Origin of the sequence: Rathayibacter sp. AY1B5, assembly GCF_002932795.1 — a bacterium.
Taxonomy (GTDB): Bacteria; Actinomycetota; Actinomycetes; order Actinomycetales; family Microbacteriaceae; genus Rathayibacter.
Genome location: NZ_PSWM01000006.1, coordinates 107,078 through 152,730, shown reverse-complemented (window position 1 = coordinate 152,730; position 45,653 = coordinate 107,078). Strand labels below are relative to the sequence as shown.

The following is a 45,653-nucleotide window of genomic DNA, read 5'->3' as shown; positions in this document are numbered from 1 at the left end:
AAGTTGGTCGGCATGTGGGACGGGATCGCTCTGCTGCTGGCCGTGACGGGTGCCGCGCTCGTCGTCGCCGGTGTCGTGCCGCTTTATCGCGACTCCGAGCTCCACTCCGCGCAGGTGTCCGAGGTCGCGGTGGACAAGCGCGCCCGGGCCCGCGGCGCTCTCCTGGCGGCCGTTGTTCTCTTCTCCGCAGCGGCCGTCGCACTCCTCGCCGGAACGGTCTGAGCCCCTACTCCGAGCCGTCCGCGATCCGGAGCACGTAGAGGATGACGTGATCCTCCGGGATCGCTGCGCGCACTTCCGCGATCGCCGCGGCGCTCGTCACCGCGCTGCTGCGCACCACCGTTGATGCCGAATCCGCGCGCGTCCGGTGTGCCAGTTTCCTCACGGACAGGGTCCTCAGCGCTGCCGCGGTTGTCCCCTTCCTTCCTTGCGCGCTGAGTACGTCACCGTCAGCCTGTGCACACAGACGTTGTATCGTCTTGCCCACTCTCGGATCGAGAGGTCATGTTCAGGGGGCTTCGATGGTCAGGAGTGGGTCGGATTGGAAGGCAGTGCTCGCCGCGCAGCAGCTGGAGTTCGCAGACGCGAGTTTCATGCGCCGGTACGGCCGAGCGGTGAAGGCGTACGAAGAGCTCGTCGAGGTGTTCCACGCGTGGCATGCACGCGCGGTCACGGTCCATCGTGTGGAGAAGGGAGCGTGGACCGAGATCCAGCTTCGTGTCACCGAAGGTGTGCCCGACAGAGCGCGCGACCTCGTGCAGGACGTTCTTCAACACTTCAGCGCCGTGCTCGAGCAGCTCGCGCAGGCCCTGGCTCTGCACGAGCAGGGCCAGTTGACCGCAGCGCAGAAGAAGAGCGTGACGTTCCCGACCTCCACAAGGCAGCCGAAGGGCCCGGTCGTCGGCATCAGCCTGTTGCCTGCCGGTGCGCAAGCCGAGATCATGAGAATTCAGCCTTGGGCAATGGCTCCGAGCAACCCCGATCAGCACCTGCTCGCTCGGTTCGATGACCTGTCGCGCACAACCCGACACCGCTCCGATGTCCTCTCAACCGCTGCCTCCGGTACACGCAGCGTCTCACCGGGCTACATGCCCTATGTGTCCGAGATGACGATCAGCATGGCGCGCGTGGACGGCATCGGTACGGACGTCATCATGGCTTGGAGAAACGACTCCGACCTCGGCTCCGTCGCCATTTCGACCGAATCTCACTTCGTTGTCGATGAGCCCGACTCGCCAGCACACGGGCAGGACATCGTGCAACTCCTCAACGAGTTGCGCCAGGTCATCGCGCGGACCGTCTTCCTTCAGCTCTTGCCTTACTTGAGGTAGCGACGACGGCCAGCCTCCGGATCCCGTCAAGGCGCGACCACCGTCCGCCGTGAGCCGAGGGCGACGCCCTCGGTCTGCCTTCATAGGGCAGAGAAACATCCGTCGTCCCTGTCCGCTTCGAACAGAAGACGTGCTGCCAATCGCTCGACCTCGCCTGGCGAGCTCGCCGTACCGCCGGAGCGCAGCATGAAGGACGACGTCGAGGCGGCCGTTCGTCTCCTCATAGCGAGGATCGCCGAGGGCGACACCCGTGCATTCTCAGACCTTCACGACCTGATTGCCCGCGATGTGTACAGGGTCATCAGAGGCGTCCTTCGCGACCCCGAGCAGTCCCGCGAGGTGACGCAAGAGGTGTTCCTGGAGGTGTGGCAGCGAGCGGCGACCTTTGACCCCGCTCAAGCCTCGGGTCACCTCCTCATGCGCATGGCCCGACGACGAGCGATCGACAGAGTCCGCTCCGCGGAGGCGTCCCGCCAGCGGGACCACGAGTACGCAGCACTCTCCACCGAGCCGGAGGCCGACGTGGAAGCGCGGGCTCAAGTCCGACTGGACTACGCCGCCGCAGTCGCAGCGATCCGCGCGCTTCCCTTGATCCATCACGAGATCCTGTTCCTCGCCTACGTGCAGGGCTTCAGCCACACCGAGATAGCCCACGCGCTTCAGCTGCCGCTGGGAACGGTCAAGACACGCATCCGCGACAGCGGCCAGCGACTCCGCCGCATCCTCGGCGCCGACACCGTCCTGTAGCCGGCTCCCAGCCTTCGTCGGGCACAAGCCGGCTCGCGCAGCGGCGACGGAGCGCCGCGGGTCGGAGGCCGCGATGCGGCCCGTTCCACCTGTTTTCTTCACCTCTCCGCGGTTTCAACCTATTTCGCTCCACCGGCTCCGTGCCACCGCTATCGGACGCGCCCTGCGGGCTTATTTCGCCCGCTACCGGTGTCACTGCGCCGTCTCCACTCAAACGGTTTTCCCCGCCGGAGAGGCAAAGAAAAACGATCAGCCAGAGGGAGCACCCACACCATGCAGACCGCCACCGACTTGCAGACCACCGCGAAGACCTACCTCACGCTCGCGAACACCCGCGCGGTCGACGTCCGCGTCGTGGGCACCGACCCCCAGACGACGCCCTCGGTGCACGTCACCCGCCGCAAGTCCGGCGTCTGGGAGGCGTGGCACTCCGACCAGCTGCACGGCATCACCAGCGGCTCGTTCCGCCACTGCGTCGCCCACGCCCGCCGCGCAGCGATCCGCCGCGTCGCCCCGTTCCTGAACCGCTGAGAGGACCACACCATGACCCGCACCGACACCGGCCGCGCCACGGCCGAGCAGCTCGCCCTCATCCTCGCGACCAGCCGCGACGAGGACCCGGAGAACGCCACCGCGACCGACGCGGAGATTCTCACGCACACCCGCAACACGCTCGGACTGCCGGGGGAGTGTGGACCCGGCGGGATGCCTGTCTACGACGACGGCAGCGCCGAGGCCGTCGCGTTGATCGCGTTCCTGACGCCCGCCGAGTAGCGCGGGGGAGGGGCCGGCCTTCGGGCCGGCCACGAGGGGTGACCCCCTCGCGCTCCCCGGTGTCCCGCCGGAGGCGGGGCGCGAGCTCCGCACGCGCAGCGGAGACGGAGCACCGCCGGCGGGAGCCGCTACGCGGCAGGTCCTTTGCTCGTCTGGTTACTGGCCTGGTTCGCGCTCGGCATCGCGTTCCTCGTGGGACACGCGGTCATACGTGGTGATCGGTCGCGAGGAAGTCAGACCTTTGGCGCCCAGATGTCGGCTACGCCGGCCTGCAGGCGCATCTCGCCGAGCTTCAGTTGCTTGCGGAGACGAAGTCGGGTGTAGGGAACCAGGACCACCAGCGCGATGCCTTCCCGATGTTCCGACTCGACTCGGATGGCGTCACCGCTCCCGCTGATCGTGACCACGCTGACGTACGCGACCGCCCGTAACGACTGCCGGTTCTCTCTGCTGGCACGCCGGAGCTCGTCGAGGTCCGCCTGGGACGAGTTGTTCCCGCGACCCGGCTCCGGCTCCACCATGCTCAGAACGCTGCGCCCGTCGGTGTCGATCGAGGCGGAGAACGGGCCGAGCTCGCCGCGCTTTCCGAGAGCCTCAACGGCGCGAGTCATCGTCAGATCGAGAAGGCCGTCGAGATCCTCTTGCGCTTCGGCTGATGCCGTCTCACGCCACATCATCATCTGCACACAGTGCCACAGGCCGCAGTCTCGCGCTGGACGGAACCGCGGTCGCGTAGACGGCGAAGGCCACACCCGTCTCCCCGGTCGGGGGCGCGAGCTGCGCTCGCGCAGCGGTGACGGAGCACCGCCGGCGGGAGCCGCTGCGCGGCGCGTTTCTAGGTTTTCCTTACCTTGTTGCTCGGGCGGTTTCGGTGCAGTCGTAGTGTGTCGATCGTCCGAGGACGGCGGGTATGGCTCTGTGGTTTTCGCCGCTGTGACGGCTCGTGAAGAATGGCCGCCCGCCGTCCACCCGATGGTTCGACCGCTAATTGAGAGAAGCAACCAGATCGCTGCGTAAGGAAAAGTCGGCGCGACCATCACCACCACCTGACGTTGCGAAGGGAGCGGCCATGCCGCAAATCTGGGCTGGAATCGACGCGGGGAAGGGACACCATCACTGCGTCGTTATCGACGCCGACGGCGTCAAGCTCTACTCCGCCCGTGTCGCCAACGACGAGGCGGCGCTACTCGAGCTGATCGCTGCCGTCACGGACCTCGCAGCCGGCGCGGAATGCCTGTGGGCGATCGATCTCAGTAGTGGGGGAGCGGCACTGATCCTCGGCCTTCTCGCCGCTCACAACCTGCCAGTCGTCTACATCCCCGGCCATGCCGTGCATCACGCGGCGAAGGCGTACCGGGGTGATGGGAAGACCGACGCGAAGGACGCGGCGATCATCGCCGACCAGGCGCGGATGCGCCGGGACCTGCAACTGCTGAGCGTCGCGGATGAGACCCGGATCGAGCTGCGCGCGCTGACCGCGCACCGGAAGGACCTTGTCTGCGACCGGACCCGGGCCATCAACAGGCTTCGCGGGCACCTGCTCGAGTACTTCCCCGCGCTCGAGCGAGCCTTCAACTACTCCGCCAGCCGCGCCTCGCTCCTCTTGCTCACTGGTTATGCCACGCCGGACGCGATCCGGAAGATGGGGGAGTCGCGCCTGGCCCGGTGGCTTCGCGCGCAAGGCTGTCGGACCGCGGTCGCGACTGCCACCACCGCAGTCGCGGCCGCGAAGAGCCAGCAGAGCGTGCTCCCGGGCCAGGCGATCGCAGCGGAACTCGCCCGCAGACTCGCACTCGATGTCATCGCCCTCGAAAGTCGCATCGCGGAGATTGACCAGCTCATCGCCGCCCGGGTCGATACCAGCCGTGCCGCCGAACTCCTGCGCTCGATGCCGGGCTTCGGGCCGCTGCTCGCGGCCGAGTTCCTCGCATCGACCGGCGCTGACCTCAGCATCTACGTCAGCGCCGACCGGCTCGCCGGCGTTGCCGGCCTCGCCCCGGCGCCCCGTGACTCGGGCAAGATCAGCAGCAATCACCACCGGCCACGCCGGTACGACAGACGGCTGCTGCGCGCCTGCTACCTCGCAGCGATGGTCAGCGTGCAGCAGAAAACCGAGTCACGAGTCTTCTACGACCGCAAACGTGCCGAGGGGAAGTCGCACAAGCAGGCCATTCTCGCTCTTGCGCGGCGCCGCATCGACGTCATTTGGGCGATGTTCCGAGACGATCGCCCCTATTCGCCTCCCGCGCCTCCGGGGAAGAAAGTGTCGCTGACTATGTCGTCCACGGTGCCGCTACACGCGTCGTCGGGCGCCGCACTCGCCGGCTAGCGGCACGATCCTCGGTTCCCCGGGTTCAGCCGATGGTGCCACTCCGACGACGGACCGACTCGGAAACGGGGGGAGCAGGCCAGAGATCAAGCTGATACTCGTCCGGCGTTGGGCCGTCGCTGACGAGGTCCCATGCTGCTTGGAAACCTCTGATTGACCAGCGAGCGCGGTAGCTACCTCCGGCAAGTTCGAACCTCACCATGGTGTGGACGAGCGGAGACGGGTAGGTGACATCCGGGAACAGGCTCATCAAGCTCAGTGTCGAGGTCTTTGGCTCGAACGGCACCTCGATGATGTCTTCCCACGTTCCAAGTTCCGGCTCTCTGTCCGAGACGACGACGCGAACGCGGAGATAGCCCGTGGCAGAGCCGGTCATCAAGCACAACGATCCTGGCGCGGACGCCCCTACGAGTTCGTTCGAGCTACCTTCGAACGCTTCGTCGTAAATCACGTCGTCGTAGAGCTGACTGTTCAAAAGTATCTGGTGGTAGTCCAGCCCGAGCAGACCCTCAAATGCAACGCTCATGTGCCCCATATTTGCTCCGTCCAGCGGTTCCACCAGCAGCGGGCAGGCCCGCATGCAGAACCAGTTAGAGGTTTGCTCGCGCCTGATTGATCGGCAGTTGGTTGAGAGCAACCGAGTCGGCAGTTTGCCTCGTCGCCACTGGCCCACCGGGCTCTCCGAACGGATCCATCGGCAGCGGATCCTGCCTGCGCCTCAGCAACTTGCTCAGGATGTCTCTGATTCGCTTCATTCCCCTGGGTCCCCCGTCCGGATCCCGCGGATCCGCAGCTCAGTCAAGCACGCCGTGGCTTCTTCGAGGGCGACCAGCTTTTGGTTCGTACGCAGCGTGCCAGCGGGCGCACGAGGTCACCGCCTCAGGCCGTGGGCCGGGCAAACCCGGCCGGACGGAGCCGGCTGATGGAGCCTGCGGCGCTGTTGACAACCTGATTGAGATTCTTCACCTCTCCGCGGTTTCAACCTATCTCGCTCCGCCGGCTGCGTGCCGTCTCTCTCGGACGCGGTCGCACGCTCCCTTATTTCGCCCGAGAGAGCCGTCACTCCGCCGACTCCACTCAATTGGTTTTCACTCGCCGGAGAGGCAAAGAAAAACGATCAGGAAGACGACAAAAGCCCCGTAGTTGGCTTAGAACCACGGGACTCGTCACCTTCATGGTCGCACACCGATTGAGGAGAAACCATCGTGACTATCACCACCGGAACCGGGACCGTTCAGCACATCGACCCGACCACCCTCGTGATCGAGGCGAACGTCCGCACCAGCGCCCCGCTGACGAAGGACTTCATCGCGTCGATCCGCGAGAACGGCGTCATCACCCCGGTCCTCGCCCGTCGCGACGGGCACGGCAACGTCATCGTCCGCGCCGGACAGCGCCGCACCCTCGCCGCCCGCGAGGCGGGAGTGCCCACGATCCCGGTCTACGTCGTGGAGGGCGACGAGACGACCGCGGACCGGATCGTGCAGCAGATCATCGAGAACGACCAGCGCGCCGAACTCTCGCTCGCGGACCGCACCGCCGCGTGGGCACAGCTCGCGTTCGAGGGCGTCACCGCCGCAGCGATCGCCAAGCGCACCGGCACCAAGACCGACGCGGTGAAGAAGGGGCTCGCGGTCGCGGAGTCCGCGACCGTCACGTCCGTGCTGCACGAGCACGAGCTGACCCTGGACCAGGCGGCGGTGCTGTTGGAGTTCGAGGACGACGCCGACGCCCGCGCGACCTTGATCGAGGTCGCCATACACGACCCGGCCCAGTTCGAGCACACCGCGCAGACCCTCCGCGACGAGGCCGCGCACCAGGCGCTCCTCGCGGCGACCGCCGCCGAGTACACCGGCAACGGCTTCCAGATCCTCACCCGCTCCGACGCCTACGGCGACGCAGCGACGTGGACGCCGGTGCGGCAGCTGCGCGGCGAGGACGGGAAGAGCGTCACCCCCGAGCAGGTCGCCGCCGCTCCCGGCCGCGGAGTGCTCATCGACACCAGCTGGCGCGGCGAGGTCGAGGTCACGCTCCTGGTTCAGGACCCCACCGCCGCCGGATTCACCTACGCCTACGGAGCCCCCGAGCAGCCGCAGACCGAGGAGGAAGCCGAGGAGGAGCGCGCCGAGAAGTCCGCGGAGCGGAAGGTCCTCATCGCCAACAACAAGGCGTGGAACGCGGCCGAGAAGGTGCGCCGCGAGTGGATCGCGACGTTCCTCGCCCGCAAAACCCTCCCCAAGGACGCGGACCGCGTCATCGCTCTCGGCCTCACCACTCACCGGTTCGCGGTGTCCTCCGGGATGACGGGCGGCAGCGACCTCGCGCACGCGCTGCTGCGCATCGAGCGCCCCTCCGGCTACCGCGCGGACGCTCTCGCTGCGCTGGTCGAGGCGAATCCCGCGAAGGCCCGCCTGGTCGCGCTGGCCGTCGTCCTCGGAGGCCAGGAGGCGCACACGAGCAAGGAGTCCTGGCGCCGCGGCGACGAGCGCACGGCCGAGCACTTCCGCCAGCTCGCGGCCTGGGGTTACGCGCTCTCCCCGGTCGAGCAGGTCGTCACCGGCGACAGCACCCCCGCCGACGCCGCAGGGCTCAGCTAGCCCCTCCCGGCGGGGACCGGCTCGCGCCGGTCCCCGCCCCTCCTCCTCTTCTCCCACTGCTGCACAGGAAGGCCCGACCATGACCACCACGACCACCATGACCCGCCCCGCCCACCGCTTCGACCCGTACCAGGAGGACCCGACGCTGCGAGCGGCCGAGGTCGCCGTCGACGCCGCGGCCGCGTCCGGGGACGCCGACGCGACCGCCGCCGCAGCGCGAGCGCTGATCGTCGCCGCGGCCGCCTACGGCTGGCCCACCGCGACCGCCCTCGTCTTCACATACGAGACGACCGGCCCCATCGCCCACGTCTGGGGACTGTGGAAAGTCCTCGACGCCGACCGCCAGGTGCTGCGCGAATGGGACGAGGAGCCCGGCGACATGACGGACGAGTCCGAGGAAGAACTGATCGCCCTCGACCTCATCAGCAACCGCCGCGCGACCCTCGACTACACCGACTTCGGAAAGCCCATCGGCTCCACGACCCTCATCCTCCACACGCTCGCGCTCTGAGCGCGTGCGCGGGCCGACCCGAAACGGGCCGGCCCGAACGAGGGGGAGAACCCCCTCGACCCCCCGTCGAGAGCCCGCGTCCTGCCTGTGCTCTCACCGGTGGCTAGGCTACGGACGCGAAAACCGCAGTGATGGCAGAGGGGCACCCTTCGTGACGACCGGACCGAAAGTGTCGATCGGAGCCGGAGTCGCTGGGCTCCTGGTCTTGATCTTCGAGCTCTACGGCCAGGTCAGAAACGGCACCGAGACCTGTTACGCCTGGTACGGCGTTCTCTTTCCCGGCGTGGAAACGGAGACCCTGGCAGGCGCTTCACTGTGGCCGCTCGGCCTCAGGTGCACTTATGAGCAATTGGGCTCCGGTGACGTACTCGCCGTAATCAACCCGAGCTGGTTCCTCACAGCGCTGCTGATCGTGTCGTTGGGGCTGATCATCGGCGGCCTCGTCTATGCCATCCGCTCCCACACCGCTCCGGCCAGATCTGACGCGTAACGTCCCGACCCCGACCGGGCCGGCCCACAGGGGAGGGAGAATCCCCTCGACCCCAGGGCCTCGCACCACAGCAGCACAGCCAGTGTCATGGCCGGATGCGACGATTGACGCGCTCGCCCCCGTCGCGACCGCCGGCCGTCGCGCCTCATCAGACAGGACACCAACGATGAAGCTCTACCCCGACGTGATCAGCACCCTCCGCGCCCAGGAAATCGACCCTGACGAATGGGCGCGCGAGCACGGCTCGCCCTCCATCGCAGAGTGGGCCGGCGACGCGTGCGGCTGCGCCGACGACCGCTGCATCGGCCACCACCACGACGAGCATGAGGACTGCGGCTGCTTCCCCGCGATGCTCGAGCAGCACTTCGCCCAGCAAGATGCTCGCGGCCACCGGACCCTGGCATGGCGCACCACTCCCGTCAGCGTCGTCGTCTCAGCAGAATCCGACCTCGAGGACTTCGGGCTCCTCGCCCTCGCCGACCAAGACCAGATCGACCTCTTCGCCAGCACCGACGTCGACACGGCGGCGATGACGCAAGAACACACCACCGCCGAAGAGACAGCCCGGATCGCAGCGTTCGCCGCCGAAATGTCCACCGCCGGCTCCCTGAGCGCCGAGCAGTACGAGCAGCTCGGAGAGATCCACCACGCAGTCCTCAACCGCGCCAAGGACGCAGGCGACCCCCGGTACGACCTGTACCGCGCGACGGAACGGCTCTCCCGCGCCATCACCGAGGTTTGGGACCGCGACGTCGCCGCGTACCAAGACGCCTACCTCACCGTCGTCCGCGACACCCTCACCACCCGAGGTCTCACGACCGGCATCAAGGTCGTGGACCTCGCTGACCGCGACACCGGGATCTACGACGAAGACCTCGCGCACGACCTGCGCGACGTCGCCCTGCTCACCACGCCACTGCCCGTCATCGGAGCCCCCAGGGAGGAGCGCAAGATGACGGTCGACGCGCTGCGCGCCGCCGGCCTCAGCTACATCGAGCGCGCCCGCGCCGTCGTGTCCGCCGAGGCTGCAGCCGAGTAGCGATCAGCGGCGGGGTCGCGGCTTGTACTTCTTCCCCGCCCGGATGTTCCGATTCTCGATCACTCCGACGACGGCCAGACCGATCGCCACCGCGACGAGCAGGAACCAGCCGAGCACGTTGAACCACTCACCGGTGAACGCCGCGTAGGTCTGCTCACCGGCGATCGCGAAGAGCATGAACGACAGCCCAAACCACACCATGCCGTTGCTGATCAGCGCAGCACGCGCGAGCTTGGTCCGAGGCTTCAACATGCGCCCACCCTCCCACCGGACCCTGGACGTGTCCACGAAGCCGACGCGGTTCTAGGGTGAGCCCATGAGCATCCCGACGCCTCGCGAGCTGCTGGCCGTTCATGTCGCCGCCGACACCTCCGTGATCACCGCGACCTTCACTCTGGGCGACCCGATCGGGCCGGGACAGCCGGCAGAGTGGTTCACCTACGGAATCGAGCTCACCGGCGCCGATGGCGCCCTGGTGAAGCACTTCGGCGTCCGCCTCTCCGACGAGGAGACGAAGGCGTTCGTCTTCGAGTTCGAGAACGTCACCCAAACCAACTACGACGCCACCCACGTCACCGACCGCGGCGCCTCCCTCGTCGCCCGGTTCCCGGACTCCTCACTCGGCGTCGACACGATCCGCTCCGTCACGGGTTTCGCCACCATCGAGGGGGAGGACGTCGCCGCCGGTGTCCCCGTCCAGCTGCTCCGCTAGCGGGGTCGAAAAGGTAGACTGACCCCGCATGGAACAGCCATGCCTGCCGGCCCTCGTGCCGGCTTTCGCGCTTCCTAGGCCAGTTGCGATCGAACGCCTAAGCTGAGTCCGAATCGGAAGAACTCTGCCCGCGCCTGTCGCGTAAACTGAACCCGCCTTCCAGTTCTCTGCCCGCCGGCCCTCGTGTCGGCTTTTTTCATGCCCGGATTGAGCAGACCCCGCTCTCCTGGCCCCCTCCTTCCTTGCACCCCTCTTGGCGGTGCAGGGATCGTCGCGCCCCCAGCGCGACCACAACAGAGCGCGCCCGCGCGCTCGCACCCAGTGGAGGTCCTTGTGATTGACCTGAACCTGCTGCTCGGGTGGCTGAAGAAGGACAAGCCCGCCGCCGCGGCGCTCATCCGTGCCGGAGTCTTCGTGATCCTGGTCGTGACCGTGCTCTGCGCGGTCCTGATCTACATCACGCTCCTCGGCCCGAGCGATGCGCCCGCAGACCGGCTGACCTCCATCCTTCACGGCCCGGCGAAGTAGTCGCCGGCCCAGCCGCTAGCCCGAAAAAGCACAGACCTGCTGGGTGCAGGAGAGCTCTGTCCGCCATCGTCCCGTATGAGGTACCTCTTGCGGGCGTACTGCCCACAGACAGTTGCCGAGCGGCTTGGATCGACTATCCGAACAGCGGGTCGACTGTCCATACCAGAGGAATGATGTTCGCGGCTCCTCCGGCCACGACAGCAGAACCGAGAATGAGCACGTCCCGCCATGCGATCGCAGGGCCCGACGTCGCCGCTCTCTTCACGGAGTCGAGGAGGGCGTCAGCGCCGCGCAGCTCCTGAATCAGCTCGATGGGAAAAAACTCAGACACTGCAGCGGGGTCAACCGGATCGTTGGCCTCCAGATCGATCCGGCGCGCCTCCTTCTGCGCGCCTACGGCGAGTCGTATCAGCCCCCAGACGCTCGCCCCTACGGCGTACACGTTGAGTGCGATGAGCCAGCCGGTCATGACGGACGGCTCGCATTCGACAGGTCGCTGACTTGCTGAGGGAGCGGGTCGAGTAGGTGCGGTCCGTTGTTGCGGACGCTGTTCACGTCGCGGGACACCTCGTAGTGCTCGAGGTCGTGCGCGACCGCGAACGACTCCCGGTCAAGGAGCTGCATCGGCGCGTCGACGTCGAGGTGCCCGCCGAGCCAGTCGTCGTAACCGTCCGGCGTGATGCACGCCGGCATCCGGTCGTGAACCTCACCCGGCGCCACATGCGAGTCGCGGGTGATGATCGCCGTCGACAGCCGCCACTTCTCCGGATCGTCCTCCGCATTCGACGGGTCCGGCCAGGCCGAGACAATGCCCGCCATCGCGAGGGCCGCGTCGGGCTCGTAGATGAAGTGCGGCTGCTTCCCCGTCTCGGTGACCGTCCACTCGTAGTAGCCGGCCGCCGGGATCAGCACCCGCGACGTCGCGAACGCCTTCCGGAACATGGGCGAGCTCGCGACCGTCTCGATCCGCGCGTTGATCGGCTGCGGCCGCTGCTTCTTGAAGTCCTTCGCCCACACCGGCACGAAACCCCAATGCACGGTCGGCGCCGACCGCTCCCCGTCGCGCTCCCGCACGACGGTCACCGGCGACGTCGGCGCCACGTTGTAGTTCGGCCGCAGACCCCCGAAGCCGGCCGAGACGAGATCCGGCAGCAGAGCCGCCGTGGAGTCCTTGACGACGAACCGACCACACATGCGCCCAGCCTAGGGAGGCGCGCTCGTTGTTGGACGACCTCGAGAACTGACAACTACGCCGGCGCCAAGGCTGGGAGCTCAGTCGTCGCTGTTCGATCCCGAGGCCGAGGGACCTGACGGGAGGCCGCGAATCTCCAGAGGCCCGTCACCCAGCGACCCAATCGCATCGGTGACGTCATCGGTAAGCAATTTCTCCACCAACTCCGGGGTGACCGGAACCTGCCCAGACTCCAACTCTCGGAGAACAACTCTGCGAACACTGTTCCGGAACATGGCGCGGCTCTGATACTCGCTTGCGGCTGCGATGTTGAGTTGCCGGCGTCCGGGCCAATCGCGGAGGAGACGAAGCACCCACACGACGACACCCCCACTGACGAGAATCACGAGTTCAAGCGGGTTGTTGTAAGTCAGGCTCTGGACAGTGATCTGACCATCCTGGTCATCTCTGCGAACAGGCTGTCCCGGGTATACGGCGTATAGCCGATCGAGCACGATCGATTGCCAGTCCACTGCGTCCGGCGAGGAACTGACGTCGATCCTCGCTGCCCGCGGGTCCTCGTTCTCAGCGCGACGAAAGTTACTCAACACGCGCGCGCTGACGGTTGCGCTTCGGTTCGCGTTGCGTTGCAGCGCGCTGGCAAATTCGAGGACGAGGGTCAAATCGTCAACTGCTGACCCGAGCGCCTTCATCGACACGTTCGGCCCGAGATTCAAGCTCAGTTCGACCGTCGTAGAGGTGATCGTCGATGAGGTGGTCGTCTCAGGCATGAGATGAATGTATCGGAGCCCGTCGTTAGGGACCGTCCCGTAAGGAGATCGCTCAGCGGGCCGTCGAGTCGGCGGGTGCTGCTCTCGGCCGCGCTATGCCTGGCGGCCGAGAGCAGGGCGACACCGGCGGCCCCTCGCCGGTCTGTCGCGCGCGGCGTCAGCGAAGTCCCCACTTCTCGACCGCACCGCCACAGTAGAGCCCTCGGCACGCTGCCCGAGCGTCAGTCGAGCTGGACGCTGCTGCGCCGTTCGCCACCGCTCCACGCTTCGAGGACCCACCGGTCAGGTCCAGGCGGTGCGCCTGCCATGTCCCGTGCTGCTTCCCGGGCCCGCTCCGCGGAGCCGTAGACCCCGATGACGACCGACGTCTCGTCCCAGAAGGCGCTCCGCAGAAGTAAGTAGTGCTCGCCGTCGACGCTGATCCTCACGCCACGGATCCTCGCCGGTCGCGGGACGCCGCAGTGGCTCTGGCATGAAGCGCTACGCCGTTGGCGCGGGTCTAGTCAGCGGATCGCGCAGCGGGCGCACCTCAGACCCAGCGGCGCCTGAGCCACTGCAGTGCAGCGGTCGCTTCCCGTCGCTGAAACTCGCGGATGGTCGGCATGTCCTCTGGGGCAGGTTCGCGCAACGTCTCGATCCACGAGCCGGCGAGGCCGGCGAGTACCGAGTCGATCGCGTCCGCCGGGACGCTGCGCAAGGAGGGGTGCTCGAGAAGTCCCTCTACGTTCCCGTCCGGATTCCGCACGAGGACGTCGAGAAGGTAGGCCACCCCGTCGAACCAGGGTGCTCCGATGCACGCCCACGGCCAGTCGACCAGCCACACCCGCGAGTTCGTGTCGATGAGGACGTTGTCAGCGCGGCAGTCCAGGTGCACCAGGTGCTCTCCCTCGACCACTTGCGGAAGCCGCGCCGAGGCTTCCCAAAGGCGGTCGAGGTGGGCACCGATCCACGGGTCGAGTTCTCCCACGCTTCCTGAGTTGGCGAGGCGGTCCCAGCTCGAGGCGTCCGGGGTGAGCTCGTCCGACAGGCGGGAAAGCGTCGAGTGATCGACGCGAGGCAAGCCGGCCAACGCGTCGAGGACGGCCGCCGAATCGCTCGACTCGGGATGTCGGCCGTCCACGTCCTCGAACGCCACCACTACCCAGTCGTCCTGCTCGACCATCCCGACCAGACCGGGGGCCGGGACCGACGCCGGCAGGTCGCGGACGACCACGGCCTCGCGCTGATGCAGCTCGAACGTGCCGATGTTGCGCGCGCGACTGATCGACTTCGCGAAGACACGACGCCCGCCTGCGAGCACCAGCCGATCAGCTCCTCCAGAGGAGAACCCGCCCGACTGACTCGACGCCGAAACCACCTCGCCGCCGATCGCGTCCTCTAACGCACGACGTACCGGACCGGGCACGTTCGCCCAGGTCGTCCTCACCATGACTATCCCCCGTCTGACGCTCCTACTTTGGCAGGTAGGAGAGACGGGACCGATGACCGTTTGGGTCAGAAGGTAGCCGCGCCGAACGGAAGGCTTTCGGCGTGCTCGCCGTCGTCGTCGTACCAGACAAACTCTGCGTCGTTGATGAGCTCGGCGGGCCCGGGAGACACGGTTCGTCGGTTCTGGACATAGGCCGCTTGCCACTGTTGCTCGTCCAGCGAGCGGGCATAGATCAGTGAGAGGTGGAACACCCATTCCTCGAGGGGGAGCTCCCCGATGCGGGAGAAGTCAGTCAAGTCGAGGACGCCGGTCAGGTTCGAGTAGGCGGTGATGAGCGAAGAGGTGCGCTCGAGTTGAGCGAGGAGGACCTGGAACGGCGGAGGGAACCCGTCAACCGCGACCACGTGAAGCTCGATCCGAGACTGGTTCTCCGCCCACGCGGCGAGAGCATCACGGAGGAGAGCCACCCGATCGGGCTCGTAGAACCCCCGCAAGGTGACGTGGCCGGAGTTGGGCCAGGAGAGACCATCGGGCAGCCGCTCTTGCAGAGCCGACTGCTCCTCGTCGTAGAAGGCGGCGACGTCAGCGACAGGCCGGAGAACGAGGTACTGCTGGCCGCGCAGCGACTCCAGCTGCTCGGGGTCGGTCATGAAGGGGCGAGTCATGTGAAGCTCCGGTCGTCGACGAGTTGTCCAGACCGTACCCGCATCGAGACTCACCGATTTGAGTGTTACGCGCTGACCCGACAACGAAGGGACTCGCGCTGAGCGTTCCGTATAGGGATCGGTCTCCGGGACAGATCCGACCCGGATGGACCAGTGCGCTCCTGCCGTTTACTCGCTGGTCCGAGAGTGATGGTGTGCATACACTGTCGCTCAATGCTTCCGCCGTGATCGCGGGCGTAATCACTCTCCTCGCCCTCGTCGCGGGCGTCTTCCTCGACGGATTCACGTTTGCGTGCAACGAGTCCCTTCCTCCTCAGTGCACGGGGTTCCACGTCGCGTGGCCGGCTCTGTGCTCTGTCGCCCTCGCGACCCTCGTTCTCCTGGTCGTAGCGATGCGCGTCAGCACGCGCTCCCACGCTCGATGGAGGTCGCTGCTGCTCGCCTTGGGGGTGGTCGGCGCCGTCACCAGCTGGGTTCTGGCTCTGCGTACCGCCGTGATCGTCGGTTGAGCAGACCACGGCACGTTCCGTATAGAGATCATTGACCGGTCAGCCATCGATCTTCTGAGGTATCGGACGAGCGGTCGGATGGACCGAGGGGGTGGGGTCGTATGGCGGAGTCGTGTCCCGAGGGGAGTCGAGGGACGCCAACCCCAGGAGGGTGATCGTCGCCACAAGAGCGCAGGCAGCAGTGATGAGCGCCGCGAGCAGTAGCCGCTCAAGGGTGCGCATGGCACGAGGTTATGGCACGAGGTGAGCGGCTTAGGCCGTTCCGCGCGCATACCGTATGGGGATCGTTCAGCGGGCCGCTGAGCCGGCAGGTGTTGCTCTCGGACGCGTTACGGGTCGCGGCCGAGAGCAGGGCGACACCGGCGGCTCCCCGCCGGTCTGGCGCGTGCGGCGTCAGCAAAGTCCCCACTTCTCGACCGCACCGCCACAGTGGAGCCACCTGCGCACTGCCCGAGCGTCATCCGAGCTGGATGCTGCTGCGCAGTTCACCGCCACTCCGCGTCTCGAGCGTTCACCGGTCAGGTCCGGGCGATGCTCCTGGGGAGTGATGCCGTGTCAGCTGGTGGGGGAGACGTCCGGTGCGACGGTTTCCGGGAAGTCTGCCGGGGTGTGCGCCGTCTCGTGCGTGAGGGTGTCGACTGACCAGGTGCCCGCGTGTAGGCGCAGCGTCGCCTCCTGCGGGAACGAGTAGGCGTACTCCGGAGCCGCTTCGCCGGTCTCGTACGGGCTCCGCTGAAGGGTCGTGCTCTCGGTGAACGTCACCGTGGCCGAGTCGCCCGTGATCTGCACCGAGTCCAGCGACACGTCGGTCTCGAACGCCGTGAAGGACTCCCCGAGCTCGAGGTAGCGGTCTCGCTGAACGCGCAGCCGGGCGTCATCCTCCACGATCACCGCAAGCCGCCCCGGCGTCGAGGTCGATTCCGGGACGCCGAGGCCGGTGAGCTGCGGCGATCCTTCGACCAGGCTCTGAGCGTTCCGGTGCTCGAGGTCTGAGATCAGTGCCGTCGAGATAGCCTGGTTCTGCGACGACGAGGATGCGAGGCCGGCGATCACCGCTGCGCCGGCTCCCGCGACGCACACAGCGCTCAGGGCTAGGACAAGCACTCCGGCAGGGCGCACAGCTCTCTCCTCACGGGAAGCCGATGACCGGCTGCTGCGAGCCTATACACCACGGTGTGACTACCCGAGAAGGGACAGCGTCGTCGCCCCGATGAACGGGCTATGACGACGTCGGTTCGGAGGGCGTACGGTGACGGGCGTGGACGACTCCAGCGACCGAGCGAACCGGTGGGCGGTCGGCCTCGGTGTCGTCGTGCTCCTACCTGCCGCTTTGTGGACGATGCTGAGCAGCGTCCTTATGGGCTTCGCGACGGACTCGTGCGCAAGCGCGAGGCCCTGCGACCGCGGACTGGCTGATGCGGGCATGGCGGTCGGCTTCTTCGGCGCCCTCGGCGTCTCCGTGGCTGTGATCGCGGCGTTCCTCTTCAAAGTCGGGCCGCGCGGGGTCAGCGCGTGGATCCCGTGGACGGGCGTCGGGCTCATCGTCCTCACTGGCATGGCTGCCCAGCTCCTGGTTCACGCTGCCACCTGAGCATTGTCGCGGCCTTGAATGTGCACGCTGCGGTCCCTGCCTGCCCTAGCGTTGCCTCATGGTCGCGTCTCGGCCTGAAATGCGCAGCGCCGTTCCGAAAGGGGAGTGTCTGTCGCGGGTCATCAAGAAGCCCACCGGCTCTTAGGCTGACCCGATGAGTTCCCCGGCACCGACCCGCCCGTTCGTGGGCGCTGCTCGCGTCGCCGTCGGTGCAGCGGCGATCGCGGTGATCCTCCACACCTACGCCTTGAGCATCGCGGCCGGCGATCCGAATCTGTTCGACTACTTCGGCTACTTCACGAACCAGACCAGCCTCCTCGCGAGCGCGGTGCTCATCGTCGCCGGATCGGTCGCGCTCGCCCGCCGTCCGACGCCGGTGTGGCTGAGCTACGTCCGCGGCGCGGCGACGGCCTACTCGATCGTCGTCGCCGTGATCTACAACACCCTCGTTCCCGGTACCGGAACGGCTCCGCCCTGGGTCAGCGCCGTCCTGCACGTGGTGCTCCCCGCGCTCGTCCTCCTCGACTGGATCGTCCTCGCCGACCGCGGACCGCTCTCCTGGCGCCGGCTGTGGGTGGTCCTGCCCTACCCGATCGTCTGGGTCGTCGTCGTGCTCGTCCGCGGAGCGACCGACGGGTGGGTGCCGTACGGCTTCCTGCTCCCCGAGAACGGAATGCCGTCGCTCGTCCTGCACGTCGCCGGGCTGACCTGCGCGGTGCTCCTCGCCGGCGCACTCGTCTGGGCACTGAGCCGACGCCGCACCTTCCACCTCATCTAGTTGATGTCCCAGCGGAGTAACTTCTTGACTCAGCTCAGTTCACAGATCAGACACTCACCCGCAGGTAGGGGCGCTGACCGGCCGCGGCGATTGAGGCGAGTGTCGAAGCGAGATCCTCGACGAGGCGGTGCACCTGCTCGGGTGACCATCCCTCGAGCTCGGACGACGCATCCTCCCACTGCCGCGCTGCGGCGGCACGACCCGTCTCACCTGCGGCGTCTAGCGCGCCACCCAGGCCGGTGCTGACTGCGATGACGAAGCTCTCGTAGTCATCGGTCGCCGCAACCGGCTGGTACTGCGCCGCGGGAACCTCGAGCGCTGGTGTCGAGGTCAGGATGCCTTCGAGCTCCCAGAGTCCGGTCGGATCTATGTCGCAGACGAGACCGTCCGATCCCAACAGCGCCGCGCCCGCCTCTTCATCGGAACCAGCACCAAACACACTCGCAAGAATTCCCATAGCAGTCAGCGTCTCACATAGCACCCAGCGTCTCACGTAGCACCCAGCGGTGCGCATGTGGCGGGGGACACGCGGTCGTGCGGTGCTACCTCACCTACGCCGAGGAACCAGGTCCGCAGGCTTCGCACGGCGGCTAGCGGAAGCGGTGACCCACCGTTCGTAGCACTGGAACAGCTGAATCGCGCCGACGGCTGAGACGACAAATCCGATCAGAATTCCCACGAGCAGGACTGGGCTGAGCTGGCCCCCTGTCTGATTCAAATCTGCACGAACGCCGGCCTGAAACTGCAACAGCGAGCAGATCACGGCGATCACAACACCCGACGCGAGCAGGCTCGAGCCCTTGAGCACTTCCACCATGACCACCCTCGGTCGTGAAACTACCGCAGAGTCTCCCACCCGACACCGCCTCGACCCTTATGGAGATCGTTCAATGGGCCGCTGCCGCCGGGTGTTGATCTCAGTCGCGCTGTGCGTCGCGGCCGAGAGCAGGGCGACACCGCCCCCCGCCGGGCTGTCGCGTGCGGCGTCAGCTCAGCGATGCCAGGATCTGGCTGGCGAGTGGCAAGCGCGCTAGGTCTCAGGCGGGTATTCTCCGCGCGTGGACCTGAATGACCGATCGAGCGCGGAGTTGGAAGAGATGATCACGGCAGTGTGCCGTCGAGTGCGTCGACGAGCGCGGGCCAGTTTTGACTTCGGTCTGGCGGCCGGTCTCGCGGGAGGCCTGCTGCTGGGCAATCTTTTCTTCGGGGGCCCCTCCACGCAGGCTCTTACCCCGATTTCCGTCGGCTTGCTCGTCATTACGGCGCCGCTCGCGGTAATCGCTACCTACATGAACACGGTGAGGCGTGCCCCGGACTTACAAAGCATCCATGACCTGCAGGAGATTCTCTTGCGCCGAGAATCTGCTTCCTGAGCGCGCCAGGTCCACATCGAATCGTCAGGCTTCTCACCTGCTGTCTGGCGACCCTCCTCTCGGCCGCGGTTGTTAACCAGTAATAGGGTCGGCTGGTGGTCGTGCCGTGCCGTCATACTGAGCACGTGTCCATCAGTTCGCGGGTGTTGCGTTACGCATCCGCCTATGCGCTACTGCTCGTCGTCGTCGCGATCGTGTTGCTGAACACGTGGCCCGACTTGTGGGACGAACCACTCGTTCTCGTCGTCCTCGTTCCACTCATGATCATGGCAACGGCTTACCCGAGCTTGCGTCACCAGCTTCCTCCTGAGAGGAGCGTGCGCGAAGGGCAACAGGAGGGCCGTTCCATCCGCGCCGCTGCGTCCAAGGGCGCTCACTCCGCTGACCTAGAGCCGGACGAAGCGCCGGGGCTTTTCGACTCGCCCGCTCGCCAAGCACTCATGGCAGCAACAGTCACCGCCGCCGTGGTGATCGTGCTGGCTCTCATCAGCGTCGTGCAACCGGCGCTAGATCGAGGGTGACGTCACTGTCGCTCCTGGAGCCAGGAACGTCCCGTTACGGGATCGTTGACCGGCAGAGGGGGCGCTGCGCTATGTCGTCGCTCGTTCTTCCTTCGACTCGGTGATGAGCTCCTGCTTGCGTTCGGCTCTGAGCGCGACGACGGTTCCCGCGAGAGCGAGTGCGGCGGCTGCGGTGAAGAGGGCGGTGGCGTCCCACCTGTAGTGACGGATGGTGATGCCTGGTGAGGTCTCGCTGGCTGCGTAGGTGCAGGACAGGCCGAGCGGGTAGAGGATCTTCTCGCCCGACACGCGGCTGGAGTAGAGGTCGATCCCGTCGGGGTACTCGCTGTGCTGGCACTGCACGGCGGCCGGGTCCCAGCCGGTCTGGATCCAGCCGATCGTGTGGGTGAGGAGGGCGACTGGGGTGCCGATCACCATCGCGAGGATGCCGAGGGTCTTCGCGGTCCGCAGTTCCATCCCGTCAGAGTAGGGCGGACGCTACCCACCACGCGCGTCCCGAAAGGGGATCGCTGGCCGTGCGTCTGAGAGGATCAGCGCATGTTGCCGGATGCCGAGCTCGCCGCAGCGATCGAGGCCGTCGGGGTGCGGCGGCGTCATCCGGTTTCGGAGTACGACTACCGGATCGATGACGTGCGGCTGGTCGCTGGTTTGCTCGACTTTCGGCTCTGCATGTGCTCATCCAACCCGGAGCCCGCTGCCCCGCCAAGGCTTCGCGTGGTTCGGGTCGACGTCGCCCCGGGCGGGCACTGCTGGGCGGCTAGCTGTTTTCTCGTGTCGCCCGGCCGGGGTGGAGGTGCTGCTAGTTCTCCGAGCTTGCAGAGAGGGTGGAAGTCGTTCCTGGTGGGCGGTAATTGCCGGCGAGGTGGATGAGGTTTCGGGCTGGCATCCAGCCGTGCTCGCGGGTCTCGGTGTGGTTGAGGGTCTCCACGAACAGCTCGAAGTCTCGGTCGCCCTTCGTGTCGTGAATCCAGGCCAGGACCTCCTCGACCGAGTCGGCGTCCGTGATCCGCTGCGGGTCATGGGTCACCGCCAGCTCGTCATCGGCGCCAATCCAGAAGCAGACCCAATAGGTCAGCGGTTCCTCGCGCTGCGCGTCAAAGAACGCTTCGTTCCATTCGGCTCGCATCAGCCCTCCCGTGTCCATCTTGAAGATAGCTCTACCAGCGCCGCGGCGTCCGTTGAGGGGTCGTCAACCGGTCGCCCGCGAGTTGCGTACGCCGCTGTCGGTCCTCGCAGTCGCCTGCACACCTTTTCGCGTCACCGCGGCACTCGTGCAGACGACCGTGAGCATTTAGATGTTCAAGGTCCCCTGCACATGCGACGCGGGCGCCACTGAACCGTTCCGTAAGAGGATCGAGTACGACGTCGTGGACCTCACCACCAACCCCGCCGCGCTCGAGTACGTCATGGAGGAGCTGGGCTACTCCGCCGCCCCGTCGTCGTCGCCAGCGATCAGGACCACTGGTCGGGATTCCGCCCCGACCTCATCGACAAGCACGCCGCGTGAGCGGCGAGATCCCGAGCGATGAGTTCCGGGCCGGCTACCTCGCCGGATTCGCGGACCGGCAGGCCGAGGTGGACCGGCTGGAGAACGACGCCGACCGGCTCTACCGCGCCGCCTACGGCGACGAACGCCGCATACCCGGGCAGCACGTCACCCGCGCCGAGCTCGAACAGCGCAGAGCGCTGTCCGAGCCGCCTGTCGAAATAACCCGGCGCGAAGCGCTCGCATCCTGGGGGATCGAGCTACCCGCCGAGGACCCAACAGACACCCCCGCGGCCGAGCCCGCGACCGAGAGCCCGTCGACGTCGACGGGACCCACGAACCGCACGAGCAGGAGTCTCAATGAGTACGTCAAGGTGGCCTAGCGGTACTGTCCGCAGACCTTGACCGGAGTCGGTCTGGTCAGACTTCTGGGGTATCGCGTTGAGTGTGTCGCTGGGCCAGATCCGTTGCGAGTTGGCGTACTCGTTCGCGGGCTTCGTCGGGGCTGGTGATCTCGATGTGGTCTCCGAACTGAAGCAGCTGGCGCACGGACTCTAGCTCCGGGTAGCGGACGATGACAGTGCGCCAGCCGTCGTCTGCAGGAGAAACCGTATGGATGCGGGCACCGATGATGCGGCGCGCGAGGTCGAGCCGGTTCTCGCGGAGGCGAAACGTGACACTCACTCGTCCTGGTGACTCGGTGCGGTCTCTCAACCCGGCCCAGACCGTTCGGAGCGTCTCGCCGTCGCGCAGTGCCGCGGGCGCGTCGAGCACCTCGTAGCTCGTGATCCGCTCGAGGGAGAACAGCCGACTGTCGGCGTCGACGTCGGCGACGAGGTACCAGCGGCCTGACTTCACGGCGAGTCCGTAGGGGTCGGCTTCGCGCCATGACGGCAGTGTCTCGGCGTTGCGCCGATAGTGGAGCCGGATCCGGCGTCGCGAGCGGAGTGCCTCCGCGAGCTCAGCGACATCGACGGTCGCTTTCGGTTCGACGAACCACGCAGAACTGTCGACGACGATCAGGTCGGCCAGTCGCGCAACGGTGCGCGCCGCGGGCATCGCGGCCACGCGGGCATCGATCTTGCGCACGGCTGCCGCGTGGACAGTAGTCAGTCCCAGTTTCTCGAGCAGCTGCGCGTCCAAGCCGACGACCGACAGTGCTTCCAACTCGCTCGGGTCCAGATGAGAGGCGTTCAATCGCGCCGTGGAGAGCAAGAGGATCCCGCCGTTGCGTCCCCGCTCGGCGTACACCGGAACTCCTGCCGCCGACAGCGCCTCGACATCTCGCAGAATCGTTCGCCGAGAGACCTCGAGCCGTTCAGCGAGCTCTCTCGTGGTGAGCCGCTGACGGGTTTGCAGGAGTAGCAACATCTGCAGTAACCGCGAGGCCTTCATGACAGGCCATCGTCGCAGAAAGATGACAGGTCCTGTCGTCATTACCTGATCGGCTGGTCTCGTACTGATGACGACCACCGACTAGAGGAGTTCTCCATGCCCACACCGAATCTGTTCCTGCTCTACGTCAGCGATGCAGAGGCAGCGACCGCTTTCTACAGCGACCTGTTCGAGATTGCGCCCACCATGACCACCCCGCGCTACGTCGCCTTTGCCATCGCCCCCGGCGTCCTGCTCGCACTCTGGACCGGTCGCAACGAGCACGCGGTCCCGAGCACCCCCCGCACGAGTGAACTCGGTCTGATGGTCCCCGGCACCGCGGCCGCCGTGGATGAAACCTTCGTCGCCTGGACAGCGAAGGGTGTTCACGTCGTCGAGGAGCCGCACGAGGACGTCTTCGGCCGCACATTCGTGGTCGCGGATCCCGACGGCAACCTCATCCGCGTCTCTCCGGTCGACTGAACCGACCACCTTCCCACCTGCTCCACCACGCGGAGGGACGGCTACGCCTCGTGACCGGCCCTCTCCTGGTCGCGTAGCTGATCTACGCAGCGCGGGTCGGAGGTGCGTGGGTGAATGTGCGGTTGTCGCGCAATAGGGCCCAGAGCACGCTGACGCGTCGTCGGGAGAGGGCGAGGAGTGCTTGCGTGTGCTTGTACCCTTCGCCGCGTTTCTTGAGGTAGAAGTCGCGATTCGGTCCCTCGCGGATGATCGAGGTCTGTGCTGAGAGGTAGAGCGAGCGGCGCAGATGTCGGTTGTATCGCTTCGGTCGGTGCATGTTCCCGGTTCGACGTCCGGAGTCACGTGGAACGGGGATCAGCCCGGCCGCGGCAGCAAGGTGGCCGTCGTCGGCATAGTTGTCGAGTGGCCCGGCTGCGTCGCCTCGTGTGGGGATGGTGCAGTGGAACTGCGGACGCCGCGCGTGAAGCGGCCAGTCTCTTCGGTATCGGCTTCGCTACGGGTGTTCTTCAAGTCGACTCGTGTGGGGGAGTCGCCCTTGCCTCCTCGCGTACCCAGAGGGTGCGGAGGATCGCAACGACGTCTTCGAGCGAGACGCCCGCTTCTTCGCTGACCTCGGCGAGAGCGCGGATGCGTTCGATGACCGCTTGCGGCGCCTTGGATGCTCCTGGGGCGACGCGGGTGCCGGCTGCGGTGCGGGTGACGACGAGCCCGTCTTGCTCGAGCGTGCGGTAGGCCTTGGCCGCGGTGGCTTGGGCGATGGCGAAGTCGCGGGCGGTCTGACGCACGGTGGGGAGGCGTTCTCCGTCTCCGAGCCGGCCGGAGCGGATCGCTCCTCGGTACAGCTCCGCGATCTCTTCTGCGGAGCTCGGGCCGGGCGTCGTCATCGCGTCGCACCCATCGTCTCCGAGGCGGCCGCGGGAGCGGGCCGCCGCGCTCCGCGAAGGGCGTCGACAGCGATCCGGAGCGCGAGCGCGACTCCCGCGCCCTGCACCACGTACCCGGTCAAGTTCATCCGCCCCGCGATGGCGCTGTAGCCACCGGTGATGTTCAGCTTCGTGATGGAGGTGTCCTCGGACACCCACTGCTCGTCGAGGCCGACTGCGGACATGCCGGACGTGCCGACGTGCATCAGCACGGCACCGAGCGTCGTGATGAGTCCCGCGAGAAGAATGAGGACGAGCAGGCGTGCGGTTGATTCCCGGTCCGCTGTGACGCTCGGCGCGGTGGAGCGTCCGGCTAGCGGACGGTTCGCCTCCGCTCGCAGCGAGACGACAAGCACGACGCCTGCAACGACCAGGGCGAGGAGCGTCGCGAGGTGATTCGGCCAGCCGGCGCCGGGAACGTAGCCGAGTCCGTTGAAACTCATGTAGATGGGCAGGCTCGTGTAGTCGGGCACCTGCCCGAAGAACGGCCCGCTTCGCGGTGCCGACACGGCGATCGAGATCTGCCAGAGAGCGACGACCACGATCACGGCAGCGACGATCCCCGCGATCCAAAGAAGGGGCTGGGGGGTAAAGGCGCGCCAGGATCGCCGAGGAGCGATGGCACGTTCATTAGGCGCCGGCAGGGGCGTGCGTCGCAGAGCGAAGCCGGCGATCGCGACGACCAGCGTTGCGACGAGCAGGGGTAGCGGGCGCCGCAACCAGCCGTCATAGCCCGATGAGTCCCAGGTGGAGGCGGTGATTCCGCTCGTCACGGACGCCACGACGATCATGAGGACCGACCCCGCCGTTGCCGCCCACAGGAGCGTGGAGCGGCGGCGCCTGATCTGCGGAAGCGAGACGAGACGACGAGGGACGAGCCAGGACAGAGCGAAGAGCGCTAGCCCGAAAGTCAGGGCCATCTCCAGTGGCAGCACACCAACAAGGTTGAGCAGGAACGTCACCAGCATGTCGGCCTCCATCGATAGGCCCGGGGCGGTCCTGCCACCGGTTGTGCCGCGAAACTAGCACAATCTTGTACTGCCTACCCAGTTCAACATGCGCTACTCCGGAAGTGGTGCACTACTCATTCCGCGTGACGAGCCACCGTCGATCCTGTTCCGCAGGGGATCGCTGGCCAGGCGTCCGGTACGGGGTCGCTGAGCAGGAACTTCTCGAGTCCCGCGGTGCCGATGATCGGTGCCGTGTGGCGGTACCGTCGTTGCCCCTTTCGTAGAGGACCTCTGTGATCACCGTCAGCAGGTCAGGGTGAACCTGACGAGCTGGAGACCAACGCTCGTCGCAGTGATGGCAGCGAACGCGATGAGCGACGCCGCCGGACGAGACGGCACTCTGCGTCTCTTGGACAGCATGAGGATGCTGGATGCGCCGAGCGCCCAGGCAGGTGTGCTGAGTGCGGCGATGAGGAGCAGGACGGGTCCGCCTGTCGGAGGCGGTCCAGGGTCATCCATCTCCGCGAAGCCCATCAGCCCGGCGATGAGGATCGCTAGTCCCGAGAACGTCACGATTCCGAGGATCGCTGTGAGGAGGAGGGCGTAGGCGAGCGCGGTCGATGTGAGCGCACGCGCGGTCTTCGCCGCCGCATAGACGGATCCTCCGATAACGACCAGGGCGCCGAGGTACCAGGCTGCTGCGCTCAGCGGGATCTCGCGCGGCCGGCAGTCCGTCATGGCTGGTGAGGCGAGGGTCAGCAAGCTCGCGCCGGCCTGAACGAGAAGCGCGGCGACAACGGTGAGAACAATCGCCGTCGCACCGGCGATCCGCCTCGCGCGCAACCGTGCATCGTTCTGCTGGTCGGTCATGGGCTCGAGGGTAGCTACCCCAGTCGGATAAAGAGGTCTAGTGGAGGCGGCCGCCCTCCATGGGACCGTCAACCATGCGTCCGGTAGGGGATCGTCCAGCGAGACGGATCCAGGCGAGCACCGTGCCCTCGGCGTATGGCCGAGTGCGAAGAGGAGTCTCGTCCACTCACTCCTCGTCAGGTGTCGGAGGGAAGGGGGCCGATGGTTCCATGACGCAGATCCCCGTAGTATGCCGGCGGTTGCCTCGTCTCGAAATCCCGTCCGACCACGGGCGACACCAGGATCACGTGATCGAGGAACTCTTCCTCCCACACGAGGCAGTTGCGGTAGATGTGCCCCCGGACAGGCCCCTCGACGTCGCGTGCAGGCAGCTCCATCGCATCGACGGGAAGGAACAGTGCATTCGTCGACGTCACCGTGATCGTGTGAGCGACGCCCGGCTGCTCTGCTTCAGCCTTGTCGAGCATCAGGTCAACGAGTTGTCGAACGTCGTTTGTCACCTGTCTTCCTTCCGTCGCCTGTCGGTGGATCGTCTGCCGCGCTACTTCAAGGAGCCGCTGGCGAACTCTCGGAGCGCGGCGTCGTAGCGATCTGGGTCTCGGTGATCGTTATTTGTGACGATCAGTGTCGAGCCTGAGACGGCGCGGGTGTATTCGCCGCGGCAGGGGAGGGTGACCACCTTCATCAGGCCGGCCTCCCAGGCGGAGACGAGTGCGCGGACGGAGCGCCGTTCGGGAGTCGCGTCGAGTGGAACGTCATGCGTGTTCGGCTGTGCGGAGCGCTGCTCGGCCTGCCAGGTGAGGAAGGGAGTTCCGAGGGAGTCGTCGCCGAAGCGGTCGTGCCAGCTCGGGCCGAGAACGAGCCCGAGGAGATGTGCGCGCTCGGGTGACCCGTCGGCGGTGTTCGGGAGCTGTTGAAGAAGCGGGCCGGTCTCGATGGCAAGGTGGTCGAGGCATTCCTGCCACAGCTGGGGCCAGGTGCGCTCCCATTCCGCGTCGACGTTCGCTGCCCCGAGCTTTGCGGGCGGCTGCTCGAGCGGCGGCGGGCCGTCGGCTGCTGGGGTGAGTCCCCACGCCTCTCGAACCCAGAGGAGCTCGAGGAGCGCCAGCGGATTGTCCTCGACCGTGATCATCATCTGCGACGGCCAAAAGCCGTCGGAAGTAGGACTGGATGCGCGCATGCGATGAACTCCCCCCAGAGTTGTGAGTTCCGAGCGTGTCAGAGGAATAGCCGGAAGGCCAGAGATCGCCGGTGACCGGTAGTCCGTCCCGTAAGGGGGTTGATCTGCGGGACGCTTTCAGCGGACCGCTCGGAGGGGCTTGGCGTCGTCGTCGCGTGCTGGTGATGCCGCCAGGGTCGACCGCAGGTCTTCTCGTGCTCGTTGGTAGCGGGTGCGTGCGGTGGACGCGGGGACGCCGAGGAGGTGTCCTGCTTCGGTGATGGAGAAGCCGTCCCAGTGAATGAGGCGGACGAGCTCGGCCTGTTCTGGCGCGAGCCTGCCGATCGCATCGCGCACGTCGACTCCTTCGTCGGCTGGGCGTCCTTCGGTGGGAGCGGTCGCCAGGACGCCGCGAAGCCGGCCAGAGAGGTCGGCTCGCCTGTTCTCGGCGCGGTTGCTGTTCGAGAGGACGTTCCGGGCGATGCCGAACAGCCACATCCGCGACTCCTCCGCGGTGCGGGGGAGGGCGCCCACCCGGCGCCATGCGGTGAGCATGACGTCCGCGAGCGCGTCCGCGGCGTCCTCGAGAGGGAGGCGGCGTTGCAGGTACTTGAGAAGGTCAGGCGAGGTGAGGCGCAGAGCCTCGCTGAGTCGTTCTGCCTCGTCGGACTTCTGGCGGGTCACCAGGTCGCTCCGGGGCAGTGGGCCTCGCCGGCGATGCTGAGGTTCGCGGCGTTGACGTCGACGTTCTGCGCAGCGAGTTCGGCGTCGAGAGCGTTGCTGATGATGCGCCCGACGGCGGTCGAATACTCCCGGTCGGCGTTGTAGAACTCGGTGCCGTAGCCGGCCGGCGTGCGGGATCCGTCAGCGTTGATGAAGGATCGGTCCTCGGTACGCAGCTGCGCGATGGTCTCCTCGAGTGCCCCGTCGCTGAGGAGAGCGTCTATGTCGGTCGTCTGGTAGAAGTTCTCGACCACGGCGACGGCCGCCGGATCGGTTCCTTGAACGTCTCCCATGCGCTCCTCACACTGAACACCGCTGGGCAACGAATAGGCGATCGAGGCATCCGGCGTCTCCGCCCACGGCGACCACGCGCCCGTCGCCGCGGCGGCCGCGGTCGCCATACCGCCGAGCAGTACCAGCGACGCCACTCCGGCGACCGCAGGACGCGCCCAGCGGTGACGGTTGACGCGGGCCTCTGCCGCCGCGAGCTGCTGCAGCTCGGCCAGCTCGACAGCGACGTCGGCCGTCACTGTCGACGTGCGGGGGCTGGACTCATCCAGCAGGACGTCCAGGGGGTCTCGGTCAGGGGCGGCAGTCATGACGGGCTCCTTCGAAAGCGGGTTCATCCTGTACATGTCCACCCGACCCGCAAACGTCTGCCGCAGCACGAAATCGGCTCGCCGCCCTCGTCGCGGCGCCGGCGACCACGGCGGCGACCACGCCGGACGTCAGGTCGCGAGGGACGCGGCGAGCTCGGCGGGCGCTCCGGCGGAGCGGGGCTGCCACGACTCGAAGACGCCGTAAGCGATGATCCGCTCCGCGGTCGACAGCAGCGGATTACAGCTCGTCATCGTGATCAAACGATCCGTCGGAACGACGTCGCTCGCCCAGGGGACGGGATCGATGACCTGCACCTCCGAGGGCTGCACGTACTCGAGGTTCCGGAACCGGTACGTGTACCAGCCATCGGCGGTCTCGATGTAGATCGCATCACCCAATTGCAGCTCATCGATGAGGTGCATCCCTCCGCCGGCAGCGGAGCGGTGCGCGGCGATCGCGAAGTTCCCCACCTCGCCGGGCATCTGCGTTCCCGGGTAGTGGCCGATGCTGCCCACGTCGAGCACGTTCTCCGCGTCGACGCCCTCAGCGATTGTGCGCACCCACCCCTCGCCGTACCGGGGGATATAGAGGTTGCCGAACGTTGTGTCCAGAGCCGCGACTGGCGCGATCACTGGGTCACCGGGGACGGAAGGCTCGGCGATCGGCTGGGATGGTGCCTCAGCGGGCGGCGCGTCCTCGCCCCAGCTCTGGCGCAGCTCGGCCGCTTGATCTTCCTGCCGGCCCGCGATCACCGCATCGTTCCACCACAGCTGCCAGGCGAGGAACAGCAGAACGAGCACCCCTGCGGTCATCAGCAGCTCGCCTAGGACGCCGAAGAAGGACAGGCGACGACGAGCCGAACGACGTCGGCGCCGCGACACGTCCACGGATGACGAAGCGGTCATGCGCAGGAGTCTAGGTGTGCCGCTCTCACCCGCATCGGCAGGATCGGCGCAGCGCACGGGGAGAGCAGAGCGAGCGCGCCCGCGAGGAACGCGGTGCCGAGCGCGGGGAACACCTCCTCACCCTAGTTTCCGGAAGAGGCGCGCCCCGGGCCGTGACTTCCTAGGCTGACCCTGTGACCTGGACTAGTCGACCGCGCAGCATCGCACGGGTGACCGCTCGAACCCTCGCCATCACGGCCATCGCTGCCGCGGGCGCGGCCTCGCTGAGCGGGTGCTTCACCACCGCCGAGCGGCCGCCGCTCACTTTCGCGGACCTCGACCGGGCGGCGACCGACGCCGATACGTTCCCGACGCTGCCCCCGCGGGCCTCCTGGTCCGAGATGGACGAGACCAGCTCCCGGCTCGTCGGCCGAGTCGGAGACCGATCGCTGTTCCTGGCGCGCACGAGCGATCCGGAGACGACGTGCCTGACGAGCTTCGCTGACGAGGACACATGGGGCCAGAGCTGCGGGGCCGGCGGGTTCGACAGCGCGATCGGCCGCGACACGGTCCACGTCGTCCCGGACGGCGGGGGAGTCGAAGAGACGTGGACGCCGCTCAGCGAGAACGTCTACGTCGACAGCCCTGGTGTGCGGTGACGACGATCGAAGAGCTTCGACTGGCGCTCGTTCCCGTGTTCGAGGCGATGCTGCACGAGGACGAACGCTCGTCACCTCGGCTGCACTTCGTGCGGCTCGCAGAGTGGCCGGACGGTTCTCCTCTGAGTCCTGCAGATCGCCTCGAGGACGGCAGCGTCGTCGCGCAGTGGGTAGTCCTCGGGGAGACGGGCTCATCGCGAGAGCTTCAGAGCGGCGTCTCCGTGTTCGTCCTCGCTCTGGCCGTGCAGAGCGATCTTCAAGACTTCATCGCGGAGAGCGTCTTCGGGTGGGGACAGCTCAGGGGTACTTAAACGCTCCTGCCACCTTCTGGCACCGGGCGCCTCCGCCGGCAGAGGCGAGCGGCAGGCCACATCGATGAACTATCGAGACCTGGCCGCCTCCTCGATGAACCACTGTCGTCGTACGGTCTGGTCATGGGTGCATTGGTTCGGCGTCGCGTTCGGTGGTGGTGGCTCGCGATCGCGTTGGTTGCTCTCGTCGCTGTGGTCCTTCTCGCCGGTGACCGTTCGGGTAGCTGCGCGGAGTACGTGAACTCGCCAGGCGTGTGCACCAGCGTCAACGAGGATCCCCGTACCTGGGTACTCGTCGGGATCGGCAGCCTGATCGTCCTCGGCGCACTGTATGGAGCGTTTCGGCGCCGGTAGTCGAGCCCTGCAACCGATCATGGCCGCCCGCGAAAGGATCGTGAGCGGGCGATCGGCTCGGTGGCTGAAAGCCTTGAACTCGCGTGCAGCCCACGGTTCTGGACTGCCGCGACGATCAGCCGGACATCGAGCGGCGTCCATACACTGAGGACTTGTGACTGCTGATCGAATCCAGCTCGTGCGCGACGACAAGCTCGCTATCGTCCCCGCCTCCGCCGTCGCGGTGCAGCCGTCAGCGGGCTGCTGATGGCCGGCGGGGCGAGCAGTGCGCTCGCCTGCAACGCTCTCGGCGCGGTGATCCATGACGTCCGATCAGCGATCTGACCACGACGCGTCTCTCGAGCGCGAGCCCGACACGGCTCAGGCTCGCACCGATGCGAACTTCCGCCCGGCCGACCACTTCGACTCCGACGGGTCGATCACGCAGCCGACCCTCGGCTTCACCGGCTGGGTCCGCTGGATGTGGCGCCAGCTCACCAGCATGCGCACCGCGCTGTTCCTGCTGCTGCTGCTCGCGATCGCGGCGGTGCCGGGCTCGCTCGTGCCGCAGCGCTCCTCCGACCCCAACGGCGTCACCCAGTACTTCATCGACAACCCGGACCTCGCGCCGCTGCTCGACAAGGTCCAGGCCTTCGACACCTACACCTCGGCGTGGTTCTCGAGCATCTACCTGCTGCTGTTCGTCTCGCTGATCGGCTGCATCATCCCGCGAACGAAGCACCACTTCCAGGCGATGCGCTCGCGGCCGCCGAAGACGCCGGCCCGTCTGCAACGCCTCGCCGGCTACACCGTCCGAGAAGTTGAGGGCGCCACTGCGGAGGAGGCGATCGAGGGCGCCCACGCGATGCTGCGCCGCGCCGGCTACCGCATCGAGCGGTACAACGACCCTCGCGGCCGCTGGTCGAGCGTGTCCGCTGAGCGCGGCTACCTCCGCGAGACCGGCAACCTTGTCTTCCACTCCGCCCTGGTCGGCATCCTCGTCTCCGTGGGTATCGGCGGCGGATTCGGCTACAGCGGGCAGCGCGTGCTGGTCGAGGGCGGCCAGGGGTTCGCGAACAACCTCGCAGCCTACGACTCGTTCAACCCGGGGCGCTTCTTCGACAGCAGCCAGCTCGACCCGTACCAGCTGAACCTCGACAGCCTTGCCGTCGAGTACGTGACCGAGCCGGGCGAGGCGTTCGGGCAGCCGATCGACTACACCGCGACCGTCACCACCACCCAGCGCGGAGGCAGCAGCGAAGAACGCACCGTCAAGGTCAACGAGCCGCTGGCGATCGGAGGCACGAATGTCTACCTCCTCGGCAACGGCTACGCCCCGACCATCACGGTCCGCGACCCCTCCGGCACGGCGATCTTCACCGACTCGGTGCCCTTCCTCCCGACCAACGCGAACCTCACCTCGGTCGGAGTGGTGAAGGTGACGGACGGCCTTGCTGAGCAGATCGGCATGACCGGCTTCTTCTACCCCACCCAGGACCAGCTCGCGACAGGAGCATCGACGTCCGTCTTCCCGGACCTTCAGTACCCCGTGCTCTCGCTCAACGTGTTCTCGGGCGACCTGGGATTGAACGGCGGAGTGCCGACCTCGGTCTACGAGCTCGCCGTCGACTCTCTGACTCGACTGACCGGCGGCGACACCGGAGTAGCACCATTGACGCTGAAGCCGGGCGAGACCACGAACCTGCCCGACGGATTGGGTACCGTCACCTTCGAGAACGTCGGAGCCGACCCGGACGTCATCGGCACCGATAGCGTCCGCCGCTTCGCGTCCTTCGACATCCACCACGACGCCACCCAGGGCTGGGTGTTGCTCTTCGCGATACTCGTCCTCGCCGGGCTTCTCACGTCACTATTCGTGCCGCGCCGACGAGTCTGGATCAAGGCCACCCCGGCCGAGGACGGCTCGCTGCGCCTCGAGTACGCCGGACTCGCCCGAGGCGAAGATCCACAACTCGTGCGAACGGTTCGAACGGTCGCCGACCGACACGCGCCACTCGACTAGAGCGGGCTGCTCGCTGCCCTAAATCCCAACGACCTCGGGGCGTCTACCCATCGGGCGGTCCTGAGGAAGATGTAGTGCTCACCGTCAGGGCTGTTTTCACGCCTCGGATCTTTGTCCGTTCCGACGTCGTTTGGGCGCCATGGCGCCGGTGTCAGGTCGCTGGCGTGCATCCCGTATAGGGATCGCCCTCCGGGCGGCGGCCCTAGCGAGGATCGAGGCCCTGGAACGTGTTGGGGAAGTTGTCGAGCCAGCGCCATCGGTCGATCGGCCACGTGATCGCGACGGCTCGGCCGGTCACATTATCGATCGGCACGAAGCCCTTGGAGGGCGTGCCCTGTTGGAGGCGGGAGTCGGCGGAGTTCTCCCGGTTGTCGCCCATCACCCAGAGCCCATCGGCAGGCACGGTGACATCGAACGGGATACTCGACGCGGCCGGGGCGTTCTCGCCGTCCTTGATGTACGAGGCCTCATCGAGGGGCTGCCCGTTCACGGTCATCTGCCCCAACGGCGTGCAGCAGACGACGTGATCGCCAGGAAGCCCGATCAGCCGCTTGATGAGGTGATCGTTGGTCTCCTCGGGCGCCAGTCCCACCGCCTGCAGCGTGTTCTCGAACAGCCCGGCGATGGACGTGTCCTCGGTCTGCGGGACGGGCTGAAGCCATCCGCCCGGGTCCTTGAACACGATGACGTCTCCGCGGGAGAGGGGCACGACGTCGGGGACGAGTTCGTTGACGATGATGCGGTCGTCCTGCACCAGCGTGTTGTTCATCGAAGACGACGGGATGTAGAACGACCGCACGAGGAACGTCTTCACCAGGCTGGACACCAGAACCGCTACCAGGACGATGACCACCACGTCTCGCAAGAACAGCAGCGCCCCGTGCCGCCGCCGCTGCGGCCGTCGGCCGGTCAGGGGCACGGACTCGGCCGGCGTCGTCATGCTGAGAAGGCTACGTCCGCCGGTCCTGCTTGAAAGACCACCGAGGTGTGACCGGTACCGATCTGCCGGTGTCGATAAGAGCGAACTGACGCTGAGCCCATGCGCCCGCGGACGCGACGTTGGCACAAAATTTTCGAGCGTCCGCGTTTTCGAGGCCGCCGCGACATGTGCTGTGTAGAGGCGAAATTGGAGGGCCTGCGTTGAATCACTTCACCACTGTCGAACTGGACAGCACCAACCCGTACCCGAGCCTGCCGCCCCAGTGGGGCGAGGAGGCAGTCAAGATCATGCTCGACGCCGAACCCACTCGCGCGGTCCGTCGCAGACGGCGGCTGTGGACGGCATCTGCGCTGGCCGGGCTGGTACTGACGGGCGGGGCCGGCGTCGCAGTCGCCGCTCCACTACTGAATCGTCCGGTGCTTATGGGCGAGGTGATGCCGTACGTCGTGACCGTCGACGGCGAGTCGTGCTCTGCGACGATCCAGGTGCAGCCCGAGGACCCCGCGAACCGGGCGCTCAACACCCCTGAAGGGATGGCCGCGGCCGAACAGGCGCTACGCGGGCTTGATCTGGCCAATCTCGATATCGGATCGGCGCCGGAGTTCATGTTCCCGCCGAACACTCCCAAGCCTGCTGTTCAGCAACGCTGGAGCGGGATCTCATCCGTGGCGTTGCAGCTTGTGATTCAGCAGCTCAAGGACCAGGGCTTCACCGAAGAGGTGTCGATGGCTTCATCGATCGACTGTGGAAGCGAATGATGCGGACCGCTGACGAGCGAGCACGCATCCTTCGCACCGCGATCGAGGACAACGCCGCGGACCTGCTCGCGTACCTGCTCCGGCGTACCTCGAATCACGAGGACGCCGCCGACCTGCTCGCAGAAACCGCGGAGACGGCATGGAAGCGCATCGCGATCATGCCCACCGACCCTGTCCGCGGCCGCATGTGGCTCTTCGTCACTGCCCGCCACAAGCTCGCAAACCATCAGCGGAAAAAAGTCGGGCAGGACCGCCTGACGACGGCCCTCGCGGACGACCTCCGCCAGAACGGTCAACAGCTCCCGATGCCATCCGATGACCAGATTGACGTGCAGAGGGCCGTGCGCTCGTTGCCAGCGAAACTCAGAGAAGTCATCGAACTCGTTCACTGGGATGGATTCACTGTGACCGAAGCGGCGCGAGTTCTCCGCCTGCCGACGTCCACCGCCCGCACCCGCTACGCCGCCGCGATCGTGCTGCTGCGCCAGACGCTCTGTGACCACGACACCGAACAGCTACCGGATCTCGCCGCATCGAGATAGCTGAACCTGCCACCTGCTGGCCGCCCCACTCGGCGCAAGGAGTGCGCAGTGTCGTTCCGTGAAGGGATCGGTCATCGGACACGAGAGTTGATGGATTCGATAGGACGCCCCGCCGACGACCATCGGGCCGTTGGCGGAGCGCCGTCGGCCGCTTCTTGGTAAGGGCGTGATCACGCGCAGCGGGCGCCGGACTGCCGCTGGTTGTGGCGCGCTACCCGTTGATGCCGACCTGCCATTCGGCGTCGAGCTGGCCGAACTCTCCGTCGTAGCAGCGCTTCTCGTCTCCCGAGTCGATGTTGTCGGTGAGGTTCGAGTAGCTGATGATCGGTCCGGACTCGTCCACGCGGAAGAGTTTCAACCCGGCGTCTTCCATGCAGGCTCGATAACGGGCGAATCCGTCGCGGTACTCGCTCTCAGTCACGACACCGTCTGCGAGTGCCTCCGTGAGGGCGGCGGAGGGCTCGGGATCCTCGGCCGGCTTGATCCACGAGGCCCAGAAGGTGTACCGAGTCCGTCCGTCCGCGACCACCGTGATCGTGTGTTCTCCGTCGCCGAAGACCGGCAGGAACGCGCCGCCGTTCGTGGTGCTGCGGGTGTCGCCGTCGCAGTTGATTCCCGGCTTGGCTTCTCCGTCGACTTCCAGATCGAAGCGGCCGCGGTCGACGCAGACGAAGGCGGTCGCGATCTTTGCGGAGGGGTCCGGTGCCGGGCCGAGCTGCACTTCGGTCCGACCCTGCCCGTTGATGACAACGGGCGTTCCGTAGAACGTGGCGTCTCCTTCAGTGAGCGCCTGGGTGACCTCTGCGATGTTCACGGTCGAATCCGGTGCATCACTCTCGAGTGCTGCTGCCGACACGGCGCCGGAAAGGATCCCGGCTGCCACGAACGCGGTGACTGAGACGGCGAGAGTGCGCCGGCTGCGAGGAGCGCGCACCGGCGTGGCGGTGGGTGTTGCGACGAGCATCCGTCGCAGCTCGTGGTCGCGGTCCGACAGACCCGGTTCAGACTTCATGGGTGATTCCTTTCGCAGAGAGAGCGGTGGTGGTGTCGAGTTGCTCGCGCAATCGACTCTTCGCGCGGGAGAGGCGCGACTTGACGGTTCCGACCCGGACGCCCAGCACGTGGGCTGCCTCCTGGTCAGTGAGGTCTTCGAGCACGCAGAGCGTCACTACCTGGCGGTCGAGGAGGGAGAGGCCGCGCAGCGCGGAGGTAGCTTCGCCCTCGTCGGACATATCAGCGGGGTCCTCGTGTGGCTCGGGCGCGGGTAGTCGGCTCAGGGCCGCCTGGTACCGCTTGGACGCCCGGGCGAGGTTGTTCAGCGCGTAGGTGCAGGTGCGCAGCAGCCAGGGCAGCATCGAGCCGTCCACGAAGCGAATCGCCTCTCGCCGGAGCCACGCCTCGAAGAAGGAGACCGCCACAGCGTCATCCGCGTCGGTCCCACCTGGCGCCAGGGCGTGCGCGTGGCGGTAGAGACGTCCACGGTGACGGTCGAAGAGGATCCCGTAGGCATCACCGTCGCCCCCCACGGCTCGGGCCCAGACCTCTTCATCGCTTTGCTCACTCACACTAGGAAGTGTCCGCGACCGTGTAAAACGTTCCCTCGCCGCCGAAAGTTCCTCCGACACCTTCGCCTAGGGCTACGGATGCAGACGCAGCAACCGTCCCGTTGAGGGATCGTTCACCGGTCGCGCCGGCGCGGAAGCAACGTCGGTCCTGTCCCCGGTTGTTCACCGGGCGCTTCTAGTCTCGGCGCCATGTCGATCACGAAGACCGCCCCTCGGTTGAGTCGGAAGGGCGCGTCGATCCTCCTGAGCGTTCTCGCGGCGGCGGCGGGGGTCCTGTTGTTGATTCACGCGGCGGTGCAGGGGATCGGTGCTGCCACCTTCTGGGGCCCCTGCTGGTCTGACGGATACGAGAGCGCTGCGTGCAACTATCTGCAGTACGAGGCGCCGGCACCCGCATTCTTCTTACCGTTCTGGGTCTGGATCGCGGAGGTCCTGGTCGCTCTCGTTGTCGTCGTCGGAAGCATTGCCGCGGAGCGGCGCATCGTCACGGCCGGTCTTGCGCTCGTCGCGGTGCTGGCGTCGAGTCTGCTCTTCGACATGGTTTTCACGCCGATGATCAACGGTGGATACAGCTCGGCCGACGAGCCGCCAGGATTCGGGCTCATCGGCGCCGGCTTCCTCGCGGTCAGTGGGGTGCTGATGCTCCGCGTCGCGATTCCAACCCGACGATCCCTGATCTGACCGTAGGGCGCCGTGGGGGCTGACGCCTGATCGCGAAGGCTCAATAGTTTCGAACCGGGCGGCATGGATTTCCACTCGAGGCCCGTCGCGCGATGATGCGCCTCGCGCCTCGCGCCTCGCGCCTCGCGCCTCGCGCCTCGGGCCCCGGGTGTCAGGTATCAGGTCTCGGGTTGCGATCAAGCGATCGGCGTCCCGTATGGGGATCCTCTACCGAACGGTGCGGGGAGGACGCACGTTGCTCTTACTGGTCGAGCCGTCGAGCGAAGTGATGGGCGGTGATGTCCATCCGTTCGCGCAGGTAGAAGCGATGTGCCTCGAAGCGTTGCACGCCGGAGTCGAGCTCGATCGCGCTGCACCCCAGTTCCCGACCGCGCTCCGCCAGCGCGGTTAGGAGTGCCGCGCCGTGGCCGTGGGATCGCTCGGCGGCGGCGGTGGACAGGTCATCGATGTAGAGCTTCCTGATGGCGCTCGTGTTGACGACTACTCGCCAGCCGGCGACAGCCACGCAGCGATCGTCTTGCAGTAGAGCGGTGAAGCGGAGACCTTGGGGCGCGCCTTCTCGCAGTACCAGCTCGAGCAGTTCGTCAGTGAGATGGGGGCGCAGCTCGCGGAGGACGGGAAGGGCGGTCGCCCACCGCGCGTCGCCGGGCTTTAGATCAATGATCACGGCGAGGAGACTAGCGCTCGCGTCGTCCCGACGGAGCTGGTCTAGTGAGCGTCCGATAGGGGATCGGTCAGCGGGCCGGTGAGCCGGCGGATGCTGCTCTCGGCCGCGCTGTGCGCCTCGGCCGAGAACAGGGCGACATCGGCGGCCCCCGCCGGTCTATCGCGTGCGGCGTCAGCGAAGTCCCCACTTCTCAACCGCACCGCCACAGTAGAGCCACCCGCGCACTGCCCGAGCGTCAGTCGAGCTGGACGCTACTGCGCAGTTCGCTGCCGCTCCACGTCTCGAGCACCCACCGATCAGGTGCGGGCGGAGCGCCCGCTGCTTTCTGTGCTGCTTCTTGGGCCCGCTCCGCAGACTCGTAGACGCCGATGACGTCCGATGTCTCGGCCCAGAAGGCGCTCCGCAGAAGTAGGTAGTGCTCGCCGTCGATGTTGACCCTCACACCTCGGATCGTCGTCGCTCGAAGAACCGCGTGGTTGGTCTGGCATGAAGTAACAGCTTCGTGGCGCGCGTCTCAGCGGTGCAGCGCTACTTCACAGTGGACGGTCTCAGGATCCCGGCGTGGTGCTGAGTGTCGCGACCGGGTCCTGCGGTGAGGGATCTGTGAGGTGGACTGCCCACGCTTCGCCCTGGCTCTCGGACCAGAAAAGGTACATGTCGCATCGGGGGAGCCCGGGAGCGTCGAGGATCACCCTCGCGTTGGCGGGAACGACGTCCGAGTAGACCGTGGGGCGGGCGCCGGCTTGGGCGGCCGGCGCGCACTCTGAGATCAGCTCGGTCACGGAGTCTTGGTTCGACGCGGGAAAGTGCGTCATGAGCTCGGCCCGCGGGTCGTTGGCGGCAAGGTCCTGCACCAGCGTTGCGGCGTACTCGGTGTTGAGACCCTCTCGCGGGTAGTACGGGTCATCCGAGGTGCTGACGAAGGCGACGACGGCCGCCGCCGCGCCCAGAACGACCACTGCAGTTGCTCCCACGATGAGGACTCGAGTGAGTTTGGTGACCATGCGCTGATCCTGCCGTTCAGCTCTCCTCGCAGCAAACTCCCCGTGGTAGAGGCACAGATTGGTTACCCGATGGGCGTCCTGGGGTGCGATCCGTTGTGGGCCGTGTTCCCCTGCTTCCTTAGGCTCTGCTTGTGACTTCGCGGAATCTGCTGCTTCGTGACGCGTTTCCGTGGGAGCTGTTCCCTTGGTTCTCTCTCCTACTGCTGCTCGCTGTCGTCGCGGTCCCGGCGATCCGACTTCGCGATCGTGACCGGTGCCGTGACGCGCAGCTCGTCCTCAACGCCCGACGCGGTTCGGTGACCACCTCGGTGGTCATGGGCGTGATCGGCGCTTGCGCCTCGACTGGCCTCGGCGTGCTGATCATTGCGATGGGGATTCTCGAGGGGTGGGGATTCTTCCTCCTCGCGGCAGGAGCCCTCGTTCAGCCGGCCGTCGCTGTACGGCTCGTCCGAACACCCCTTCAGCCGGAGCCTCCTTCATCGAGGACGAGCGGCGGTGAGGACCGGCCATGAGCCGCCAGGTCAACGCGAAGGCGTCCGACACGATCGCGTCGCTCCTCGCCTTCACCGGTGTCATCGGCGCAGTCGTCACCGTCGTCCTCGCCGGGCTCGGCACGGTGACGAACTGGCTGATCTTCGTCAACTGCGCGGGCAACTACCGCAGCACGTTCCTCGAGGTGCACGACCCGCCCATCGACTGCCTCGCCGGGCCGGCGTGGCCGCTCGCCTGCTGGTTCGCACTCGTCGGAGTGGGCGCGCTCTTCACCTTCTGCACCCTCATCATTGGCGCCTACCGGCCTCGTTGGGCCGTCCCGGTCGGTGCCCTGCTCGCAGCAGTCACTGTGATGGGCGCCGTACTGACCGTGCCGACCGGCGCCTCATAGTTCGTCCCGGCGGGGGATGGCTGAGCGAGTCGCCGTGGTCGGGCGCATCAGTCGGCAGAGACGGGTTCTGTCCGACCGGTCCGGACGACGAGGAGCGCTGCTCCAGCAGCGAAAGTGAGCGCACTGCCCAGGAAACCTGCAGTGGCGGGCATGTTCGGGTGCCGGAGAGTCTGCGGGCCGACCTCGTCTCCGTCGACGTCGTAGGTGCAATCCACTCCGAGGGGCAAGATCGTCACCGATCCGGTGATACGGGTCGTTTCGTGGAACGGTCCGCCTGTTCCCGGGTACGGGCCGCTCTCGCACTGAACGGCTGGAGGCTCACGTCCATCGATGATCCACCCGGCACCGAGCGAGACCAGACCGCCGACGAGGGCCATCAGCATGACGGCGCCGCCGGCTGCGCTCCGAAGTGCTGACCTCATGCGCTCAGCCTACGAAGCAAGCCACGCCTTCCCGTGTTGTGCGGCTAGGTACCCGTATGGGGATCCCTCAGTGAGCTGCTGCGTCCCGGCCGACAGGGCGTCAGGCACGGAGCTCGCGACGCCAGACGACGGCATCCAAAGCGGCGATCACAGCGACTAACCAGCCGCCTGCCTGAGCGAACTCCCCGAAGAAGAGGAACGGACCAGTGCGTTGTGCGGTACTCACTGCTGTCTGATCGTCCTGTGCAGGCGCTGCGCTCGTCGCACGAAGAATACGACTCCTCCAATCGCGAGGGCGGCCCAGGCAAGCGACAGCCACCGCCCGAGGACGGCACTGGCGAGGAACGCGAGAGCCAGGAACGCGCAACAGCATGCGTAGACGACGCAGATCCAGACCTTCGGCAAGTAGTCGGTCATGGCCACACCCTAGCCAGACCCCAGTCGGCTGGTCCTCGCTATTGGCGCGTCCCGCATGGGGATCTCTCAGCGAATCGCTGTAATCCGTGCGACCGGACGTCAGAAACGACGTTCGCGGCGCCAGAGGATGGCACCCGATGCGGCGATCACAGCACCGGCTACGGCGATCAACCAGCCGACCGCCTGGCCCGTCGTCACGACGCCGATGCCGCAGAGTGTGATGAAGACGCCACCTCCGGTGATGAGTTGGACCTGGGTGAATATCACACCCACTGCTTACCAGAGCGCACGAGGTCGCGCTCGCTCTAGCGGGAGCCGGGCGAGGCGCTGTCCCGTAGGGGGATCGGTGACCAAGCGATCCACCGCCTCGGTGTGGCCACCTATGCGACGACCCCGACTCCGGAGCTGCGGCGCTCCATCAGGAGCGCGGTCTCATGCGCCGTCGCGACGCCGCTGTCGCCGCCGCACGAGAACGATTCCGGCATTCACGACGAACAACGTCAGGCAGGAAATTGCGCCACTCGCGCCGTTGAGGTCCGTCGTGAACTCGAGGACCGTGAACGCGATGGCAGCGGCGAGGTAAACGCACGCGGCGATGGTGAACACGCGAATCTGTACTGGGTCGTTTCGCCGCTCCCCGTCACTGCTCATGAATGAGACCTTCCCACACCTACTCGTTGGAGAGCGTGACGAGATCCCGAGCTCCGAGCCACGGGAACTGCGTACCGATAGGGGATCGCTGGGCGGTCAAGGCTGCGCCGACATGAGTCCGCTAGGCGCGGCGGCTACGGATGGTCGTCTCGGTTCACGGTTGTGGACGGGCTGCGGTTCGCGGTGCAGGCTGTGGCCATGACCGAGGACTCGCGCACGAGCTTGCTATATTCCGCTGAGGTCGCAGACCGCGCTCTTGCAAGCTTCACGACGGAGATGATCGCCTACACGGGCTTGGACACCGAGACGCTGCTGCTCAGTATGCAGCGGGACGTTCGCCGCAATGGTGTTCCAGATGATGTCGGGCTGTGGGACGACTGGGTTCGTCACCTCTGGGAGGCTTCCGGGTTCTCTCATGACTCAGCGGCGTGGGACCTGCGCGAGGACTTCTTCGAGACCACCGTCAGAGCGGAGGGGCGCGATTATCAGGTGCGCTCACGAGGCGGCAGGGATTCTGATTGGCCGGCCGATGCCACCGTTCTCTCATTTGAAGGGGGCCAACCCGAGGGTTTCTACTACGACGCGATCGTGAGGTGCCTACGCGCCTGGCTCGATCAGAATCCCGACAGTGAAGACAAGACAGTCCTGCTGGCGTTGACATCGAACTGGAACGCCTACTGACCTCCAGAGGGCGTCGATGACCCGGGAGTGCAGCCGTCGCGACCCGCGTTGCCCATCGCCAACGGATTCGTCGCATCTCGCAGACGTTTCATGTCGGTTCTCATCGTTCTAGCGGGTGTCCCGTATGGGGATCGTCCAGTGCTTCGGTTCCCACAGGGCACGGCCGGTCTGCCCGATAGACGGAGGATTCCGCTCTGGCCTGCGTCAGGAGGCGTCGCTGTCGCTGGTCGAGGTGTCGATCGAGTCGAGAGTGACAACCATGACCGGCTGCATCCAGCGCGTTTGAACGGCTCGAGCGTCGTCCACTGCGCTGCGGACGAGCGTGAAGTGGACAGACCCTGATGCGAAGTCGGCTTCGGGGTCGACAGAGATTGGCGACGACTGAAGCGACAGGACGGCTTGAACAGCACGGCCCGACGAGAGTCGAACCATTCGGGGGAGCAGCCCGTCGATCAGGAACAATCCTTGTGCGACCACCTGCTCCCGCCACGATACGTTGGCGGCCGGAAGGTTCGAGCGTAAGTGGATGCTGTTTACCCAACTTTCCACCCCCCAAGCATCGGACGGCGGTGCCGTCCGGAGGCGAGAGACGGCATAGGCCCGAAGTACAACCGAGTCACCTGAACGAGCGAACCCGCGTTCGATGAGCGGTCGGAGTGCGGGATCGTCGTCGACCGCCGTGACCGTCGACGGCACGCTCAATCGCATCTCGTCGTTCAACCAGCGCTCCACGGCTCAACTCTGGCATGCAGTGACGTTGCGCATCGTCCCGTAAGGGGATGGTCAGCCGGTCACTTGTAACGGCGTTCTTTCCATAGCGCTTAGGTTCACTTCTCCCAGGTAAACAGAAGCTCCCCGCCGCTCTGGATCGCGGCCGTGATGAGGAGGGTGAGTCCCGTTGCAACGAACACGGCTGGCACGAGCCAGGTCCAGCCAAGCGCTCGAGATCCTGAGCGCAACAGCCAGCAGCCCTGGGCGACGCAGCCGAGAGCGGCGATGCCGACGCAGACGACACCTGACCATCGAGCGAAGGCGGTCATCTGCGCGCCGAACGCCGCGCCGCCCCAGACGATCACCATGGCAACGACGGCTAGACCGACCGACGAGAGCCAGAGCACGAGCGCAGCGAACTCGAGCCAGTCACTCGGCGGCGGCTCCTGATCGGGGGGCTTTTGATCGAACTGTCCGCGATAGTGCTCGACCAGAGGGAGCAATTGCAAGACTTCCCGAGGAAGGTCGCGGCAGGGCAGAGCGAGGAAGTCGGGCAGATCGCGGTCGTGAAGGCCTGCCCCTGCCAGCAGGCGCGCGGCCCTGTCTCGTTCGAAGTCCGAGGTCTCGCCGTCTAGAGCGAGACCCCAGCGTCCTGCTTGGTCGGGGGCACTGAGCTCGCGGTACTTCGCGATCAGCGCCAGTCTGGCCATCGTGTCCGAGGGGGAGCGACGTACTTGCCCTCGCAAGAGATCGAGAGCGGCCGCTCGGCGACCCTCCTGCCACAGCAGGTCAGCGCGCTCGACCGTCGCCGCTTCGTCCATGCGCTCATCGTCGCATCTCGCTCTCGCTCGGCTAAACGAGATCCCGAGCCCACCGTCCCATATGGGGATGGCCATCTGACGGAGCTAGACCTCGGCTTGGAGTTCCGACTTCAGCTGTTGTCGAAGTCGCGCGTATCGGGTCCGGATCGTGGAGGGGTTTTTCTCGAGGATGCGTGCGGCTTCTTCGAGGGTGAAGCCTTCCCAGTGGACCAAGCCAATGATGTCGCGATCAACGGCGGGCAACCTCTCGATGAGGTGGTGGAGGTGCGCGCTGATGTCGTCCAGCTGGTCGTGGGCCGGGTTGTGAACGACAATCTGGTCTCGGAGGCGGTCAACGAGGCTGGTTCGGCGGCGATTCGAGCGGTGGTGAGTAGCGAGGACTCGGCGTGCGACCCCGTAGATCCAGAGCGTCCCTTCGTTGCCGGCGGGTACGTCTTTCGCGCGGCGCCAGACGGTGAGCATGGTCTCGCTGAGGAGGTCGGGGGCGTCATCCAGGGGAGCTCGGCGGGAGAAGTAGCGCAGTAGCGGTTCCGCCTGGGCGAGAAGCAGGAGCTCCACCCGTCTGGCGCGCTCGTCGTCGCCTCGCCGCGTCGAGGAGGCTTTCGATGACAGCTGGTCGTCCAGGGTCACCGCAGTTCTCCTTCGCAGTCGGATTCGGCTCCGCTCAGCATGTCCTCGGGCACCAGTTCGTCGGGGACTTCGGCCCAGATCACCGTGGTCAGAGCCGCCCCGAACGAGAACTTGTCGAGGTTGGCCTGCGTGAGGCCGGCGGCCTCTTCGCTGTTCCGTGGGATGTAGGGATGTGCGAGGGCTTCTTCGTAGACGCGCTGGCCGATCCCTGACCAGTCGTGCTCAGCGATGAAGTCCTTTACCGCTGCCGGGTCGCTCGTGCCGCCGATGCCGGCCTCGACCGCGTAGTGACAGCTGACCTGTCGACCCGAGTCGGTCGTGTAGTTGATCGGGACGATCGCGTCCGCATCGAATCCCACGGTGAAGACGACGGCCCCGGCTGTCGTCGCGGCGAGGACACCGATCACGGGGAGGATTAGAAGCGGGCGACGCCACCACGGACGCCGTGGTGTCGCGCTCTCCGCGGTGGCGGACACCAGGTCCTCAATAACAGTGCGAGACGCGAGCCCACCTATCGGACTACGTCCCGAGCGGGCCAGGAACTCATCGAATCCGTCGTCGTCCATCGTTTCCTCCTCGAGCAGACCTTGCTCTTCACTATGGACATGGCCGGTCGGGCGCGGAACGTCTCAGGAACGCCGTCCAAGTTCTAAATGGTTGGCTTCCGCCGCGCGGCCGACGTCCCGTATGGGGATGGTTCACCGGCACGCAGGGTTCTAGTTGTCCTTGACTCTGCGACCCGCGCCGCGCCCGTCTCCGCCGGCAATCCAGTCGTTGACCGCTCGAGCTACGTGAGTGTTGTGACTTGCGGCCCATGAGGGATCGTTGGATGCGGATGTGAAGGCGATCATCGGTGTGTGCCGGATGCGGCCGTGACGGTCGCGCCAGTGCAGGACCATCAAGCCGGCTTTTTGGCGCACTTGGATGGTCTGGTCGCGAGGGACGCGTCGGGACCACCAGACCCCGTGGACGGTGAGGTCGTTCTCTCGCAGGCTGACGCCGCTGAAAACAACCCACCGCGCAGCGAGCGATATGACGACCGCGAAGATGACGATGAATACCAGCTGCTCGTCCAGCGCGAGGCCGGGCTTCCATACTGTCGCTGCCGGCACGCAGATCAGAGCTGCGGGCAGGAGTATGCCGAAACGGAGCTGGATATTCGGGCGAAACCGCACGGCGCTGATTTTAGGGGCGCCCGCCCGTTCGTCGTTCCGTATAGGGATCGTTCAGTGGCCGGTGAGCGGGCAGGTACTGCTCTCGCCCGCGCTGTGCGTCGCGGCCCAGAGCAGGGCGGCGCCGGCGGCCCCCGCCGGTCTGTCACGTGCGGCGTCAGCGAAGTCCCCATCTCTCGACCGCACCGCCACAGGCCGCATGTCCACAGCGCGTGACGCTCCGGCTGCAGATTCCGCTAGCAGCTAGCGAACGCCGCGGGCACGCTCGTAGCACCGGTAGAGCACGATCGCGCCGACGGCTGACACGACGAGTCCGATAAAAAAGCCCACGAGCAGGACCGGGCTGAGTTGGCCCCCGGTCTGATCCAGGTCCGCACGAACGCCGGCCTGAAACCCCGCCACTGAGCAGATCAAGGCGATCACGACACCCGACGCGAGCAGGCT

65 protein-coding genes and 2 pseudogenes (1 of these 67 cut by a window edge) are annotated in these 45,653 nt (G+C 66.5%); 28 read left to right on the top strand and 39 right to left on the bottom strand.

What is annotated here, in order from left to right; genetic code table 11:
• The 5 genes from C5D44_RS06470 to C5D44_RS06450 all read left to right on the top strand — a co-directional run.
• The coding region (locus tag C5D44_RS06470; protein ID WP_219815327.1) for a hypothetical protein at positions 1–222 on the top strand (222 nt) is incomplete at its 5' end.
• Positions 223–551: 329 nt separating this feature from the next.
• Positions 552–1,331: a hypothetical protein gene (locus tag C5D44_RS06465; RefSeq protein WP_104281173.1), complete on the top strand. Its 780-nt coding sequence runs from the start codon at positions 552–554 to the stop codon at positions 1,329–1,331.
• 186 nt (positions 1,332–1,517) lie between these two features.
• Positions 1,518–2,078, top strand: coding sequence for a sigma-70 family RNA polymerase sigma factor (locus C5D44_RS06460; protein WP_104281172.1), 561 nt, complete (start codon positions 1,518–1,520; stop codon positions 2,076–2,078).
• Between the two features lie 273 nt (positions 2,079–2,351).
• Entirely contained in the window at positions 2,352–2,609 is a 258-nt protein-coding gene (locus C5D44_RS06455; protein ID WP_104281171.1) for a hypothetical protein, read from the top strand.
• Between the two features lie 12 nt (positions 2,610–2,621).
• Complete coding sequence (locus C5D44_RS06450; RefSeq protein WP_104281170.1) at positions 2,622–2,852, top strand: hypothetical protein; 231 nt, start codon at positions 2,622–2,624, stop codon at positions 2,850–2,852.
• Positions 2,853–3,085: 233 nt separating this feature from the next.
• Here C5D44_RS06450 and C5D44_RS06445 read toward each other — a convergent pair whose 3' ends face one another.
• Complete coding sequence (locus tag C5D44_RS06445; protein ID WP_104281169.1) at positions 3,086–3,532, bottom strand: hypothetical protein; 447 nt, start codon at positions 3,530–3,532, stop codon at positions 3,086–3,088.
• A gap of 389 nt (positions 3,533–3,921) precedes the next feature.
• On the opposite strand from C5D44_RS06445, the gene C5D44_RS06440 reads away from it, so the two are divergent.
• A complete protein-coding gene (locus tag C5D44_RS06440) occupies positions 3,922–5,181 on the top strand; it encodes an IS110 family transposase (RefSeq protein ID WP_104281168.1) in 1,260 nt (419 codons plus the stop codon).
• A gap of 25 nt (positions 5,182–5,206) precedes the next feature.
• Here the strand turns inward: C5D44_RS06440 and C5D44_RS06435 are convergent, their stop codons facing one another.
• On the bottom strand, positions 5,207–5,707 hold the full coding sequence (locus C5D44_RS06435) for a hypothetical protein (protein ID WP_146085146.1): 501 nt from the start codon (positions 5,705–5,707) through the stop codon (positions 5,207–5,209).
• A 679-nt stretch (positions 5,708–6,386) separates the two neighbouring features.
• On the opposite strand from C5D44_RS06435, the gene C5D44_RS06430 reads away from it, so the two are divergent.
• The 4 genes from C5D44_RS06430 to C5D44_RS06415 all read left to right on the top strand — a co-directional run bounded on the left by C5D44_RS06430 (position 6,387) and on the right by C5D44_RS06415 (position 9,818).
• Entirely contained in the window at positions 6,387–7,778 is a 1,392-nt protein-coding gene (locus C5D44_RS06430; protein ID WP_181118461.1) for a ParB/RepB/Spo0J family partition protein, read from the top strand.
• A 79-nt stretch (positions 7,779–7,857) separates the two neighbouring features.
• Positions 7,858–8,289, top strand: coding sequence for a hypothetical protein (locus C5D44_RS06425; protein WP_104281165.1), 432 nt, complete (start codon positions 7,858–7,860; stop codon positions 8,287–8,289).
• Positions 8,290–8,440: 151 nt separating this feature from the next.
• Positions 8,441–8,779: a hypothetical protein gene (locus C5D44_RS06420; RefSeq protein WP_146079381.1), complete on the top strand. Its 339-nt coding sequence runs from the start codon at positions 8,441–8,443 to the stop codon at positions 8,777–8,779.
• 166 nt (positions 8,780–8,945) lie between these two features.
• A complete protein-coding gene (locus C5D44_RS06415; RefSeq protein WP_104281164.1) occupies positions 8,946–9,818 on the top strand; it encodes a hypothetical protein in 873 nt (290 codons plus the stop codon).
• 3 nt (positions 9,819–9,821) lie between these two features.
• On the opposite strand, the gene C5D44_RS17690 is transcribed toward C5D44_RS06415, so the two are convergent.
• Positions 9,822–10,070 carry a hypothetical protein gene (locus tag C5D44_RS17690; protein WP_146087999.1) on the bottom strand — a complete coding sequence of 83 codons (249 nt, stop codon included), beginning with the start codon at positions 10,068–10,070 and terminating at the stop codon, positions 9,822–9,824.
• 64 nt (positions 10,071–10,134) lie between these two features.
• Here C5D44_RS17690 and C5D44_RS06410 point away from each other — a divergent pair, with 64 nt between their 5' ends.
• Positions 10,135–10,530, top strand: a complete 396-nt coding sequence (locus C5D44_RS06410) for a hypothetical protein (RefSeq protein ID WP_104281163.1) — start codon at positions 10,135–10,137, stop codon at positions 10,528–10,530.
• A 333-nt stretch (positions 10,531–10,863) separates the two neighbouring features.
• Positions 10,864–11,058 (top strand): hypothetical protein, encoded by a 195-nt coding sequence (locus tag C5D44_RS06405; RefSeq protein ID WP_104273459.1) that lies wholly within the window; start codon positions 10,864–10,866, stop codon positions 11,056–11,058.
• A gap of 133 nt (positions 11,059–11,191) precedes the next feature.
• On the opposite strand, the gene C5D44_RS06400 is transcribed toward C5D44_RS06405, so the two are convergent.
• From C5D44_RS06400 to C5D44_RS06365, 7 genes are all read right to left on the bottom strand, one after another.
• On the bottom strand, positions 11,192–11,527 hold the full coding sequence (locus C5D44_RS06400; RefSeq protein WP_104273458.1) for a hypothetical protein: 336 nt from the start codon (positions 11,525–11,527) through the stop codon (positions 11,192–11,194).
• Entirely contained in the window at positions 11,524–12,252 is a 729-nt protein-coding gene (locus C5D44_RS06395; RefSeq protein WP_104281162.1) for an SOS response-associated peptidase, read from the bottom strand. The genes C5D44_RS06400 and C5D44_RS06395 overlap by 4 nt, the downstream gene beginning before the upstream one ends.
• Before the next feature lie 78 nt (positions 12,253–12,330).
• Positions 12,331–13,020 carry a hypothetical protein gene (locus C5D44_RS06390; RefSeq protein WP_104281161.1) on the bottom strand — a complete coding sequence of 230 codons (690 nt, stop codon included), beginning with the start codon at positions 13,018–13,020 and terminating at the stop codon, positions 12,331–12,333.
• A 221-nt stretch (positions 13,021–13,241) separates the two neighbouring features.
• Positions 13,242–13,448: a hypothetical protein gene (locus tag C5D44_RS06385; protein WP_104281160.1), complete on the bottom strand. Its 207-nt coding sequence runs from the start codon at positions 13,446–13,448 to the stop codon at positions 13,242–13,244.
• 101 nt (positions 13,449–13,549) lie between these two features.
• The gene (locus C5D44_RS06380) at positions 13,550–14,449 is read right to left on the bottom strand and encodes a phosphotransferase (protein ID WP_104281159.1); all 900 of its coding nucleotides are present in this window, start codon (positions 14,447–14,449) and stop codon (positions 13,550–13,552) included.
• Positions 14,450–14,514: 65 nt separating this feature from the next.
• A complete protein-coding gene (locus tag C5D44_RS06375) occupies positions 14,515–15,099 on the bottom strand; it encodes a 2'-5' RNA ligase family protein (protein ID WP_104281180.1) in 585 nt (194 codons plus the stop codon).
• Positions 15,100–16,178: 1,079 nt separating this feature from the next.
• Positions 16,179–16,514, bottom strand: coding sequence for a hypothetical protein (locus tag C5D44_RS06365; RefSeq protein ID WP_181118460.1), 336 nt, complete (start codon positions 16,512–16,514; stop codon positions 16,179–16,181).
• 367 nt (positions 16,515–16,881) lie between these two features.
• Here C5D44_RS06365 and C5D44_RS06360 point away from each other — a divergent pair, with 367 nt between their 5' ends.
• Entirely contained in the window at positions 16,882–17,214 is a 333-nt protein-coding gene (locus C5D44_RS06360; RefSeq protein WP_146087997.1) for a hypothetical protein, read from the top strand.
• Positions 17,215–17,368: 154 nt separating this feature from the next.
• Positions 17,369–17,992: a Pr6Pr family membrane protein gene (locus tag C5D44_RS06355; RefSeq protein ID WP_104281155.1), complete on the top strand. Its 624-nt coding sequence runs from the start codon at positions 17,369–17,371 to the stop codon at positions 17,990–17,992.
• 46 nt (positions 17,993–18,038) lie between these two features.
• Here the strand turns inward: C5D44_RS06355 and C5D44_RS06350 are convergent, their stop codons facing one another.
• Positions 18,039–18,449, bottom strand: coding sequence for a hypothetical protein (locus tag C5D44_RS06350; RefSeq protein ID WP_104281154.1), 411 nt, complete (start codon positions 18,447–18,449; stop codon positions 18,039–18,041).
• A 90-nt stretch (positions 18,450–18,539) separates the two neighbouring features.
• Entirely contained in the window at positions 18,540–18,809 is a 270-nt protein-coding gene (locus C5D44_RS06345) for a hypothetical protein (RefSeq protein ID WP_104248173.1), read from the bottom strand.
• A 241-nt stretch (positions 18,810–19,050) separates the two neighbouring features.
• Here C5D44_RS06345 and C5D44_RS06340 point away from each other — a divergent pair, with 241 nt between their 5' ends.
• Both C5D44_RS06340 and C5D44_RS06335 read left to right on the top strand, forming a co-directional pair.
• Entirely contained in the window at positions 19,051–19,365 is a 315-nt protein-coding gene (locus tag C5D44_RS06340) for a hypothetical protein (protein WP_146076581.1), read from the top strand.
• Positions 19,366–19,490: 125 nt separating this feature from the next.
• Positions 19,491–19,886 carry a hypothetical protein gene (locus C5D44_RS06335; RefSeq protein ID WP_104250057.1) on the top strand — a complete coding sequence of 132 codons (396 nt, stop codon included), beginning with the start codon at positions 19,491–19,493 and terminating at the stop codon, positions 19,884–19,886.
• Positions 19,887–19,955: 69 nt separating this feature from the next.
• On the opposite strand, the gene C5D44_RS06330 is transcribed toward C5D44_RS06335, so the two are convergent.
• Both C5D44_RS06330 and C5D44_RS06325 read right to left on the bottom strand, forming a co-directional pair.
• The gene (locus tag C5D44_RS06330; protein WP_104250056.1) at positions 19,956–20,342 is read right to left on the bottom strand and encodes a hypothetical protein; all 387 of its coding nucleotides are present in this window, start codon (positions 20,340–20,342) and stop codon (positions 19,956–19,958) included.
• Positions 20,343–20,685: 343 nt separating this feature from the next.
• A complete protein-coding gene (locus C5D44_RS06325; protein ID WP_104261691.1) occupies positions 20,686–21,030 on the bottom strand; it encodes a hypothetical protein in 345 nt (114 codons plus the stop codon).
• Positions 21,031–21,181: 151 nt separating this feature from the next.
• Here C5D44_RS06325 and C5D44_RS18425 point away from each other — a divergent pair.
• Positions 21,182–21,393: pseudogene (locus C5D44_RS18425) on the top strand (glutaredoxin domain-containing protein).
• The gene (locus C5D44_RS06315; RefSeq protein ID WP_104281153.1) at positions 21,390–21,755 is read left to right on the top strand and encodes a hypothetical protein; all 366 of its coding nucleotides are present in this window, start codon (positions 21,390–21,392) and stop codon (positions 21,753–21,755) included. The pseudogene C5D44_RS18425 and the gene C5D44_RS06315 overlap by 4 nt, the downstream one beginning before the upstream one ends.
• A gap of 37 nt (positions 21,756–21,792) precedes the next feature.
• Here the strand turns inward: C5D44_RS06315 and C5D44_RS06310 are convergent, their stop codons facing one another.
• Positions 21,793–22,767 (bottom strand): YafY family protein, encoded by a 975-nt coding sequence (locus tag C5D44_RS06310; protein ID WP_104281152.1) that lies wholly within the window; start codon positions 22,765–22,767, stop codon positions 21,793–21,795.
• Positions 22,768–22,863: 96 nt separating this feature from the next.
• On the opposite strand from C5D44_RS06310, the gene C5D44_RS06305 reads away from it, so the two are divergent.
• Entirely contained in the window at positions 22,864–23,229 is a 366-nt protein-coding gene (locus C5D44_RS06305; RefSeq protein WP_104281151.1) for a VOC family protein, read from the top strand.
• 82 nt (positions 23,230–23,311) lie between these two features.
• On the opposite strand, the pseudogene C5D44_RS06300 reads toward C5D44_RS06305, so the two are convergent.
• The 9 genes and pseudogenes from C5D44_RS06300 to C5D44_RS06260 all read right to left on the bottom strand — a co-directional run.
• A pseudogene (locus C5D44_RS06300) lies at positions 23,312–23,638 on the bottom strand (transposase); the annotation flags it as partial.
• Positions 23,639–23,735: 97 nt separating this feature from the next.
• Positions 23,736–24,113 carry a GntR family transcriptional regulator gene (locus C5D44_RS06295; RefSeq protein WP_104281150.1) on the bottom strand — a complete coding sequence of 126 codons (378 nt, stop codon included), beginning with the start codon at positions 24,111–24,113 and terminating at the stop codon, positions 23,736–23,738.
• A complete protein-coding gene (locus C5D44_RS06290) occupies positions 24,110–25,120 on the bottom strand; it encodes a hypothetical protein (protein WP_146087996.1) in 1,011 nt (336 codons plus the stop codon). Before C5D44_RS06290 ends, C5D44_RS06295 begins: the two co-directional genes overlap by 4 nt.
• A gap of 285 nt (positions 25,121–25,405) precedes the next feature.
• Positions 25,406–25,972 carry a hypothetical protein gene (locus C5D44_RS06285; RefSeq protein ID WP_104281148.1) on the bottom strand — a complete coding sequence of 189 codons (567 nt, stop codon included), beginning with the start codon at positions 25,970–25,972 and terminating at the stop codon, positions 25,406–25,408.
• A gap of 176 nt (positions 25,973–26,148) precedes the next feature.
• The gene (locus C5D44_RS06280; protein WP_104281147.1) at positions 26,149–26,472 is read right to left on the bottom strand and encodes a hypothetical protein; all 324 of its coding nucleotides are present in this window, start codon (positions 26,470–26,472) and stop codon (positions 26,149–26,151) included.
• 41 nt (positions 26,473–26,513) lie between these two features.
• Positions 26,514–27,152 (bottom strand): hypothetical protein, encoded by a 639-nt coding sequence (locus C5D44_RS06275; RefSeq protein ID WP_104308773.1) that lies wholly within the window; start codon positions 27,150–27,152, stop codon positions 26,514–26,516.
• Between the two features lie 117 nt (positions 27,153–27,269).
• Positions 27,270–27,815: an RNA polymerase sigma factor gene (locus C5D44_RS06270; RefSeq protein WP_104281145.1), complete on the bottom strand. Its 546-nt coding sequence runs from the start codon at positions 27,813–27,815 to the stop codon at positions 27,270–27,272.
• On the bottom strand, positions 27,812–28,522 hold the full coding sequence (locus tag C5D44_RS06265) for a hypothetical protein (RefSeq protein ID WP_104281144.1): 711 nt from the start codon (positions 28,520–28,522) through the stop codon (positions 27,812–27,814). The genes C5D44_RS06270 and C5D44_RS06265 overlap by 4 nt, the downstream gene beginning before the upstream one ends.
• Positions 28,523–28,582: 60 nt before the next feature.
• Positions 28,583–29,359 carry a class E sortase gene (locus tag C5D44_RS06260; protein WP_104281143.1) on the bottom strand — a complete coding sequence of 259 codons (777 nt, stop codon included), beginning with the start codon at positions 29,357–29,359 and terminating at the stop codon, positions 28,583–28,585.
• 209 nt (positions 29,360–29,568) lie between these two features.
• On the opposite strand from C5D44_RS06260, the gene C5D44_RS06255 reads away from it, so the two are divergent.
• The 3 genes from C5D44_RS06255 (at position 29,569) to C5D44_RS06245 (ending at position 32,664) form a co-directional block, all read left to right on the top strand.
• Positions 29,569–29,997 (top strand): hypothetical protein, encoded by a 429-nt coding sequence (locus C5D44_RS06255; RefSeq protein WP_104281142.1) that lies wholly within the window; start codon positions 29,569–29,571, stop codon positions 29,995–29,997.
• Entirely contained in the window at positions 29,994–30,308 is a 315-nt protein-coding gene (locus C5D44_RS06250) for a hypothetical protein (RefSeq protein ID WP_104281141.1), read from the top strand. Before C5D44_RS06255 ends, C5D44_RS06250 begins: the two co-directional genes overlap by 4 nt.
• Before the next feature lie 655 nt (positions 30,309–30,963).
• A complete protein-coding gene (locus C5D44_RS06245) occupies positions 30,964–32,664 on the top strand; it encodes a cytochrome c biogenesis protein ResB (RefSeq protein ID WP_104281140.1) in 1,701 nt (566 codons plus the stop codon).
• Positions 32,665–32,866: 202 nt separating this feature from the next.
• Here C5D44_RS06245 and lepB read toward each other — a convergent pair whose 3' ends face one another.
• On the bottom strand, positions 32,867–33,604 hold the full coding sequence (gene lepB, locus C5D44_RS06240; RefSeq protein WP_104281139.1) for a signal peptidase I: 738 nt from the start codon (positions 33,602–33,604) through the stop codon (positions 32,867–32,869).
• Between the two features lie 200 nt (positions 33,605–33,804).
• On the opposite strand from lepB, the gene C5D44_RS06235 reads away from it, so the two are divergent.
• Entirely contained in the window at positions 33,805–34,362 is a 558-nt protein-coding gene (locus C5D44_RS06235; RefSeq protein ID WP_104281138.1) for a hypothetical protein, read from the top strand.
• A complete protein-coding gene (locus tag C5D44_RS06230; protein WP_219814333.1) occupies positions 34,359–34,904 on the top strand; it encodes an RNA polymerase sigma factor in 546 nt (181 codons plus the stop codon). Before C5D44_RS06235 ends, C5D44_RS06230 begins: the two co-directional genes overlap by 4 nt.
• Positions 34,905–35,115: 211 nt before the next feature.
• Here the strand turns inward: C5D44_RS06230 and C5D44_RS17685 are convergent, their stop codons facing one another.
• Entirely contained in the window at positions 35,116–35,916 is an 801-nt protein-coding gene (locus tag C5D44_RS17685) for a hypothetical protein (RefSeq protein ID WP_146079438.1), read from the bottom strand.
• Entirely contained in the window at positions 35,906–36,469 is a 564-nt protein-coding gene (locus C5D44_RS06220; RefSeq protein WP_258067894.1) for an RNA polymerase sigma factor, read from the bottom strand. The genes C5D44_RS17685 and C5D44_RS06220 overlap by 11 nt, the downstream gene beginning before the upstream one ends.
• Before the next feature lie 189 nt (positions 36,470–36,658).
• Between C5D44_RS06220 and C5D44_RS06215 the strand changes: the two genes are divergently transcribed.
• Complete coding sequence (locus tag C5D44_RS06215) at positions 36,659–37,150, top strand: hypothetical protein (protein WP_104281136.1); 492 nt, start codon at positions 36,659–36,661, stop codon at positions 37,148–37,150.
• Positions 37,151–37,391: 241 nt separating this feature from the next.
• On the opposite strand, the gene C5D44_RS06210 is transcribed toward C5D44_RS06215, so the two are convergent.
• From C5D44_RS06210 to C5D44_RS06200, 3 genes are all read right to left on the bottom strand, one after another.
• Positions 37,392–37,817: a GNAT family N-acetyltransferase gene (locus C5D44_RS06210; RefSeq protein WP_104250070.1), complete on the bottom strand. Its 426-nt coding sequence runs from the start codon at positions 37,815–37,817 to the stop codon at positions 37,392–37,394.
• A 235-nt stretch (positions 37,818–38,052) separates the two neighbouring features.
• The gene (locus C5D44_RS06205) at positions 38,053–38,259 is read right to left on the bottom strand and encodes a hypothetical protein (protein WP_104248288.1); all 207 of its coding nucleotides are present in this window, start codon (positions 38,257–38,259) and stop codon (positions 38,053–38,055) included.
• Positions 38,260–38,365: 106 nt separating this feature from the next.
• Positions 38,366–38,821, bottom strand: coding sequence for a hypothetical protein (locus C5D44_RS06200; RefSeq protein WP_104281135.1), 456 nt, complete (start codon positions 38,819–38,821; stop codon positions 38,366–38,368).
• Positions 38,822–38,952: 131 nt separating this feature from the next.
• Between C5D44_RS06200 and C5D44_RS17680 the strand changes: the two genes are divergently transcribed.
• Together C5D44_RS17680 and C5D44_RS06195 are read left to right on the top strand one after the other, a co-directional pair.
• Complete coding sequence (locus C5D44_RS17680) at positions 38,953–39,333, top strand: hypothetical protein (RefSeq protein ID WP_146087995.1); 381 nt, start codon at positions 38,953–38,955, stop codon at positions 39,331–39,333.
• The gene (locus tag C5D44_RS06195) at positions 39,330–39,704 is read left to right on the top strand and encodes a hypothetical protein (protein ID WP_104281134.1); all 375 of its coding nucleotides are present in this window, start codon (positions 39,330–39,332) and stop codon (positions 39,702–39,704) included. Before C5D44_RS17680 ends, C5D44_RS06195 begins: the two co-directional genes overlap by 4 nt.
• A 644-nt stretch (positions 39,705–40,348) precedes the next feature.
• Here the strand turns inward: C5D44_RS06195 and C5D44_RS06190 are convergent.
• The 3 genes from C5D44_RS06190 to C5D44_RS17675 all read right to left on the bottom strand — a co-directional run bounded on the left by C5D44_RS06190 (position 40,349) and on the right by C5D44_RS17675 (position 41,194).
• Positions 40,349–40,543: a hypothetical protein gene (locus C5D44_RS06190; RefSeq protein WP_146087994.1), complete on the bottom strand. Its 195-nt coding sequence runs from the start codon at positions 40,541–40,543 to the stop codon at positions 40,349–40,351.
• A 99-nt stretch (positions 40,544–40,642) separates the two neighbouring features.
• A complete protein-coding gene (locus C5D44_RS17970; RefSeq protein ID WP_181118459.1) occupies positions 40,643–40,810 on the bottom strand; it encodes a hypothetical protein in 168 nt (55 codons plus the stop codon).
• A gap of 165 nt (positions 40,811–40,975) precedes the next feature.
• Entirely contained in the window at positions 40,976–41,194 is a 219-nt protein-coding gene (locus C5D44_RS17675) for a hypothetical protein (RefSeq protein ID WP_146087993.1), read from the bottom strand.
• Between the two features lie 198 nt (positions 41,195–41,392).
• Between C5D44_RS17675 and C5D44_RS06185 the strand changes: the two genes are divergently transcribed.
• On the top strand, positions 41,393–41,875 hold the full coding sequence (locus tag C5D44_RS06185; RefSeq protein WP_146087992.1) for a hypothetical protein: 483 nt from the start codon (positions 41,393–41,395) through the stop codon (positions 41,873–41,875).
• Positions 41,876–42,079: 204 nt separating this feature from the next.
• Here the strand turns inward: C5D44_RS06185 and C5D44_RS17670 are convergent, their stop codons facing one another.
• From C5D44_RS17670 to C5D44_RS06160, 6 genes are all read right to left on the bottom strand, one after another.
• Positions 42,080–42,607: a hypothetical protein gene (locus C5D44_RS17670; protein ID WP_146087991.1), complete on the bottom strand. Its 528-nt coding sequence runs from the start codon at positions 42,605–42,607 to the stop codon at positions 42,080–42,082.
• Positions 42,608–42,702: 95 nt separating this feature from the next.
• The gene (locus C5D44_RS06175; protein WP_104281130.1) at positions 42,703–43,407 is read right to left on the bottom strand and encodes a tetratricopeptide repeat-containing protein; all 705 of its coding nucleotides are present in this window, start codon (positions 43,405–43,407) and stop codon (positions 42,703–42,705) included.
• Positions 43,408–43,491: 84 nt separating this feature from the next.
• Positions 43,492–44,037, bottom strand: coding sequence for an RNA polymerase sigma factor (locus tag C5D44_RS06170; protein WP_181065503.1), 546 nt, complete (start codon positions 44,035–44,037; stop codon positions 43,492–43,494).
• Positions 44,034–44,444 carry a hypothetical protein gene (locus C5D44_RS17965; protein ID WP_181065502.1) on the bottom strand — a complete coding sequence of 137 codons (411 nt, stop codon included), beginning with the start codon at positions 44,442–44,444 and terminating at the stop codon, positions 44,034–44,036. Before C5D44_RS17965 ends, C5D44_RS06170 begins: the two co-directional genes overlap by 4 nt.
• A gap of 309 nt (positions 44,445–44,753) precedes the next feature.
• A complete protein-coding gene (locus tag C5D44_RS06165; RefSeq protein WP_104261702.1) occupies positions 44,754–45,212 on the bottom strand; it encodes a hypothetical protein in 459 nt (152 codons plus the stop codon).
• A gap of 240 nt (positions 45,213–45,452) precedes the next feature.
• Positions 45,453–45,653, bottom strand: the 3' portion of a protein-coding gene (locus C5D44_RS06160; protein ID WP_146078882.1) for a hypothetical protein. 24 nt of this gene lie beyond the right edge of the window; only the last 201 of its 225 coding nucleotides appear in the window; its start codon lies off the right edge, out of view — the gene reads right to left on this strand; it ends in the stop codon at positions 45,453–45,455.

Coding starts and splice junctions, on each gene's coding strand:
- lepB (WP_104281139.1), bottom strand. CDS start 33,604: ATGACGACGCCGGCCGAGTCCGTGCCCCTGACCGGCCGACGGCCGCAG.
- C5D44_RS06245 (WP_104281140.1), top strand. CDS start 30,964: ATGACGTCCGATCAGCGATCTGACCACGACGCGTCTCTCGAGCGCGAG.
- C5D44_RS06410 (WP_104281163.1), top strand. CDS start 10,135: ATGAGCATCCCGACGCCTCGCGAGCTGCTGGCCGTTCATGTCGCCGCC.
- C5D44_RS17690 (WP_146087999.1), bottom strand. CDS start 10,070: ATGTTGAAGCCTCGGACCAAGCTCGCGCGTGCTGCGCTGATCAGCAAC.
- C5D44_RS06455 (WP_104281171.1), top strand. CDS start 2,352: ATGCAGACCGCCACCGACTTGCAGACCACCGCGAAGACCTACCTCACG.
- C5D44_RS06290 (WP_146087996.1), bottom strand. CDS start 25,120: ATGCTGGTGACGTTCCTGCTCAACCTTGTTGGTGTGCTGCCACTGGAG.
- C5D44_RS06395 (WP_104281162.1), bottom strand. CDS start 12,252: ATGTGTGGTCGGTTCGTCGTCAAGGACTCCACGGCGGCTCTGCTGCCG.
- C5D44_RS06450 (WP_104281170.1), top strand. CDS start 2,622: ATGACCCGCACCGACACCGGCCGCGCCACGGCCGAGCAGCTCGCCCTC.
- C5D44_RS06215 (WP_104281136.1), top strand. CDS start 36,659: ATGTCGATCACGAAGACCGCCCCTCGGTTGAGTCGGAAGGGCGCGTCG.
- C5D44_RS06345 (WP_104248173.1), bottom strand. CDS start 18,809: ATGGTGGAAGTGCTCAAGGGCTCGAGCCTGCTCGCGTCGGGTGTTGTG.
- C5D44_RS06435 (WP_146085146.1), bottom strand. CDS start 5,707: ATGAGCGTTGCATTTGAGGGTCTGCTCGGGCTGGACTACCACCAGATA.
- C5D44_RS06230 (WP_219814333.1), top strand. CDS start 34,359: ATGATGCGGACCGCTGACGAGCGAGCACGCATCCTTCGCACCGCGATC.
- C5D44_RS17675 (WP_146087993.1), bottom strand. CDS start 41,194: ATGAGCAGTGACGGGGAGCGGCGAAACGACCCAGTACAGATTCGCGTG.
- C5D44_RS06445 (WP_104281169.1), bottom strand. CDS start 3,532: ATGATGATGTGGCGTGAGACGGCATCAGCCGAAGCGCAAGAGGATCTC.
- C5D44_RS17685 (WP_146079438.1), bottom strand. CDS start 35,916: ATGAAGTCTGAACCGGGTCTGTCGGACCGCGACCACGAGCTGCGACGG.
- C5D44_RS06190 (WP_146087994.1), bottom strand. CDS start 40,543: ATGACCGACTACTTGCCGAAGGTCTGGATCTGCGTCGTCTACGCATGC.
- C5D44_RS06415 (WP_104281164.1), top strand. CDS start 8,946: ATGAAGCTCTACCCCGACGTGATCAGCACCCTCCGCGCCCAGGAAATC.
- C5D44_RS06440 (WP_104281168.1), top strand. CDS start 3,922: ATGCCGCAAATCTGGGCTGGAATCGACGCGGGGAAGGGACACCATCAC.
- C5D44_RS06380 (WP_104281159.1), bottom strand. CDS start 14,449: ATGGTGAGGACGACCTGGGCGAACGTGCCCGGTCCGGTACGTCGTGCG.
- C5D44_RS06200 (WP_104281135.1), bottom strand. CDS start 38,821: ATGGTCACCAAACTCACTCGAGTCCTCATCGTGGGAGCAACTGCAGTG.
- C5D44_RS06325 (WP_104261691.1), bottom strand. CDS start 21,030: ATGGACACGGGAGGGCTGATGCGAGCCGAATGGAACGAAGCGTTCTTT.
- C5D44_RS06185 (WP_146087992.1), top strand. CDS start 41,393: ATGACCGAGGACTCGCGCACGAGCTTGCTATATTCCGCTGAGGTCGCA.
- C5D44_RS06460 (WP_104281172.1), top strand. CDS start 1,518: ATGAAGGACGACGTCGAGGCGGCCGTTCGTCTCCTCATAGCGAGGATC.
- C5D44_RS06310 (WP_104281152.1), bottom strand. CDS start 22,767: ATGAAGGCCTCGCGGTTACTGCAGATGTTGCTACTCCTGCAAACCCGT.
- C5D44_RS06260 (WP_104281143.1), bottom strand. CDS start 29,359: ATGACCGCTTCGTCATCCGTGGACGTGTCGCGGCGCCGACGTCGTTCG.
- C5D44_RS06295 (WP_104281150.1), bottom strand. CDS start 24,113: ATGACGACGCCCGGCCCGAGCTCCGCAGAAGAGATCGCGGAGCTGTAC.
- C5D44_RS06375 (WP_104281180.1), bottom strand. CDS start 15,099: ATGACCGACCCCGAGCAGCTGGAGTCGCTGCGCGGCCAGCAGTACCTC.
- C5D44_RS06355 (WP_104281155.1), top strand. CDS start 17,369: ATGAGTTCCCCGGCACCGACCCGCCCGTTCGTGGGCGCTGCTCGCGTC.
- C5D44_RS06175 (WP_104281130.1), bottom strand. CDS start 43,407: ATGGACGAAGCGGCGACGGTCGAGCGCGCTGACCTGCTGTGGCAGGAG.
- C5D44_RS06195 (WP_104281134.1), top strand. CDS start 39,330: ATGAGCCGCCAGGTCAACGCGAAGGCGTCCGACACGATCGCGTCGCTC.
- C5D44_RS06350 (WP_104281154.1), bottom strand. CDS start 18,449: ATGGGAATTCTTGCGAGTGTGTTTGGTGCTGGTTCCGATGAAGAGGCG.
- C5D44_RS06400 (WP_104273458.1), bottom strand. CDS start 11,527: ATGACCGGCTGGCTCATCGCACTCAACGTGTACGCCGTAGGGGCGAGC.
- C5D44_RS06275 (WP_104308773.1), bottom strand. CDS start 27,152: ATGCGCGCATCCAGTCCTACTTCCGACGGCTTTTGGCCGTCGCAGATG.
- C5D44_RS06285 (WP_104281148.1), bottom strand. CDS start 25,972: ATGACCGACCAGCAGAACGATGCACGGTTGCGCGCGAGGCGGATCGCC.
- C5D44_RS06305 (WP_104281151.1), top strand. CDS start 22,864: ATGCCCACACCGAATCTGTTCCTGCTCTACGTCAGCGATGCAGAGGCA.
- C5D44_RS06390 (WP_104281161.1), bottom strand. CDS start 13,020: ATGCCTGAGACGACCACCTCATCGACGATCACCTCTACGACGGTCGAA.
- C5D44_RS06330 (WP_104250056.1), bottom strand. CDS start 20,342: ATGGAACTGCGGACCGCGAAGACCCTCGGCATCCTCGCGATGGTGATC.
- C5D44_RS06425 (WP_104281165.1), top strand. CDS start 7,858: ATGACCACCACGACCACCATGACCCGCCCCGCCCACCGCTTCGACCCG.